Below are 41564 nucleotides of genomic sequence, written 5' to 3' on the forward strand. Positions count from 1 at the left end.
GGAATTGACGCCCCGTCACTCCGTGACGGGGCTTTCCTAAATCGCTCCGCGATTTAGGAAGGAATTCGCTCCGCGAATTCAAAAGCGCGGCGAAAAGGAGGGGCTCGGCGCGGAACGTTCCCGCTGGTTGAATTACTCTTCAAACAGAGAAAAGAATAGTTTCCAATTCCTGCGCAACTAGCCTAGAAATAGGGCCAGTTGACGATTTCTTATACCGAAGCTTCAGGAAACGGCACCGCAGCACAATAACTGCGCGAACTACCGGCCCCGTTCAAGTCCAAAACGCAGGTCCACGGTTCGCCTCCCGGGACCCGAAAATACCGTAGGCCATTGACGGAGCATCAGGTCCCGCCAACGGCCTACGATCCTGACACCAGGAAAAGAGTCCTGGACGCTTGGTCAGTCGTACTGTTCCCGTGATTTCTGATCCGCTGTCAGTTCAGTGGTGATTGTTCGGAGGCAGCTCGGCGAAGCCGTTTGCGGTCAGGTGAGTGTTTGGCTTTTCGGTGTTCAGTAGGGTTCCGGAGTCGTCGGTGACTTTCAGGCGGGTGAGGTTCACTCCGCGGCCTTCGTATGTCTGGTCGGTGGTGTAGCGCCAGCGCAGTTGGAGGCCTTTGGTGCCGGGCAGTTCGGTGTGCACTTGCCACCAGGCGCGTGCTGACTGGCCGGAGAGGGTGTTGACGGGGCCGGATGGTGCGCCTTTTCCGGTAGCTCGTAGCTTTACCTGGTTCCAGGTGGTGCCATTGTCGGTGCTGGCCTCAAGGGAAAGGAGGTCGGTGGGCTCGGTGTTGATGAAGGAGCGGAAGTCGATGTCCACCGTGCCGGAGGCGTCGAGTTTTTCGGTGGTGAGCGTGCTGGTGGTGGCGCCGGTCTGGTGGGAGTGCCAGGAGCGGCCGGAGGTCGGCAAGGGCATTGCTTGGGCGAGGGCTTGGGTGATTCCTCGTCGGGCGGTGTTGGTGGAGGGGGTGTCGCGGCTGGGGTGGACGCGGTTGGTCAGGAGGATGGCGAAGGAGCGGGAGGCGGGGTCGATGACCAGGGAGGTTCCGGTGTAGCCGGTGTGGCCGAGTGTTTGGGGTCCGGACAGGCCGCCCATGTACCAGATTTGGTTGAGTTCGAAGCCGAGGCCGTGGGAGTCGTCCGGGAATGCCTGGTTGAAGTTCTCCTCCATCAGCTTCACTCCGTGTTCGCTGAGGATGCGGTGGCCTTTGTAGGTGCCGCCGTTGAGGAGGGTCTGGGCCAGTACGGCGAGGTCGTCGACGGTGGAGAAGACTCCGGCGTGGCCGGCGATGCCGTTCAGGGACCAGGAGTTTTCGTCGTGTACCGAGCCGCGGACCATGCCGCGTGCCGGAGTGGTCTGGTATTCGGTGGCGGCGATTCTGGGGAGTTTGGATTTCGGGGGGTTGTAGCCGGTGTCGGTCATGTGGAGCGGTTTGGTGATTTTTTCGCGGACGAGTTCGTCGAGCGATTTGCCGGTGATTTTTTCCAGGACCAGTTGCATGGTGAGCATGTTCAGGTCCGAGTAGAGGTAGGTGGTGCCGTGGGGGTTGATGGGTTTGGTGTCGAGGATGGCTTGCTTGCGGGAGGGGATGTCGGGATAGCCCTGCCAGAGCGAGGGCACCGGGTCGGCGTCGAATCCCGAGGTGTGGGTGAGCAGTTCTTTGATGGTGATGTCGCTTTTGCCGTTGGCGGCGAATTCGGGTAGGTAGTGGGCGACGGGTGTTTCCAGGTCGAGGGTGCCTGTTTCGAGTTGTTGTACGGCTATCAGTGAGGTGAAGAGTTTCGAGATTGAGGCGAGGTCGTAGATGGTGTCGGTGCGGGCCGGTACTTTCTGGTCGTCGGGGAGTTCGTGGGTGGCGTCGGCGTATTTGACGGCGTGGCCGGTGGCGCTGCGCTCGACGACGGTGCCGTTGTGTGCCATCAGGGTGGTGGCGCCGGGGAATAGGTAGTTGTCGCCGCTGGCCGGGTTGGTCCAGGTGGTGAGTGAGCTTTGGAATGCCTTGATGGGGCCGGTGTCGAGTCCTGCGTAGTCGGGGGTTCCGGGGCGCAGCACGGTATTTGCTGGGGCGAATCCGTGGTAGGGGCGGTCGAATCGGGCTCTGGTGTTGTGGTGTGGCGTTGTTGGGCTGGTGGTGGTCTTGTCGGAGGGGGTGAGGGGGGCCTCGGCGGCGCTGGCGGGGAGGGCGACGGTGGTGAGCAGTAGGACTGCTGCGGTAGTGGCGGGTATGCGCATGGGGACCTTCAGGGGTGAGTGGGGGTGCCGGCTGGGTGCGTTGGGGGTTGGGAGAGCTGCTTGGGTTTCAAGTGGGCCTGGGGCGCGGGGTGTTGACGCGCTGGGTGCCTGTGGTGGAGGAGGCGGAGGCTCGGTTGAGGCTTGGGGTTGCGGGGGCGCTGAGGTCGGCTTGGTGGGTGAAGGCTGCCGTGGTGGCGAGCGAGGTGTCGCGCCTCCCAAGCGCTTGTCAGGCTCATGCCATCGACACTATCCCTCGCCGGCTCTTGGCGTACCGGCCGGAGCCGAACCCGGGAACGCCCCAGCCTGTGCCGTGAGTTCCACGGTGGGGGAAGCTTCGGTTCTTCCGCAAGAGACTGGCGACACCCTCTGCGGGCTCTCCTCCCGTCGGGGCACGCAGTGGCTCCGTCCCGTGCGGGTGCGATCTCTGATCAAGGCTTCAGACGACGGCGCGGGCGGTGGTGGCCCTGTGTGGGGCCGGGCTGGGTCCGCGCCGTCTGTGCCTTCCCGTCTCTGGGGGATCCCGTCCGGCGGTGATGGCGGCGGCGCTCGGAGGTCGCTGTGAGCTGCTGCCCGCCTGCCGTGTCTACGGCATCGGCGTCATGCTCTGGAGTCCTGTCGGCTCCGGTCTGCTCGGCGGCGTTCTCGCCGAGGGTACCGATCTGACGGTGCATCAGCCCGTCGTGCCGGAGGGGGTGGGGGGTGGCGGCCGGGCTCTTGTCGCTGTTTTTTGCGGTCGCCGGCGGGGTCCCCGCGGCCGTGGTTCTCGTGCGAAACATGGAAATCGGCTGGAGGAAAGGCCGGGTGCGGGAGAACTCGCGTCGTGTCGCGGCGGGGGAAGTTCTGCGTGGTGGAATATAAACACCGGTTCGGGTTCTGTGTTCGTCTCATGATCCGGAGGGGGAATCGGCGGGGGTGCCGACTAATTTCTTGCGTCAAGGTGATACTTTTGGCCTCGGCGCCTGAGAATGTTTATCTCTGAAATCCGGGCGGGTGTCGTCCGGAGGGGCCGGTTAATAATGCAGGCCATCGCCGGTCGGGCCTGCGGAAAATCTTGGGCGATTAAAGCGGAACACTTGCTTGCGATTCCGTTTCCGCTACTCGCTGCACAGTCGGGGGACCTTCGGCTCGCCGATGTGTGTACAGAGAGTGAGGGTCTCCCCTTGACCCGTGGCCCGAATCGCGCTTTCCGTGACCAGCTCGTTACCCGCAGAGTTGCCTGGCCGCCACTCCCCCGTTCACCTCCGTGACAACGAAGGGGTCCTCCATGCCCATGGAAAGCCGACATTTACCTGTTTTTCCTAGCAGTTCAGCGCAGTGGGCAGAGACGGGGCGGCGCTGATGAGCGCCGTGCAGGTCGATTCGCGTGGTCCGGTGCGGATCCTGCGCACGCAGGACACGGGCTCGCACCGCGGCTTCCAGTTCTGGGGCGAGCTGGTGGCCGAGGCGTGCGGGCCGCTGCGGGTCTACCGTACGGAGCCGGGCAGCTTCCAGGGCGCCATCGCCACCGGTGTCTTCGGGAACGTGCAGCTCGCGGAGGTGCGGGCCAGTGCTCATGCTGTCGAGCGCACCGAGCTGCTGGCGCACCAGGCCGCGACCGCCTCGCTCCATCTGACCTGTGTGCTGGACGGCGAGGTGCAGGTCAGCCAGGACGAGCAGAGCGCCACGGCCCGTACGGGCAACCTGTTCTGCTACGACAGCTCCCGGCCCTACACCCTGCGTATGCAGCGGCCGATCCACATGGTGAGCGTGAAGTTCGACCACCGTCTGGTGGATCTGCGGGCGGGGTTCAAGCATCCGCTGCGGGCGGCGACCTGGTGCGGGGCGAAGGGGGCCAGTGTGCTGCTTGCCGGGCTGCTGCGCAGTGCGACGCTGCACATGGCCGAGCTCGACCGGGCGGTGGCGGACCGGTTGGGCGACAGTGTCGCCTGCCTGGTCAGCGCCGTGTGCTCGGAAGTGCTGGGGGGCGGTGGCCAGGATCCGGCGGTCGCGCGCCAGGCCCTGCTGCACCGGGTGAAGACCTTCGCCCGGGCGCGTCTGGGCGAGCGTGAGCTGAGCCCCCGGTACCTGGCCAGGAGTCACAACATCTCCCTGCGCTACCTGCAGTTGCTCTTCCAGGAGGAGGGCACGAGCCCGGCCCTGTGGATCCGCGGCGAGCGGCTGCGGCGCTGCAAGGAGGACCTGTCGGATCCGCGGACGGCGCATCTGACGGTGGCCGACATCGCGGGGCGCTGGGGGCTGGACAGCGCCTCGCACTTCAGCAAGCTGTTCCGGCAGCGGTACGGGGTGACGCCCCGCGAGTGGCGTCGTGGTCAGTCGCAGGCGGGCTCCGCATAGCGCCCGTGGTCCCCCAATTGTGCACACTCCGTCACCGTTCGGGCTGTCGTGCGCGGCCGGCGGTTCCGGGTAGGCGGCTCGTGTGCGCAAAATCGCTATTTCGTATGCGCGTCCGCATCAGAGAACGCGGCGGGAAACCGGGAAAATAGCTCCTGATTTCGAGGATGCGGGATCAGCCTCCCGACGGTTCGCCCCTTCTCAGAATCGGGCCTCTCCGGTCCCCCATCGGAAAGAAACCAGATTGTGTCCGCATCGTTGAACGGGGTTTTCGTATGCCGATTCCCGTGAGAATTGGAATAGTCGGAGGCGGGGCCTCCGCAGTGTGCATGCTCGATGCACTGAGTCAGCGTGACGAGGTTCCCGGGTCCGTCACGGTGTTCGACCCGTCTCCGCATCTGTGGCGGGGGCGGGCCTACCAGCCCGACGCGGCGACCCTGCGGGTGAACGCGCCGCCCGAGGACATGACCGTCCGCGACGGCGACCCGGAGCACTTCACGCACTGGCTGCAGGCGCGCCGGGTGGTGCTGGGCAAGGGATCCGACCATCTGGATCCCCTGTCCCGGATCGTCTTCCCGCCGCGGGCGCTGTACGGGGACTACCTCGAGCAGTGTGCCCGCAGCGCGCTGAGCCGGCTCGCGGCGCGCGGGGCCCGTATCGCGCTGGTGCGCGAGGCCGTGGTCGGTCTGGCCCGGCGGGACGGGGCGCTGCTCGCCCGTACCGGTGACGGCGGTGCCCATGTGCTGGACCGGGCCGTGCTGTGTGTGGGGACCGGCAAGCCCGCGGACCCGCACGGGCTGGAGGGCAGCGCCGGTTTCATCGCCGACCCGTATCCGGTGGTGCAGCAGCTCGCCGGTATCGGCCGCTCGGACCGGGTGGTGGTGGTGGGCAGCGGGCTGACGGCCGTGGACGTCGCGCTGACCCTGGCCGCCGCCGGGCACACCGGTGGGGTCGCGCTGGCCTCTCGGCACGGGATTCTGCCGGGCGTGCGCCAGCGTCCCGTCGAGTACGAGCTGCGCCATTTCAGCGCGGCGCACTTCAGGGCGATGGCCGCGCGCGGTGGGCGGCTCACCCTGGCGGACGCCGTGGCCCTGATGCACGCCGAGCTGGCGGCCGCCGGTTGCGATGCCGAGGCGCTCGCGCGGGAGATCTCCTCGTGCGGCCGGGAGGATCCGCTGGTGCGGCTCGGTCGGCAGACGGCGCTGGTGGACAGCGGCGACATCGGGCTGCGGATCCTGCAGCGGGCGGTGCCGGACGCGGGTCCGGACGTGTGGCCGCTGCTGGGCGAGTCCGAGAAGTCGCAGCTGCTGGCGCGCCATTACCGCACGGTGATGAGCATGTGCTGTCCGATGCCCGCCTCCAGTGCGGCGACGCTGCTGGGGCAGGCCGAGCGCGGGTTGTTCGAGGTGGTCCGGGGGGTGGAGAAGATCATGCCGCGTTCCTCGGGGGGCTTCGAGGTGCACAGCGAGGAGGGTCTGCGGGAGGCGGATGTCGTCGTCAACGCGGTCAGTCCGCCGGTGCACCGCATCCCGCGGGGTGCCGCGGCGCTCGTGGGTTCGCTGGAGGAGCAGGGGCTCGGTGTGCTGCATCCGCGCGGCGGGGTCCGGGTGGCGCGGGCCACCAGCGGGCTGTTGCGGGAGGGCGAGGTCGACCGGCAGGTCTACGCGTTGGGTGATCTGGCCTCGGGTTCGCTCTTCTTCACCTTCGGTGTCCCTTCTCTGGTGGACCGTGCGGTCGACATCGCCGAGGCCGTCCACCGGCAGTCCGCGCGCAGCGCCCTCGGGTCCGCGGACCCGGTGGTGGTGTGAGCGCCGGCCCCGGTGGCGTAGGGCCGTCGGGGCCGCTTCGATCTCCGGCCCCGGGCGGGGCCGGTCGTCCGATCCCCCTTTTTTCTTCGAGGAGAGATGGCGTGAGCGATACCGCGACAACCGACCGGGCCAGTTATCTGGCGGACACCCACACCGGGCTGCCGCTGCCCACCGAGCCGGTCTTCGCTTCGGTGGAGGAGGACCGCAGGCACCGCAAGCAGCGTCTGACGGCCGCCCTTCGCCTGTTCGGCAAGTACGGCTACGGGGAGGGGATCTCGGGGCACATCTCGGTGCGCGATCCCGAGCACGAGGACCGGTTCTGGGTGAATCCCTTCGGTGTCTCCTTCAGCCGGGTCAAGGTGGGTGATCTGATCCTGGTGGACTCCCGGGGGCGGGTGGTCGAGGGGCGTCACCGGGTCAATCCCAGTGCCTTCGTGATCCACTCCGCGATCCACCGCCTCCATCCCGGGGCGACCGCGGCGGCGCACGGCCACACCCCCTACTCCCGTGCGCTCGGGGCGCTGGGCAGGCTGCTGGAGCCGCTGGACCAGGAGTCCGCGGCCTTCTACCAGGACCAGGTCTTCTACGGCGACTACGAGGGCCCTTCCATCAGCCTGGAGCAGGGGCAGGACATCGCGCGGCGCATGGACGGCAAGCGGGCGGTCCTGCTGCGCCATCACGGGCTGATCACCGCGGGCGGCACGGTCGACGAGGCGGTGCACTGGTTCTTCACCTACGAGGCCGCGGCCCAGGTGCAGTTGCTGGCGGCGGTCGGTGAGGCCAGGCCGATGAACCACGAGCAGGCGATGGCGGCCCGTGACGGGTTCGGGGACCGGCAGCTGGGCTGGTTCAGTTTCCAGCTGCTGTGGGACGAGATCGTCCACGAGCAGCCCGACTTCCTGGAGGAGTAGCGCGAGCGGCGCCATGTGAAGAGGCTGCTCCCTCAAGGTTCTTGAGGGAGCAGCCTCTTGATGTGCGGGGTGCGCCGGGCGCGGTGGCGCGGGGGGTGGGTCAGGAGGCGGTGGCCTGTTCGGCGGGTTGTCCGTCGGGGGTGGTGGCGCCGGGCGTGGTGGGGGGTGTGGTGCCGGTGCGCAGGCGGGCGGCGCCGGCGGCGAGGGCGACCGCGAGGGCGGAGGCGGCGGCGATGGCGACGATGACCCAGGTGCCGTGGTGGTAGCCGGTCAGGGCTCTGGCGGGTTCGGAGGAGGGGTCGGCGTCGCCCATGCGGACAGTGACCACGGCCAGGACGACGGCGGCGCCGACCTGGTAGCCGGTCTGCAGGATGCCGGCGGCGAGGCCTTGTTCGGATTCGTCGACGCCGGTGGTGGCCTGCACGTTGGCGGCGGTGAAGGCGAAGGGGAAGCCGATGCCGATCAGGAGCATGCTGGGCAGGATCATCGTCCAGTACGAGGAGCCTTCGCCGACGCGGAGGAAGAGCAGGAAGGCGACGGCGTAGGCGAGCATGCCGCCGAAGACGGGCCAGCGCAGTCCGGTGCGGCCGAGCCAGTTTCCGGCGCGGGGCGCGAAGGTGAAGATCATCAGGCCGATGGGCAGGAAGGCGACGGCCATCTCCATGGGTGACCAGCCGCGGTAGGACTGGAGGTAGAGGCTGCCGACGAACTGGTAACTCATGTAGGTGCCGAGGATGGCGGCGGCGATGAGGCTGGCTCCGACCAGGGATTTGTTGCGCAGCAGGCCCAGGCGCAGCAGGGGCTGGGGGGCGCGGGCCTCGATGAGGGCGAAGGCGGCGAGCAGGAGGGCGGCGGCGGCGAAGACGCCGAGGGTGGGGGCGGAGAGCCAGCCTTCGGAGGGTGCTTGGACGATGCCGTAGACCAGCAGGAGCATGGCGGCGGTGACGGTGACGGCGCCGGCGCTGTCGTAGTGGCGTTTGCTGCCGTTGTGGGGCTGGTCCTTGGGGACGAGGAGGAGGGCGCCGATCAGGGCGGCGATGGCGACGGGGACGGAGAGCATGAAGGTCCAGCGCCAGCTGGCCTGGGTGAGGGCTCCGCCGACGACGACGCCGATGGAGTAGCCGACGGCGCCGCAGGCGGTGTAGATGCCGATGGCGCGGTTGCGCTGGGGGCCTTCGGGGAAGTTGCTGACGACGATGGACAGGGCGGAGGGTGCGGTCAGTGCGGCGCCGATGCCCATCACCAGTCTGCTGATGATGACCATGAGTCCGTCGGTGGCCAGGCCGCCGGCGAGGGAGCCGGCGGCGAGGACGGTGAGGCCGACGAGGAAGACGCGGCGTTTGCCGAGGAGGTCGGACATGCGGCCGCCGAGCAGGAGGAATCCGCCGAAGCCGAGGACGTAGGCACTGACCACCCATTGGGCGGCGGAGGTGCTCATGTCGAACTCGTCCTTGATCTGGGGGGTGGCGATTCCGACCATGATGTTGTCGAGTGCGTCCAGGGAGAACGCGCCGCACACCACGAGCAGCATCGCCCATTCCCGCAGTCCCCAGCGCACGGGGGCGGGGGGGCCGCCCTTGGCGGGTGAGGCGCCGTCCTGGGGGACGTCGTCCGCGATAGCCATGAGCAAGTGTTCCTTCCGGTCGGGGCGCCGTGCGGCAGTGGCCCGCACAGCGGGAGGGCAGGAGCGCGGGCCGACGGTAGGGTTGAGGGCAGGACGAATGGGTCGCCCCTCGGCCTTTGCGGGCCAAGTGGGGCGACACGCCTTCTGTAGTAGCCTCTACATAAGAAGTTATCGACCGGCTGACGCGCCGTCAAGGAGGTCATGTGGCCCGCACCGGACGTCCCCGCGGCTTCGATCGCGACGCGGCCCTGCACACGGCCATGCTGGTCTTCTGGGAGCGCGGTTACGAGACCACCTCGACCAACGACCTCAGTGCCGCGATGGGGGTCAACCCGCCCAGTCTGTATGCCGCGTTCACCAACAAGGAGCAGCTCTTCCGCGAGGCCGTCGGGCTCTACGAGCGCACCGAGGCCAAGGCCTCGCAGGAGTTGCTGGAGGCGGCCCCCACCGCGCGGGAGGCGATCGCGGCGTTCCTGCACGAGAGCGTCGACCGGTTCACCTGCGAGGGCAAGCCCCGCGGCTGCATGATCGTGCTCGCGGCGACCAACTGCACCGCCGACCACGAGTCGGTGCGCGACTTCGCGATGCGGTGCCGTGCCCGCACCAAGACCACCCTCAAGGCGCGTCTGGACACCGCGGCCGGGGCCGGGGAGCTGGCGCGGGGTACGGACACGGACCGTATCGCCGCTTTCTACACCGCCTTCCTCAACGGGCTGTCGCTGCAGGCGCGCGACGGCATGCCGCGCGCGCAGCTGCACGATCTGGTGGACATGGCGATGGGCCTGTGGCAGGCCGCGCCCGCCGGTCTGCGACCGGCGGGGTGAGGCGGCGGCCGGTCAGGCGGAGGTGACCCGGGCCATCCAGGACCGGGCGGCCTCGGGGGACTTGATGGCCTGCCACATGGCCGCGGGGTCGTCGAAGTTGGCGACGAAGGCGTCGGCGACGCGCCGGTCGGCGGTGGCGGTGGTGAGCAGGGCGCCCAACTGCTCCGCCGGGGGGCCGATGTTGAGGTTGGACCAGGCCACGACCGGCTCGGCCGCCTGCCACAGCCGCCGCGCGGCGCGCTCGGCGAAGGCGGTGTCGTAGGGGCCGCCGGCGGTGATGAGCGCGGCCAGTTCGAAGGCGCAGGCCGAGCCGAGGTTGGCGCCCTGCCCGGTCAGCGGGTCGTTGACGATCCAGGCGTCCCCGAGGGCCAGCGCGAGGCGGCCCGAGGGCAGGGTGGTCCAGGAGCGGCGGACCGTGGGGGTGATGCCGCCCTGGATGACGTCGCCGGGGCGGGCGAGGGCGAACTCGTCCTCGCTGATGCGCTCGCGCAGCTGCGGGGCGTGCTCGGCGACCAGGGACAGCAGGGTCTTGACGAAGCCGGCCGGGTCCGCGGCGTGGTCGTGGGCGGCCAGTTGTTCCAGGGGGCCGCCGGGCAGGGCCTCGACGACCATGCCGTGTACGGGTCCGTCGGCGGTCAGGATGCGGGTGGAGAAGATCTCCCCCGCCTCGCCGGCCTGGAAGTGGATCCAGCCCGGGTCGGTGGGGGCGATGCCGTGGAAGAGGCCGGCGGTCAGTACGCGCTGGGGCCGGGTGTAGGGGGAGCGGGCGGCGTCGCGGGGGAACAGGCCGGTGGAGGCGCTGCGCCCGGCGGCGACGACGACCAGGTCGTGGTCGTGGGAGATGCGGTCGATGCCGGCGGCGTCGGGGGTGAGGATCTCCAGGCGGCCGCCGCGCTGGAGGTAGTCGGCGATCAGGCGGGGCAGGTACAGGCGCAGGTCGATGCCGCTGGCGGGAGTGTCGAGGCGGCCGAAGAAGTGGATGCCGGGGTCGCCGGGCGCCACGAAGTTCACGCCGTGGGTGTGGTGTTCGGGGGTGTCCCAGTGCGCGACGCCCAGTTCGTGTTCGCGGCGGCGGGTGGCGCCGAAGCGCACGGGAAGGCTCAGCGGGCGGCCCGCGGCGATCTGTTCGGGGCTGCGTTCGGCGTAGAGGGTGGTGTCCACTCCGGCCTGCTGCAGCCGCAGGGCCAGGTGCAGGCCCGAGATGCCTGCGCCGACGATGGCGATGTCGTGCATGGTGCTCCTTCGCGGGTTCGGATGTGCGCAAGGGCGGGGGCGGGGGTGCCGTGGGCGCGGGGCCTCACCCGAACTGCGGGATGACGTGTTCGGCGAACAGCTGCAGTGACCTGCGGGCCTTTTCGGCGGGCAGGCCGGGGGCCCGGCCGAAGAAGATGACGCGTTCGACGTCGCCGAGCGGTTTGACGCGCTCGCGCAGCTGCTCGGCGATGTGGTCGGGCGGGCCGACGAGGAAGAGTTCGCGCGGCAGGTCGTCGGCGGAGGGCAGCCCGGGCAGGCCGAACCACTCCTGGAACTTGTTGAGCAGGTACCAGTAGTGCTCCTTGATCTCGCGCCAGCCTTCCTCGGCGTCCTCGCACACGTAGACGCCGGGGGTGACGATGGCGGTCACGCCGAACCGGGCGGGGTCGTGGCCGTGTGCGGCCAGGGTGGTGCGGTAGAGGTCGAGGATCTCGGGGTCGGTGCCCAGGTCGGGCAGAAAGCGCAGTCCGTGGCGGCCCGCGCGCAGTGCGGCGGCCCTGCTGCCGCCGCCGATCCACACGGGCGGTGCCTGCTCGGGCACCGGGGTGACGACGACGTCGTCGACGCGGAAGTGCTTGCCCTCGAAGGAGAAGGGCTCTCCCGTCCAGGCGCGGCGCAGGATCTGGACGGTCTCCTCGGTGCGGGCCCCGCGCTGGGCGCGTGCGACGCCCAGGGCCTCGAACTCCTTGTCGCGGTAGCCGGGTGCGAGGCCCAGTTCGAGGCGGCCGCCGGACAGCAGGTCGGCGACCGCCGCGTCCTCGGCCAGCCGCAGCGGGTGCACAAGGCTCGCCAGGAGCATGGCGGTTCCCAGGCGGATGCGGCTGGTGCGGGCGGCGATCGCGGTGAGCGCGGGCAGCAGGGAGGGCAGGTAGCCGTCGTCGGTCAGATGGTGTTCGGACAGCCATACGGATTCGAAGCCGAGGTCCTCGGCGCCGGCGGCCATCTCCAGGGTCTCCTCGTACACGGCCCGCCACGGCTGCCGCCAGCGCTGGGGGTTGCGGAAGTCGAGCCAGATGCCGAATTTCACTGTTCCTCCTGGGAGTTCGGCCGCGCGGTGCGCACAGGTGGCCCGCGCGGGCGGGGGGTTCATGCTTCGGACAGGGCCAGCAGGGCGCCGTTGACGCGGACCACCGGGGGGCGGCGCCGGCGGCCGCCGGTGGCGAGGACCTCGCCGATCAACACGGTGTGGTCGCCGGTGTCGTGGTGGTCGTGCAGGGTGCACTCCAGCCATCCCGGGGCGTCCAGGACCAGCGCCCCGGTGAGCGGGCCGGGCGAGGCGGTGCAGGTCGAAAGGGCGCGGGCGCGCTCCTGCCGGTCGCCGTCCAGGGCCTCGGCGAGGTCGACGCCGGCCACGTCCAGGATCGACACCGCCCATACGCCGGTGGCCAGCAGGGTGGGCAGGATGTCGCTGTCGCGGCGCAGCGCCAGCGACACCAGCGGGGGTTGCAGGGACACGGAGACGAAGGAGCTGACGGCGACGGCGTCGTCGCGCCGGCGGCCGCCCTGCTGTTCCTCTTCGAAGGTGGTCACGACGCAGATGCCGGTGGCGAAGGTACGCATCGTCGCGCTCAGGTCGAGGGACACCTCAGGCCTTTCTCTCGCGGTGCCCGCGCTCGCGGGCACTCAAGAGCCGGGCGGTCAGTACCGACCGGCGGAGCTTGCCGGTGGCGGTGCGGGGCAGCTCGTGCTCCGCCAGCGCCTCGGCGTGGACGTGCCCGGCGCCGAAGCGCAGCCCGACCTGCTCGCGCACCGCCGCCTCGGCCTGGCGCGGCGGCACCCCGGGGCGGGGGCAGAAGAAGACCGCCACGCCCCCGCCGCCCGCGCTGTCGGCTCCCGCGCTGTCGGCTCCCGCGCTGTCGGCTCCCGCGCAGGCGACGGTGAACGACGGGCGCACACAGGGCAGTTCCTCGACGGCCTCCTCGATCTCGTGGCCGTGGAAGAAGGCGCCGTCCACCTCGATGAGGCCGTCGGCGCGGCCGGTCACGGTCAGCTCGCCGCCCGCGACGAAGGCCAGGTCGTCGGTGACCAGCCAGCCGTCCCCGCTGCGGGGCACAGGCGACAGGCTGCCCCCTTGGAGGTAGGTGTCGGCCACCGGCGCCCCCCTGACCTGGAGGCGGCCCACCGTGCCCGCCGCGAGCGGGCGCTCGTCCTCGTCGACGACCCGCACGGACACCCCCGGATGCGGCACACCCACCGGCACATGCCGCCGCGGCGGCCCCTCACCGCAGGTGAAGACGCTGTCGACGACACCGGAGGCGGTCTCCGGCATGCCCCAGCCGGGATGCACGCAGGCGGGCGGCAGACCGTGCGGGGCAAGGGCCGCCACAAAGCGGCGGGCGGTACGGTCCTTGACCGCCTGGCCGCCGTTCATCAGATAGCGCAGACGGCTCAGATCCCACGAGCGGCCCGCCCCCCGCCCCCGTTCCAGGGCCTCGACGAGAAGGGCGAAGGCGTGGTTCGGTGCCCAGGTGGTGTCGATGCGCTCGGCCTCGGCCACATCCAGCCAGCGCAGCGGGTCGGCGCGTACCCAGGCGGTGTCGGCGTGGACCTGGTGGCAGCCCAGGAACACATCGCGTACGTGGAACATGACGATGCCGCTGATGTGGTGCAGCGGCATCCAGTTCAGGCTCCGGGTGGTGCTGTCCAGGCCGCGGGCCAGGGCGGTGGCGTGCGCGCGGCTGAGGATCTGGCGGTGGGTCAGCGCGACGGCCTTGGGGCGGCCCCCGCTGCCCGAGGTCAGGGAGAGCAGCGCGAGAGCGTCCGCGGACACAGGCGCCGGCCGCGCCCGCCCGTGCCCGGCCAGGCCGTGGACCGGGCCGAGCCGGCGCAGGGACGGCGGCGGTTCGTGGACGGTGTCGCCCAGCAGCCACCCCTGCCCCACCGCGTCGGCGGCCTCCACAAGGGCGGCCCGGCCGCCGTCGTGGGCCACCGGCAGGGGGACCATGCCGCCCAGCACGCACGCCCAGAAGGCGGTGAGCAGATCGCCGCTGTGCTCGGTCTGCACGACGACGCGGGCACCGGGGGGCACTTCGGCGGCGTTCAGCGCGGCCAGTGCCCGCAGCGCGTCCTCGTGCAGTGCCGCGTAGGAGCGGGCGGCGGGCCTGCCCTGGGCGTCCAAAAGGAGCATCCCGTGCGGGGTGCGGGCGGCGCGCCGCAGGGCCCGGGGCAGGGTGTCGACGGGCAGCGCGCCCAGCGCCGGGCCGTGCAGGACCGCGAGACCACCAGGCCCAACACCCGCACCCGCGTGTGCGCCCGTGTGTGCTCCTGTGGGGTCGGGGGCGTTCACGCCACGATCCCCAGGCTGAAGGGGTTGTGGGGGGTGCCGCCGAGGAGGAAGGCGCCCGCGGACTGCAGGATCTGGTCCTGGGCGATCACATGCTGGCGCATCGTGGTCAGATCACGCAGCCAGCGGTCCAGGGGCGAGGGCCGGTAGACGGCCGTGGTCGCCATCAGGTCGTACAGGCGGGTGACCACCGAGCGGGCCACCCGAAAGGAGTTCACCCGCGCAAGGACGGTGTCCACCCGCTCGTCCGGGCTCATTTCGGTACCCGCCTGAAGGAGGCGGGCCTGGCGGCGCAGACTGCCGTAGACGGCGTGACGGGCCGCGCCGAGGTCCATCTCGCACTCCGCGACGGCCATCTGCACCCGGTAGGTCTGCGGCCAGGGCGTACCGGTCGTACGGTCGATGCGGCCTGCGGCCCTCTCGCGTACGTGGTCCAGGGCGGCCCGGGCCACGCCCAGCGGCACACCGGGCATGTTCCGCAAGATCGCTTCCGGGCTCGCGTGGGGGCCCTTGACGCGGGGGGCGCCCAGGCTGAACGAGTGCTCCTCGGGCACGAACAGGTCCTGGGCCCGGTAGTCGTTGCTGCCGCTGCCGGCAAGGCCAGTGGTGTGCCAGGTGTCGAGGACCTCGAACTCCTCGCGGCGCGCGATCATGATCCGCCAGTTGCCCGGGGCTCCCTGCGGGCCCGGTTCGGGCTTCCCGTCGCGGTGGACCAGGCAGCCCGCCACCACCCAGTCGGCGTGCGTGATGCCGCTGCCGAACTGCCAGCGCCCGGTGACCCGGTAGCCGCCGGGCACCCGCTCGGCCCGGCCCAGCGGCAGGATCAGCCCGGCGGTGACGGTGTCCGGATCGCCCAGTTCCTCGCGGGCCACGGACTCGGGCAGGAACTGCGCGTACAGCGGGGTGTCCATCCCGATCATGGCGCACCAGGCGGCGGAGGCGTCCCCGCGGGCGAGGATCTCCACCACCTGCGTCTGCTGGACGGAGTCGAGACCGGGGCCGCCCCGCTCGGCCGGTACGCCCATCCGGAAGATGCCCGCCGCGCGCATCCGCTCCACCACCTCGGTGGGCAGGCGGCGGGCCCGTTCGATGTCGTCGGAGGCGGCGCGCAGCACCGGGACGAGGTCCTCGGCTCTGCGCAGGAGACCGTCCGCCGTGGTGGGCGGGGCGGCGTGGTGGGCAAGGGTGGTGTCTGAGGTGACCATCGGCAAGTTCCCGTCCTGCTCGTGTGCGGGGTGGCGGTCCAGGGGGTGTCTTCACCGTCCTGCGCGGTGTCCGCGGTGTCCGCGGTGTCCGCGGTGTTCGTGGTGTTCGTGGTGTTCGTGGTGTTCGTGGTGTTCGTGGTGTTCGTGGTGTTCGGTGCGTGCTCTCGGTGTGCGGCGGGCGGAGGCTCTCGTGGCCGGAGCTGCCCGGGGCCTTCGTGCGGTGCGGCGACAGTGCGCGCCGGGCGCCGTGGGCGCCGGGCGGGACGGTGACGACACCTCCCGGGTCGTGTCCGGAAAGTCCCGCCGTTCTCCCGAGGGGCGGGCCGTGCGGCGTCCGGTGTGCGTGCTCTGGGCGCACCGGGCGAAGGTCCTCGTGGCGGACGTACTCGGGCCTTCGTGCGGTGCGGCGGAAGTGCGTGCCGGGCGCCGTGGGCGCCGGGCGGGACTTTCCGGACACGGCCTAGCGGTAACGGCCCGGCGCGAGGGCGCCGTTGGGGTCGAGTACGGCCTTCAGCCGCCGGGTCAGGGCGAGGGCTCCCGGGTCGCAGGCGGTGGCATCGCGCCGGTCGGCGTGGTCGATGTCCAGCCGGTAGGGCGGGAACCCGGCCTCGGCGAAAGAGCCGTGGAGGAGGTCCAGTGCGCGGTGGGCGCGGGCGGCGGCCTCGCCGTGGCGGGGGAACTTCATCGCCACCACGCAGTCGATGAGGTCGCCGCTGAGCAGATGCAGCGTCGCGGACAGGCGCACCCCGGTGGCGGCGACCACGTCGTCGAGAAGCCGGGACGCCCGGGCGACGGCCTTGCCGCTGAAGGGGATCAGCGGCAGGAAGAACGCGAAGCCCGCCTCGGAGTCGACCTGGTCCGCGCCCACCCCCATCTTGGTGCGAAAGACGGTGTCCGCGAGGTCGGGGTCCCCGGCGTAGCCGCGCTCCACCAGCCGGGCCACCTCGTGGTGAGGGGTGGCCGTGTCGGTGGCGTCGCTGTCGGAGATCGCGGTGAACACCCGGGCGCGGTGCGCCTCGGCGGTGAGGATCTTGGTGAGCGCCTCCACCGACTCGGCGGTGCCGTCGACGGGCAGGTGCACCAGGTACTCGTCCTCGGCGCCGCCGTAGGCGCGGCCGGCGGCCGCGTCGAAGATCCGCGGGACGCCCCGGGTCAGCCCCTGGGCGACCAGGCGGCGTACGGCGTCGGTCGCCTCGGCCAGGGCGGCGGGCGGAAAGCTCAGGCGGACCACCCGCAGCGCCTCGGGCCGGGCGGGCAGCCGGATCGCGGCGGCGGTGACCACCGCGAGGTTGGACTGCACGAACAGCGGCAGCGTCGAGGGGCCCAGGCCGTGCGGATACACCGGCGCGGTGCGCTCGCCGGAGGGCCACCAGCCCACCGTGACGCTCTCCCCGCCGGGCAGCACCACCTCCAGGCCCACCAGGTCCTCGGTGCGCTGGCCGCGCAGGGCGACTCCGCGGTCCAGGGCGTTGCCCAGGATGCTGGTGGCGGCGGCCGAGACGGTGACGTTGGCCATCCGCGGCGTGTGGGCCAGCAGCCGGGACAGGTGCCCCTGGGTGACCCCGGGCTCCACGACGGCCCAGCCCGCGTCCACGTCCAGCTCCCGCACCCGGTCGAGGTCGCCCAGATCCAGGACGACCACGTCGTCCTGTGCCGGTTCCCGCGAGCCCAGGCCCCAGTTGCGGCCGGTGCTGATCACATGGAGACCGCCGGATTCGGTGCTGCGGGAGAAGAGCTCCACCAGGGCCGGCACCTGCTCGGCGCCGGAGGGGCGCAGCACGGCGGCCACCCGCCGGGAGCGGAAGAGGCTCGCGTTGGGCCCCAGCAGCCGGCCCGGGTCCTGCTCGGCGCCGGCCAGGCGTACCCGCTGCGGGCCCAGCAGGCGGCGGGCCGCCTCCAACGCCTCGCGCTGCGCGGCGGATCCGGGCGGAAGGAGTACGTCAGGGCCGCCGGCGGCAGCGGACAGCTCGGGCATGGAGGGCCTCCCTGAAAGCGGTGGTGGGGCGGGCGTTGGGGGGGGACGTCACGAAGCGGTGGCGGTCTTCGGGCCGCGCGCGGCGCCGGCGGAGGTCATCGAGCCGTGCAGAAAGACCAGCGGGTCCTGGCGGGCCCGTACCCCGGTGGCAAGGACGGTGCCGACGACCATCAGGTGGTCGCCGACGGTGAAGGAGTCGGCGAGCGCGCACTCCATCCAGCCCGGGCCCTCGAAGAGCAGGGCCCCGGTGTGCTCCCCCGGTGCCGCGGGCAGGGCGCCGAGGACCTCCTGCCGGCCGGGCCGCGAACGGGCGAGGAGCCGGGCGGTGTCCTGCCCGCCCGCGGCCAGGATGGACAGCCCCCAGCGGCGCGATGCCAGCAGATCGGCCAGGAAGAGCGATCCGTGGCGCAGGAACAGCGCCACCAGCGGAGGCGCGCAGGACACCGGGATCAGCGAGTTGACGGTGATGGCGTCATGGCGGCGCCCGCCGGGCGCCCCCGGATCGGGCGTGAAGGTGCTCACCACACCGACGCCGGTGGCGAAGTGCCGCATCACCGTACGCAGATCGAGTTCCACGGCTCCTCCTTTGGCAGGCGGGCAGCCGGCACCACGCGGTGCGGTATGCCCCTCGGCTCTCGGTGACAGCACGCTAGGAGAGCGGGCCCGGGCGCAGTGCCGTCCCCGCGCACGCGCACTGTCGCGTTTGCGTACGCACGAGATGCGCGGATCCGGTACACGCGGTGCGCGCCTGGGCGATACCGGAGGGCCGTTCGCGGACACACTGCGCTGGTCCTGACAACCCGCCCGCTCACACCAGGTGAGCAGGGCGCAAAGGAGGGGGGACCCCTGTGATCCGCACCGCGGCAGTGGTGGGAAGCGGACTCATCGGCACCTCGGTAGGCCTCGCGCTGAGCCGCCGGGGGGTGCGGGTGCATGTGATGGACGCCGACGAATCGGCGGCCCGGGTCGCCGCCGCACGCGGCGCCGGCGTCTGCGGCCGCCCCCCGGAGCCGGTCGACCTGGCCGTCCTGGCCGTACCGCCGGCCCGTATCGCCCAGGTCCTGGCGGAACAGCAGCACCAGAAACTGGCGCGCGCCTACACGGACGTGGCGAGCGTGAAGTCCGCCACGGCACAGGCCGTCGCGCGCAGCGCCCCGCACCGGCCCAGTTACGTGGGAGGCCACCCCATGGCCGGCAGCCAGTGCTCGGGGCCGCTGGCCGCCGGCGCCGACCTGTTCCAGGGGCGGGCATGGGTGCTCACCCCGGGCACCGAGACCTCACGCGCCGCGCTCAACAGGGTCCTGGCCGCCGTGGCGTTGTGCGGGGCCGTCCCGGTGGTGATGGAACCGCAAGCCCACGACCGGGCGGTGGCCCTGGTCTCGCACGCACCGCACCTGGTGGCCGTCCTGATGGCGGCCCGGCTCACCGGCGCGCCCCGCGAATCGCTCGCGCTGGCCGGGCAGGGACTGCGGGACGTCATCCGGATCGCCGGCGGCGACCGGGCACTGTGGAGCGACATCGTCACCTCCAATGCACCGGCCCTCGCGGAGGTCCTCGGCGAACTGGCGAAGGACCTGGAGGCACTCACCCGCGCCCTGCGGGAACTGGAGGTCCACGGCCCCGGCACCGACAGCGCCCGCGAGGCGATCGCTCAACTGCTCTTTCGCGGCCGCACCGGCTGGGAGTGCGTGCACGAACCCGAGCACACCTCGGGGCAGGTGACCCTGTCGATCCCCCTCACCGACCGGCTGGGAGAAGTGGACCGCCTGGTCAGCGCCGCCCGCGAATCCGGCATCGGCACGGACTCCATCCGCCTGCGCTGGTCACAGACCTCCTCACGCCTGTCCGCCTGCCTGGCCACCGCCCCGCTCGCCGCCCCTGACGTACGAAGACGGCTCACCGACAACGGCTGGCAGGTCTCCGTGGAACCCGCCACACCGTCCTTGTGACCGGCGGGCACCCCCTCATCCCCCGCACCGGCATCCCCCGCACCGGCCGACGCGACCCGCCATGCCATGGCATGGCATGGCATGGCGGGTCGCGTCGGCCGGGATGGGCTGGGATGGGCTGGGATGGGCTGGGATGGGCTGGGGCGAGTCACGTCGGCCGGTGCGGGGTGGGGCGGGGCGGGACGCCGTCGGCCGGTGCCGGGGGGCGGGACGCCGTGGGCGCTCTCGCGGCGACGGCGTCCCGCAGCGCCTCAGCGCGGGCTGCCCTCCCGCACCTCACGCCCCCCTGTCCCCGCCCGCGGAGGCAGAGGCGGAAACGGAGGTGGGGGTGGGGGTGGTCGGCAGGGCGTAGGCGTCCGCGATCAACTCGTAGGAACGCACCCGGAATTCGGGGGTGTGCGAGTTCATCGCCAGCATCAGCTCATCCGCGCCGGTGCGCTTTTGCAGGGCGTCCAGCCCCGCCGTGACCTCCTGCGCCGTCCCGTACAGCGCGTTGTCGAGCCAGTCCCCGAGGACCGCCTTGTCCTGCTCGGTGAAATCGTGCGCGGCCGCCACCTCCGGGGCCGGAACCAGCCCCGGACGGCCGCTGCGCAACCGCACCGTCGCCAGCGCCCCGGTCAGAGCCTGCCGGTAGGCCTCCTCGGTGCTCTCCCCGGCGAAGGCGAAGACACCCAGGACGACATACGGCTCGGCCAGAGCCGGCGAGGGGCGGAAGTGGCGGCGGTACTCCTCCAGCGCGGGAAGAGTGTTGCGGGCGGCGAAGTGATGCGCGAAGGCGAACGGCAGTCCCCACTGCCCGGCCAGGCGGGCGGAGAACCCCGACGAACCCAGCAGCCACACCTGCGGCTGCCCCACGGCCCCCTGCACCGGGCCGGGCACCGCGTGGATGCCCTCGTAAGGGTGCCGCTCGGGGAAGTCGTCGCGCAGGAAGTGCAGCAGTTCACCCACCTCGGACGGGAAATCCTCCGCGCCCTGCCCGCCACGGCCCCGGCGCAGCGCCGCCGCGGTGGCCCCGTCGGTACCCGGGGCCCGCCCCAGCCCCAGATCGATACGTCCGGGCGCGAGCGCCTCCAGGGTGCCGAACTGCTCGGCGACCACCAGCGGGGCGTGGTTGGGCAGCATCACCCCGCCCGAGCCCAGCCGCAGTCTGCTCGTATGGGCCGCCAGATGCGCGAGGATCACGGAAGGACTGCTGCTGGAGATGCCCGGCATGGAGTGGTGCTCGGCCACCCAATAGCGTAAGAATCCCCGTGTATCGGCCAGTTCGGCCAGGCGCCGGGAGGCCTCCAGGGCGTCCCGGGCCGTGTATCCCTCCCCCACGCTGACCAGGTCGAGAAGGGACAGCGGCACGGGCGCCCTTCCGTGGGCCTCGCCTCGGACGGGATCGATGATCGGCTCAGTCATGCCCTCGCCAGCGGCCACGGCCCGCACGGTTATTCCGCCGCCCCCGACCCCGGTGGCCGGATGTGAGAGGTACGGCGGCCTGCCGGTGCCGGGCCGCTTCGCGGTTCGTCCTGCAAGAGGGCCGCCAGAAGGGCCCTTGCCCGGCAGCGGACCACTCGCACAGGGGCGCGGTGGCGGGGGTGAAGTTGGCCGAGGAGCGGCGAAGCCGGCCGAGGAACACGGCAGTTGCGGGATACCGGCGCCCCGTGGTGAGGGGGCGGGAGAGGCGGAGGGGCGGGAGAGGCGCTGCGCGGGGCGGGCCGCCCCCGCCCTCGCCCGGGCTCCCCCACGCCGGACTCCCCCGCAGGAGCGGACTCTCCGCGGCAGGCCCCCGCCGGAGCGAACTCCCCGCGGCGGGCTCCCCTGCGGGAGCGGACCCCCTGCGGCGGATGCCCCGGGGGGCGGGGGGCCGGGGGGTTGGGGTGCTACGGGGTGTCAGGTGCCGTGGACGATCTCGTGCTGCCAGCTGTCCTTGGGCTGGGTGTGCAGGCGCCAGTAGTGCTCGGCGATGTCGTCCGGGTCGCAGGCGGTACCGGGGGCGACCCGGCCGGGCACGGTCACCGAGGCGACATGGACACCCGCGGGCCCGTAGTGGGCATCGAGGAGTTCCACCAGGGTGCGTACGCCGTACTTGCCGAGGGTGAGACTGACGTAGGCGGGGTCGGGGCGGGGCATGCCGCCGGTGATCAGCAGCGAGCCGTGTCCGCGGGCGGCCATGCCCGGCGCCACGTGCGCGGCGGTGCTCAAGGCGCCGACCACGTTGACGGCCCAGGCGTCCAGCTGATGCCGCGCCCCGTACTCGCCGGGGACGTCGGGGCGGATCAGGGCGGCGTTGTAGACGACCGCGTCGGGCGGGCCGAGTTCGCTCTCGGCCCGGTCCAGGGCGGAGCGCAGCGCGTCCTCGTCGGTGCTGTCGGCGGTCAGCGCCAGCACCTTGCGGCCCGCCCGGCCGATGTCCGCCGCCACCTGGCGCACCGTGTCCTCCCGCCGGGCGATCACGGCGACGGACAGCCCCTCGCGCGCGAACCGTTCGGCCACGGACCTGCCGATCCCCGGCCCTGCTCCTACCACCACCGCTGCCGGCACCGGCAACTCCCTTGCTGATTGCGACGCTTACCTGCCGGAGCGTATCGGCCCGCCCCCGCCCGCCGTCCCCTGCGACCTGCCACGGCGCGGGGAACCATACGAAGGAGGGACACGGCGCGGCGGTGCAGAGGGGGTGGGCGGGGCCGGGGGGTGGCGAGGCAGGGCGTGCGGCCCGGCGGCGCGCCCCCGGGGAGGGGGTGAGGGTCAGGTGCGGCCTGCCGGGGCCGGGAGTTGATCGGGACCCGGGGGTGCCGGGGGCGGCGGAAGTCGACCGGAGCTCGGGAGTGCCGGGGCGTTGCCGGGGTGGCGGGAGTCGGCCGGGGCCCGGGGGTGTGCTGGGGGGCTGGTGCCTGGACGTGCCGGGGTGCCCCCGGGGTGTGTCGGAGGTTTGGTTATGGGTGTGTTGTGGGGGTGGGAGGGTGGTTGTCGCCGAGGGGGTAGGTGTCTTTGACCTTCACCTCGTTCAGGGCGCGGCCCTCGGTGAAGACGCGGCGCCAGTCGCCGGCGACGTGGAGTTCGTCGGTGCCCATCGCGCGGATCACGAGCAGCCCCGACTCGTGGGCTCTGAAGGCCTTGAGCCACAGGTTGGCGAAGGCCTGGGAGCGGATCAGATGCATCCAGTCCGGCCGGTACAGCTCGCGGTTGTAGTGCGAGGTGCCCATGGTGGCGACGAACTTGGCGTACATGGCCTTGACGTATTCCAGGGTCACCGTGTCGTCGGCGGCCAGGGCGCGCTCGCGGGCGTCTTTGAGGGCGAGGCGGAATTTCTCCAGGAGGCCCTCGCTGGCGCCGGAGGTGAAGGACTCGTGGATCACGGGTGCTTCACACAGTGCGTGGCGGGGGTCGGACAGGCGCAGCAGCAGACGCAGGGTGGGTTCGGTGACCCACAGGGGGCCGGGTTCGTCGCGTTGTCCCAGGGGGTGGGGCAGGACGTCGTCGTGGTGCCAGTCGGGTGGGGTGATCAGGTGGACGCCGGCGCGGCGCCGGTCGTGGACGGGCCCGGTGTGGTGTTCGAGACGGCCGAGGGGCAGGTGGGTCTTCAACGCGGACAGGTAGGCGCCGTTGAGGTCGAGGGCGCAGACCTCGTGACGGCCCGGCGGGAGCCAGGGGCGGGTCCACTTGGGGCGGGCTTCCCAGATCTGGTCGGCGCCGCGGGCCTTGTGGGGACGCAGGATCTCGGGCAGCGGAGGGTGGGCGACCACGTCGTAGCGGCCGCCGATACGGCAGTGGTCGAGCAGGGCCATCGCGTCCGGGATCGCCTTCTTGACCAGAGCCGCGGTGGCGGCCTCCAGATCACCACCGTGCTGCCGCAACGCCGTACGGACCGCATCGGCCACCAGATCCGGCACCTGCCCCGACCCCTGCGCCCGCCGGCCACGCGCCACCAACGGCTGCGCACCACGCACAGGACGCGGCGAACGACCGGCAGGCGCAGGGGCGGAAGCGGGGGCGGGGGCGGTGGAGTGGGGCGCAGGCGAGGGCGGGGGCGGGGGCGGGGTGGGCGCGGCTGGTCCGGGAGCGGCAGGCGGTTCGGGGGCGGATGATTCGGAGGCGGCGGGCGACGCGGTCGCGGGCAGTCCGGAGGCGGCGGGAGCTGCGGGAGCCTCGGCCCGTACGGGAGCGGGCGGTTCGGGAGTGGTGGCCGGTCCGGGTGCGGGGGCTTCGGGAGCAGCAGGCGACGCGGCCGGTCCGGAAGCGATGGCCGATGCGGAGGCGGGCGGCTCGGGAGCGGCAGGCGACGCGGGGGTGGTGGCCGGTCCGGAACCGGCGGCCGTTGCGCAGGCGGGGAGTTCGGGAGCAGCCGGCAATACGGGGTCGGTGACCGGGCCGGGCGCGGGGGTTTCGAGAGCCGCAGGCGACGCAGAGGTAGTGGCCGGTCCGGGCGCGGAGGCTTCGGGAGCGGGGGGCGACGCGGGGGTGGTGGCCGGTGCGGGGGTCGTGGGTGGGGCGGGGGTCGTGCATTCCTCGGGGGTGAGGTGCTGGGGGAAGCCCTCGACCTGGTGGCGGGCCGGTCCCCCGCACAGCACGCAGGGCCGCACCGTACCCAACTCGCCCTCGCCACCGCCGATTTGGGCACCGCCGGGGAGAGCGGAGTCGGGTTCGGCGGGGTCGGGTTCGGCGGGGGTGGTGGGGGTGAGTGCGGCGAGTCTGTCGTGGGCGGCGTCGAGGAAGTAGGCGTATTTCTCGCGGGTGCGGCCTTCGGGGTCGCGGCCCTGTTCCCAGGCGCGGACGGTGGCCGCGCTCACGCCCAGGGTGCGGGCGAGTTCGCTCTTGGACAGGTTCAGGGCCTCGCGCAGGGCCGCGCGCCGGGCGGGCGGCGGCAGCGGCGCCTTGGGTCCGGAGCGGGCCAGGAGCGCGTCGATCGCGCCGAACTCGCCGTCGGGGCGGGCGTTCACGCGGCGAAGCCGATGTTCGTCACGTACTCGTAGCTGCCCCACTGGGAGCCGAGGTCGCTGAGGTACTCGCCGACCCAGTGCTCGTCGAGCGCGGCCGTATCTCCCTGCGCCCAGGCGCCGACGAGGTTCTCCCAGCGGCGCACGTTCATCGTCCGGTACTCCAGGACACGCTGGTGGGGGCGCGTGACCTGGGACTGGTTGAGGGGATGGATCTCCACACGGGTACCGCGCCCGCCCCGGTTGAGACGGGCCAGCAGATGCCGGGCCACGTTGCGGCGGCGGACCTGCCGGTAGGCGTCCTCGACACGCCGCAAGTTGGACGGGGAGGGGGTGCGTGTGCCGTCCTGCCAGGCCCTGAGGGTGCGGTCGGTGACGGTGAGCCCCGCCGCGCGGGCCGCACGGCGGGCACGAGGACTCCTGGTGAGGTAGTTCAGGCGGGCCAGCAGACCGCGGCGGGTGGTCACCGGGGAGGTGATCCCCCCCGCGAGCCGGTCGAGCTGACGGGCGATCGCCTCACCGCCCTTGATACCGCGGGCACCGAACTTCCCGAACTCCAGACTGCGTTCAGGCATCGGCCACCCCCCGGGCACGATGCCGGTCGGCGAGCACACGCAGCGCGAACGCGTACCAGCGGATGTTCTCCCGCTCGAAGGCCAGACCCCGCGCCAGCGTCAGATACGGGCCCAGCCGGCGCTCCCCCGCGACGTACTCCTCCTCCGTACGCCCGTCCAGCAGACGGGCACGCGAGCGCTCGTAGTCCTGCAGCTTGCCCCGCGCCGCCGCGAGCCGGGCCTGAAGATGACCGCGGACACCCGCCGCGTCCCCGAGGTCCACAGCCTCCACCTGGACCAGCAGCTCATCACGGATCGCGGTGGGCCTGGGCGCACGGGCCGTGAACTCCCACAGCGCCGCACGGCCTGCGTCGGTGAGGGAGAACAGACGCTTGTTGGGACGCCGCTGCTGCTCGACAAGACGAGCCCGGACCAGGCCCTGGGCATCCAGCCGCTCGAGCTCACGGTAGAGCTGCTGAGGAGTGGCACTCCAGAAATTCGCCACCGCGGCGTCAAAGGACTTGGCCAGGTCGTAACCGGAGAACTCGCCGTCGGCGAGCGCGGCGAGGATCGCGTTGCGCAGGGCCATACACCCGACCCTACCCCCGCACCCCACACCCCCAGCGACCCACCACAACCACACCCCAGAGGCAGGGCGACCACACACCCGGCAAGCCCCCACCACACCACCGGCACAGCCCCCAACCACACCACCGGGACAGGACGGCCCGCTTCCCCCGGCGAGGGGCAAGCTCACCGCTGGGCACGGCAATCACACACCCAGGCAGGACCGCCGCATCCCCAGGCGAGGGCAGGCGCACCGGCGGGCACGGCGTCCACGCACCCGGGCAGGACGACCGCCCCCGGCAGGGCCAACTGCGCCGCCGGGCAGGGAACCCTCCGACGGGACGACCGCATCCCCGGGCAGGACACGGCCTCTGGCAAGACGGCCGCGCCTCCAACCAGGGCCAACCGCACTCCCGATGAAGGCAACCATCCCCCGTCGGGGCAACTGCCTCCCGAGCGGAACGACCGCACACCCGGGTAGGCCACCCTCCGACACGACAGCCACGCTTCCGGGCAGGACGACCGCCCCCTCTGGCGGGACACCCACCGGCAGAGGCAAACCGCATCCCGGGCAGGCCAACCTCCAGCGGGACGACCGCACCTCCAGCCAGGACCAACCGCATCCCCGGTGAGGCAACCATCCCCCGGGCGGGGCAGGTGAGGCGACCATCCCCCGGGCGGGGCAACTGCGTCCCGGGCGAGACGAGGCGCCTCCGGGCAGGACACCTCCAACAGGACAGCCGCGCACCCCGGCAGGCCCACCGAACCGCCGGGCAGGACGATCACACCCCGGGCAGAACGGCCTCATCTCCGGGCAGAGCAACCGCACTTTCCGGCGGGGCCTACCACCCCTGGGCAGGAAGACCACACTCCCCGGCAGGCCAACCACGTCCCCGGGCAGGACGACCGCACACCCGGGCAGGGCGACCGCACACCCGATGAAGGCAACCATCCCCCGGGCGGGGCAACTGCCCCCAGAGCGGGACGACCGCACACCCGGGCAGGCCACCCTCCGACACGACAGCCGTATACCCGGGCAGGGCAGCCACACCCCCGGGCAGGGCACCCCCGGGCGAGGCACCCGGGCGGGGCGACCCCACCCCGGCGGGGCCAACCACACCCTCGGGCGGGGCAACCACACCCTCGGGCGGGGCAACCACACCCTCGGGCGGGGCAACCACACCCGGCAGGCCGACCGCACCGCCGGACAGGACACCCTTCGGCAGGGCGACCGCACGCTCTCCAGGCGCTCCCGCCGCTCCCGCCGCGGAGTGTCGAGCAGCGAGGCGGAGCCGAGGGCGAGCAGGTCGAAAGCGACGAAGGAGGCGGGGGTGCGCTCCGCAAGCAGCAGCACCCGGGAATCGGCCGGTGGATGCGCTCGGAGAGCACGTCGAAGTCCAGATGCCCGTCGCGGGCGATCACGATCTCGCCCGGCGGGCCAACCACACTCCCCCGGCAGAACAACCGCACCCTCGGCGGGGCAACCACACCCGGCGGGCCGACCGCGCTCCCCGGGCGGGGCGACCGCCCCTGCGGGCCGGGGATCCGGGAGACCGGGGGGGGTCGGGATCCGGGCCAGACGGCGGCCCTGGGTGGGGGGTAATCGCATTCCCGGGGCGGGGCAACCAGGCCGGGGGCGCGTGCGTCTTGGAAAGGGAAGGGGCACCGGCATCGGGGCCCGCGAGGCGACCTGCCCGAAAGATGAGCGGCGCTCAATTCCGGCCACCACCCCGGTCAACGCCTCCCACATACACCGACAATGTTATGCCGAGGAATTCCCGGCAAATCTCCGCTGTTATCGCCGATAACGCATGCAAGAAACGCATCGATAAACAAAACGGGCAAACAAGTGCCCGGAATGCGGGAGTCCGGAAATCTCTGGCGATAGCCGCGCGGCATCGGTCCCGCGCGAGAACGCGCATTGCACACCGGTTCCCTCTTGGGGGTTTCGTGTATGCTGGCCCTCAATGACGAGAGGCCTGGTGAGCGGGGGTGACGTGACCCCGGCAGTGCTTTGGTGACTTTCGATACGGGTGCACAGGCGCAGCCCGGCCGCAACTCCTCCGGGGTGACGGCCGGGCGCTTTTTATGCAAAATTATCGGCCAGTTAATTATGTTTTTACCGGCGGCTCTGGTGGCACCGGCCGGGGGGCGTATAGCTTACCCGGGAAACGTGAGCCTTCGCGGACATTTTCCCGCGTCGTATTCGGGGGGTGTGGACAGCAGTGTTTTCATTTGCCGGGGCCAAACAATTCGATGCGCACTTCGACAAACTGAGGAGAGTGTTCTCCCGCACGCTGCAGGGCGAGGTCGGCGTCGTCCTCGTCGAAGGAGCCGTCGGCTGCGGCAAGACCCACGCCCTGGACGCCGTCACCGCGCACACCGCGAAAGCGGGCGCACTGGTCCTCAAGGCCTACGGCTCCAGCGCCGACCGCACCGAACTGGGCACACTGCGCCAGCTGACCGACTCACCCCGCCTGCCCAAAGCCAGCGCCGAACGACTGCGCCACGCCCTCGCCCCGGCCGACACACCCCCCACCCCACCCGGAGGCGAGAACAGCCCCCAGACCACCTGCGCCCACCTGCCCGGCGCCCGCGAGTTCCGCGCCGCACTGGTCGAACTCGCCACCCGCGAACCCGTCGTCATCTGCGTCGACGAACTCCACTCGGTGGACCCGGTCTCCCTCCAATACCTCCTCCACCTCGCCAGCAGCTCCCCCACCGCCAAACTCCTCCTCGTCTTCGCCCAGGCCACCGACACCGACCACAAAGACGCCGTCTTCACCACCGAACTCCTGCGCCGCCCCAACTTCCAACGCCTGCGCATCGAACGCCTCACCGCCGAAGAAACCGCCCGCGGCCTGACCACCCGCCTCGGCCTGCCCTCCCCCTTACACCTGTCATGCACCTGGCACGACATCAGCGGCGGCAACCCCCTCCTGCTGCGCGCACTCATCGACGACTACCGCACCACCCCCACCGCCAACACCAGCCCCGCCGGCAGCATCACGGACCACGCCACCAGCGGTGCCACAGGCGGTGCTGCGGGCGGTGCCACAGACAGCACCACCAGCGGCATCGCAGGCCATGCTGCGGGAAGTGTCACGGGCGACGCCGCGGACAGCACCGGCAGCACTGCGGGCAACACCGCGGAAAGCAGAAGCGGTTCCGCGAAAGGCGCCGCGGCCGGCCGGGCCAGTACCACGGGCCGCGGCGGTTCCGCCGGGAGCCGGGGCAGCGCCGCGGGGGCCCGGGTCGAGCCCGTGGTCGGCGACATGTTCCTGCAAGCCGTCCTCACCTGCATCTACCGCAGCGGCCGCACCGTCTCCCAGATCGCCGCCGGCATCGCCGTCCTGGGCACCGGCACCACCCCCGAACTCCTGGCCCGCCTCCTGAAAACCGCACCCGCCGCCACCACCCGCGCCCTCACCACACTCGAAACCGCCGGACTCCTGAAAAACCTCACCTTCCGCCACCCCGCCGTCCAGGCAACCGTCCTGGAGAACATGGACGACGACCAACGCCTCGACCTCCACCGACGCGCCGCCACCCTCCTCCACCAAAACGGCGCCCCCACCCTCAACGTCGCCCGCCACCTCCTCGCCGCCCAGGACGCCCACGAACCCTGGGCCATCCCCCTCCTACGCGACGCCGCCCAACAAGCCCTCGCCGAAGACGAAGCCAAACTCGCCGTCGCCTGCCTCGAACTCGCCTGCACCACCAGCCACGACCCCGAAGAACAAGCCGGACTCCGCCTGGGCATCGCCGGAATCATGTGGCGCCTCAACCCCTCCGCCTCCGAACGCCTCCTCGAAGAACCCCTCGCCGCCCTCCGCACCGGCACCCTCCCCCCCACCCACATCGGCAGACTCGGCGAACTCCTCCTCGCCCACGGCCGCATCGAAGAAGCCCGCAGCGCACTGGGCCACCTCCACCCCCCCACCACACCCCCCACCAACACCTCCGTCCTCACCCAATTCCGCATGAACACCCGCTGGACCCAACACACCCCCACACCACAGGCACCCACACCCAGCACAAACAACAGCAGCACACCCGGTACACACCAGACCTGGCCAGACACCCCCACCACCCCACCAGGCACATACGAGACCTGGCAGAACACGAGCAGCACACCGGGCACGTACGAGACCTGGCAGAACACGGGCGCCTCACCGCATGCGCACGGAGCCTGGCCGGGCATGCACGGAGCCTCACCGGACGCCCCCACTCCCCCAGGCACGAACAACGGCACCCCGGACACGCACGAAACCCCGCAAGACACGAACGACACACCGGCGGGCGGGCACAGGTCCTGGCCGGGCACGAACAGCACACCGAGCACGGACGAGAACCCTCAGGACACGAACACCTCACCGAACACGCACACGACATCGCCGCCGGGCACGTACGGGAGCTCCCCGAGCACGAACCCCGCACCGGACGAGCGCGGAGCCTGGCAGAGCACGAACCCCGCACCGGACGGACACGCGGCACCGCCGAACGGACACGGGGCGCCGTCGCCGGGAATGCACGGGCCCCCGCCGAACGGGCACGGGGCATCGTCGCCGGGCATGCACGGCCCCTCACCGAGCACGCGCAGCACACCGGGCACACACGAGGCCGAGCCGGACACACACCACACACCAGGCAGGCCCGGAACAGCACCGGACGGCTATGAAGCCCTACCGGACGCGAACCCCACACCAGGCACACACGGAACCCCGCCGAGCACGAACCCCACCCCGAGCGGACACGGCATTCCGCCGGGCGGACCCGGGACCCCACCGAGCGGACCCGGGACCTCACCGGACGGACGCGGCATTCCGCCGAGCGGACGCACAGCACCGCCGAATGGACGCGGAACCTCACCGGGCGGACGCGGAACCTCCCCGGGCGGGCGCGGGACTTCCTCGCTGGGCGGGCGGGCGCGGGCCAAGAAGGGCTCACTGTCCTCGATCACCGCGGTCTTCAGCGGCTTCTTCGGCACCGGACAACAAGAGGAATCCCCCCTCGCCGCCGCAGAGAAAGTCCTGGAACTCTCCCCCCTGACCGACGCCACCTTCGAACCCCTCGTCACCGCCGTCAACACCCTCCTGTTCGCCGGCCGCCCCGACAAAGCCGCCCCCTGGTGCGACGCCCTCATCGACGAATCCCGCCGCCGCCGCGCCCCCGGCTGGCGCGCCGTCTTCGCCTCCCTACGCGCCGAAACCGCCCTGCGCATGGGCAACCTCACCGAATCCGCCTCCTACGCCCGCACCGCACTGGAAGCCGTACCCGGCCGCGACGGCAGCGTCTTCATCGGCGGCCCCCTCGCCCACCAGATCCTCGCCTACACCGCCATGGGCAAATACGACACCGCCGCCCGCCACCTCAGCCACCCCGTCCCCGACGCCCTCTTCCGCAGCGTCTACGCCCTCTCCTACACCCGCGCCCGCGGCCGCTACTACCTCGCCACAGGCCGCACCAACGCCGCCCTCGGCGAACTCCTCATGACCGGCAAACTCGCCCAACGCTGGGACATGGACGAACCCGCCCTCCTCCCCTGGCGCACCGACGCCGCCGAAGCCTGGCTCCACCTCGGCGAACACGACAAAGCCACCACCCTCCTCACCCAACAACTCACCAAAAACAACACCGACCCCCGCGTCAAAGGCACCACCCTCCGCCTCCTCGCCCACACCACCACCCCCCACAAAAAAACCCGCCTCCTCACCCAAGCCATCGAACAACTCCAACGCTCAGGCGACCGCCTCGAACTCGCCCGCGCCCTCGCCGACCTCGCCCACACCCTCCACCACACCGGCGACCCCACCCGCGCCACCACCCTCACCCACCGCGCCTGGCACATCGCCAAAGAATGCGGCGCCGAACAACTCGCCCACCACATCCACCACCCCCACAACCCCCACCACCACACCGAAACCCACCACCCCACCAACACCCCCCACCCCACCAACCCCCACCCGAACACCCCCCACACACCCACCCCCACCACCCCACCCACCCTCACCCCCCACAACCCCCCACCCCCCACCCCCACCACCAAACTCAGCCAATCCGAAACACGCGTCGCCACCCTCGCCACCCACGGCCACACCAACCGCGAAATAGCCGCCACCCTCTACATCACCATCAGCACCGTCGAACAACACCTCACCCGCATCTACCGAAAACTCCACATCCAAAACCGCCACCAACTCCCCACCGCACTCCACCCCCACACCAACAAAACCGCATAAAAAGGCTGTCCCTTATGGCAAGTTTCGAAGGGACGGCGCATACAGCACTGCCGTGTGAACACGGCCCGCTCGTCATCTCGTCATCTCGTCATACGGAGCGGGCCCGCTACGAGTTGATCGAGGCGGCCGACCTGGCGGCCCGCTCGATTTTCGCGCAGTGGGCTGCGCGGGCTTGCTCGTCGATGTGCTTCTCGTTCTCGGGGCGCACCCCGGTCCGGCCGTCGAGGTTCTCGCGCAGGATGTCGGCGTGCCCGGTGTGCCGGATGGACTCGCCGAGGACATGGACCAGGACGGCGAACAGATTCGTGTTGGGGTGCGGCTCCGGCCACCACGGCACATGGCCGGGGGCGTCGAGGGGCAGCTCGTCGATCGTCGCGTCCGAGTGTTCCCACGTACGCCGGTAGAACCCGACGATCTGATCGCGGGTCTCGTCCTCGGTCGCCCACAGGTCGCTTCCGTCGGAGTCCTGCCATCGGGGCAGCGGTTCCGGGGAAGGGCGGTCGAAGACCTCGCCGAAGTACCGGGCCTCGACGGTGGCCACGTGTTTCACCAGGCCGAGGAGATTGGTCCCGGTCGCCGTCAGGGGCCGGCGGGCGTCGTATTCGGACAAGCCGTCGAGCTTCCAGAGCAGCGCCTCGCGGTCCCGGCGCAGTCGTCCGTGCAGATTGCCCTTCGCGAATTCATCGATCATGCGGCATGAGCCTGCCATGGGGCTGATGCCCGGCAGGCCTCGACCCCCGCGCCGTCCAGCGCCCGGATCCGCCGACCCGGCTCCCCGGTCAACACGGCGATCTCTTCCTTGACCTCACACCGGTGTCAGGGTTGATGATCTTTCCATGACCACTGCCTCGTTCGACCCGCACGCGCTGCTCGCCCGCAGCAGCCTCGGTGTCCTCGCCACGATCAAGGCCGACGGATCGCCGCAACTCTCCCCCGTGCAGCCGTTCTACGACCGCGCCGCCTCGACTCTGTACGTGTCGACCACCGCGAGAACGGCCAAGATCGCCAATCTGCGCCGCGACGCACGAGCCGCCCTGGAAGTCACCAGCCCCGACGGCAGGTCCTGGGCCACGGCCGAGGGCACCGCCCGGATCACCGGCCCCGGCAGCGATCCGCACGGGCCCGAAGTCGAAGCACTCGTCGACTACTACCGCCGGGCCGCCGGGGAACACCCCGACTGGGACGAGTACCGCTCGGTGATGGTCTCCGACCACCGCGTACTGATCCAGATCGACGTCACCCACGTATACGGGGCCGACCTCGGCTGAAACGGGCCGGAGACCCGCGCTGCCCGCCGTCGCCAGGCGGCGGGGGCCGGGCGGCGCGGCTCAGGCGGGTGTCGGGGGTTCGGCTTCGAGCAGGGGGAGGCTCTTGCGGCGGGCCCTGTCCCAGGAGCCGTCGGCGGTCATGTCCTTCAGGGCGGCCGTGATCTTCGCCTTGAGCTTGCTGTCCTGGGGCAGGCCGATGCCGTACCGCTCGTCGCTCAGGGCCAGGCCGCCCAGCCGGTAGGCGTCCGGTTTGCGGGCGGCGTAGCCCGCGAGGATGGCGTCATCGGTGGTGACAGCGTCCACGCTGCCCTCGTCCAGTTCCTCCATGCAGCGCGAGTAGGTGTCCCGGGACTCGACTACCGCCCCCGGCGCGCTCGTCCGGAGGGCGAAGGCGGAGGTGGAGCCGGTGATGGCACAGACCTTCTTGCCGTTGAGGTCGGCCGCCTCCCGTACGGAGTCGTCCTCGGCGCGCAGCAGGACGTCCTGGTGGGCCACCAGATAGGGACCGACGAAGTCGATCTTCTCCGCGCGGGCATCGGTCATGGCATAGGTGGCGACGACGAGGTCGACGTCGCCGTTGTCGAGCATGGCCTCGCGGCGGCTGCTCGGCGCCTCCTTCCAGGCGATCTCGGAGGGCTCGTGCCCGAGCGCGCGGGCGAGGTAGGTGGCCACGTCGATGTCGAAACCGCGGTAACCGCCGTCGGACGTCTTGAGGCCGAGACCGGGCTGGTCGAACTTGACCCCGACGGTCAGCTTCGCGCCGCCCGGCTCCTCACCGGCGGGGGTGCCGCTCGAGCCGCCGGAGGAGGCGGCCGGGTCCTTGCCGGAGGCGCTCGGGCGTGAGGAACCGTCGCCGGCGTCGGTGCGGTCGCCGTCACCGCCGGTGGGCAGCAGCGTCCACAGCAGGACACCGGCGAGAGCGGCCGCGCCGGCACCCGCCGCGTAGGCCAGAGCCCGCCGCCCCGGACGGCCCGTCGGCGACGGCGCTCCGGGCGGGGCAGCGGGTGGCGGTGGCGTGGAGACAGGGGGCGCGCCGTACGACAGGCGCGAGGAGTACGGTCCGGGCTCCCCGACGGGCGATGTTCCCTGGGCAGACGGAACTCCGGGCGGGGCAAGCGGGTAGGACGTGACCCCGTCCGGAGCGGACCCGGAGACGGCAGCAGCACCGGAGACGGGAACGGAACCAGAAGCAGCGGCCGAGTCGGGAGCGGCAGGGGTGAAGTCAGGAGCGCCAGGAGCGGCGGCGGAGGCCGCTCTCGCCTGGGCGTCCGGCCCGTCGGTCCCGCCATCCGCCGTCCCAGCCCCGGCTCCGGTTACGTCCCCATTTTCAGCCCCGCCCCCCGCCTCGGCTTCGGCCAGCAGCCGGTCCAAGGCCTCGGCATCCGGACGCAAGGCGGGGTCACGTACCAGGACAGCGGTCAGGGCGCGGGTCAGGGGTCCGGCCTGACGCGGTGGCGGGACGTCCTCGCTGAGGACGGCGGCGAGGGTGGCGAGGGTGTTGGCGCGGCGCAGGGGGTTGCGGCCTTCGACGGCGACGTAGAGGGTCAGCGCCAGGGACCACAAGTCGGCCGCGGGGCCGCCGTCCTGGCCCGCGACGCGCTCCGGGGCCATGTAGTCCGGAGTGCCGATGACCGAACCGGCCACGGTCAGGACGGTGGAGCCGTGGACCGCGGCGATGCCGAAGTCGGTCAGCAGCGGATGGCCGTCACCCCGCAGCAGGATGTTGGGGGGCTTGATGTCGCGGTGCTGGATGTGCGCGGCGTGGGCGGCGCGCAGCCCCGCGAGGATGCCGCGGCCCAGGGTGGCCGCCTCGACGGGCGGGAGGGTGCCGCGGTCCAGGAGGTCCTGGAGCGAACCACCCGTGACCAGCTCCATGACCAGCAGCGGGTAGGTGCGCTCGCCGCGGTCGATGATGTGGTGCATCGTCACCACGTTGGGGTGGACGATGCGGGCCAGTGCCCGGGCCTCGCGCAGGACTCGGGCGCGCAGGGCGGCGGCCGCCTCGGGGTCGTAGGAGGCGAGCCCGGGATCGGGCGGATGGACCTCCTTGAGGGCGACATCACGGTGCAGCACCAGGTCGCGTGCCAGCCACACGACTCCCATGCCTCCGCCGCCGAGCCGCCGCACCAACTCGAAGCGGTCGTCGATCACCCGCGTCACATCGCCCCCTTCATGCCCGCCCGGGCCCGCGAGGAGAGGAAGAAGGTTCCTTCGCGGGTGCCGGGCCGATGCCCCGCCCGACTCTGCCACACCCGTCGGCCGCCGCGCGCCAGGTAGCTCCCAACACCCCGCCGCAGACGGGATGTTGAGAGCTGCGGGTGGTCAGCCGGCGGTCAGGACGGAATCCACGGCGCCCCCGTCGAGGCGCACCACGCGCGGCAGCCGGTCGATGGTCGACTGGCGGTGGGCGATCACCAGGAGGGTGCGGTCCGTGCGCAGGGTGTCGAGGGCGGTCTCCAGTTTCCGGGCGGTGGCGGGGTCGATGTCGGCGGTGGCCTCGTCCAGGACCAGGACCGCGGGGTCGAGGAGGGCGGCCCGTACCAGACCGACGAGTTGGAGCTCGCCCGCGGAGAGTTCGCCCCGGCCGCCGCCCAGCGGAGTGTGCAGCCCCTGGGGCAGGCGCTCCGCCCAGTCGGTGAGGCCCAACCGGTCCAGGGCCTCGCGTACCGCGGTCTCGCCGGGTTCGCCGGGGACCAGGGCGAGGTTGTCCAGGAGGGAGCCCGCGATCATGTGCACGCGCTGCGGGACCAGGACGATTCGGCGGCGCAGCTCGCCCGGGGGCAGCGCGCGCAGGTCCACGCCGTCGTAGCGGACGCTGCCGCTGTCGGGGGTGTAGAGGCCGGTGAGGAGTTTGGCGAGGGTGGTCTTGCCCGCGCCGGTCGGGCCGACCAGACCGAGCCGCTCCCCCGCCGCCACCGTGAGGGAGAGTCCGTGCAGCACCTCCACGCCGTCCACGTAGGCGTAGTGCACCTCGTCGGCCTCCAGCACGCCGCGCGGGGCGGTGCTCGACCCGCCTTCGTCCAGGGGCTCTTGACCGGAGGCGGGAGCGGAGGTGCGGGGGCCGGGCAGAGCGCCGGGTTCGGGTGCGTCGGTGCGGGTGGTCTCCAGGAGGTCGAGGAGGCGGGCGAGTCCGGTGAGGGTCTGCTGTACCTGGCCGACGAGGTTGGAGGCCTGGGTGGCGGAGTCGAAGAGCTGGCGGGTGGCCAGGACGAACACCACGACGACGCCGACGCTGACGCGGTCCTCGGCGGCCAGCCAGCCGCCCACGCCGAGCAGGACGGCCGTGGTCAGGCCCTGCACGACGCGGGAGCAGCTGATGACGAACAGGGTGCGCTGGGTGCGGCGGGCGGCGCGGTAGCGGGTCTCGCTGTCCCGATCGAAGCGCTCGCGCCAGTAGCCGGTGCCACCGCTGGTCAGGAGCATCTCGCGGGCGCGGACGAGTTCCTGGTACGTGCTGGCCATCCGGCCCGCGGCGGCGGCCTCGGCGGCGAAGGCGGGCGGGGCGGCCTTCTTGAAGCGGCGCAGGACCCAGACGATCGCGGGGACGAAGACCACGAGCAGGGCGAGGGTGAGCAGCCAGGACTGGGTGAGCAGCAGGACGAGGGTGAAGAGGAGGTAGCCGCTGACGTTGAGGACGTCGGGGAGCTGGCCGCGGACGAAGTTGGCGAGGTCGGCGATCTCGGTGGTGGTGCGCCGCAGCAGGTCGCCGGAGGGGTGTGCCTCGACGAAGCGCAGGGGGGCGCGGGAGAGGCGCTGGACGGCGAGTTCGCGCAGGCGGCGTACGACGCGTTCGCCGACGGCGGTCAGCCGGATCTCCGACTGGCGGAAGAGGATGAGGCGGGCCACGGACAGGGCGAGCAGGAGGCCCGCCGCGGTGAGCAGTCCGCTCCGGTCGTCCTGGAGGATCCGGTCGACTCCGGCTCCGATGACGGCGGGGACCGCGACGGTGGTGAGGGTGGCGGCGGCGCTGAGGGCCAGGGCGAGCACGATGCGGCGGCGGTCGGCGCGCATATGGGTCCAGGCGCGGCGCAGCACGCGGTGCTGCTGGGGGGAGGCGGAGAGGCGCTTCTGTTCAGCCACCGGTGGTCACTCGCTCTTCGGTCGGGGCCGGTGCTCCGGCGGCGGGCAGGGTCACCACGTGGTCGGCGGCGGCCAGGACGGCGGGGCGGTGGGTGGCCCAGACGAGGGCGGTCCCGGATCCGGCCCAGGTGCGCAGGCGGGTCAGGATGAGCTGTTCGGTGGTGGTGTCGACGGCGGAGGTGACGTCGTCCAGGAGCAGTACGGCGGGCCGCCGCAGCAGGGCGCGGGCCAGGGCGAGGCGCTGGAGCTGGCCGCCGGACAGGGTGGTGCCGCCCTCACCGACCTCGGTGTCCAGGCCCTCGGGCAGGGCGCGTACGTGGGTGTCGAGGGCGGCGGTGCGCAGGGCCGCGTAGAGGTCGTCGTCGCAGTGGGCGGCGCCGAGGCGGAGGTTGTCGGCGAGGGTGCCGCTGAGGGTGACGGGCCGCTGGGGGACGAAGCCGATGCGCTGGTGAATCTCCTCGGCACGGGCGGTGTCGAGGGGGGTGCCGGCGAAGGTGAGGGTGCCGGTGGTGGGAGGTGTCAGCCGGGCCAGGGCGCGCAGCAGGGTGGTCTTGCCGGAGGCCATCGGGCCGGTGACGGCGAGGAGTTCGCCGCCGCGTGCGTGCAGGTCGGTGGCGGGCAGGACGGTTCTGCCGCCGAGGGCGACGCTCAGCTCCCGGGCGAGGAGGTCGCCGGTGGCGGGCAGGGCGGCGCGGTCGGCGGACTGCCGCTGCTCATCGGGGCCCGGCAGCAGGATCTCCTGGAGGCGGCGGGAGGCGGTGGTGGCCTGGCTGAGCTGGCTGAGCCGCATGGTCAGTACGCCGATCCACATCACCAGCATGCTCATCCAGCTGGTGAAGGCGACGATCCCGCCGACGGACATGGTGCCGCGCAGCACGGCGAGTCCGCCGAGGGCGAGGCCCGCGCCGATGGCGAGGGCGGGTACGAAGGGCGAGAGGGCGGCCCAGTCGGCGGAGACGCGGGCGGTGGTCAGGGTGTGTTCGGTGACCTTGGCGCTGCGGGCGTGGTGGCGGGCGACGAGGGCGTCCTCACCGCCGAGGCCGCGGACGGCGGCGCTGGCGGAGAGCAACTCCTGTACGGCGTCGGCGCGTTGGCCGTGCGCGGCGGACAGGGCGGTGTTGGCCGCGCCGAACCGCTTGGGGAACAGATAGGTGTTGAGCCAGACCAGGGGCGGTACGCAGAGCAGGCAGATCACGGCGAGCAGCGGGTCGAGGCGGACGATCGCGACGATCATCAGGACGAAGCCGGTGACGCCGGTGACGAAGGAGGCGAAGCCCATCAGCCAGGTGCGCACCAGGTCGATGTCGCGGGTGCCGCGCATGCCGAGGTCGCCCTCGCCGAAGCGGGCCAGGGCGCGGGCGTCGGCGGTGGCGATGCGGTCGGCGAGGGCGGCGTAGAGGCGGTTGCCCTCCAGGGTGGCGCTGACGGTGGAGAACCAGCCGAGTGCCATCTCGGCGAGGGCGGCGAGGACAGCAGCGATCAGGACGGCAAGCGCCCAGGTGCGCAGGGCGCCGCTGTCGTCGTCGACGATGCCCTGGTCGACGGCGCGTTCGATGAACCAGGGCATGGCGATCAGGGAGAGCTGGTAGAGCAGGCCGCCCAGGACGGCGAGGCCGAGCAGTCCGGCGCGGCGGCGCAGGCAGGCGGCCAGCAGGCGCAGCCCCTCGCGCGTCTCGGGGGCGGGCGGTGCGGGGGTGGTGGTCATGCCTCACATCCGGCGAAGAAGTCGAGGAGGGCCGCGTTGACCTCGGCGGGGCGCTCGAGGTAGCCGTAGTGGCCGCAGTCGGGCAGTTCGGTGTAGCGGGCCCGGGGCAGGCAGTCGGCCAGTTCGCGGGTGGCGGCGGCGGGGATGGCGACGTCGTCGGCGAAGCCCAGGCACAGGGCGGGGGTGGTGATCGCCCGGTAGGCGGCGCGGCGGTCGCCGCTGTCGTCGAGGGCGAGTTGGGCGCGGATGCCCGGGCCGGTGAGCGGCGGCGCGAAGTGGAAGATGTCGAGCCAGTCGCGGACGGCCTGCTCGTCGCGCAGGGTGGCCGGGGAGAGATAGCGCAGCGCCGAGTGGACGGCCAGGTGGCCGGGCGGCAACTCGGCCTTGCTGTCGGCCAGTTCGCGTTCGGCGAGGCTGACGGCGGTGCTGAAGGCGTCGGGGCGGGCGCGTCCGGCCATGAGGACGGCCTGGCGGGCGGCGGTGGGCCGCGCGAGGAGGGCCTCGGCGACGACGGCGGCGCCCAGCGAGAAGCCGACCAGGCGGCAGGGCGCCAGGGCGAGGTGGTCGACGAGGGCGAGCACGTCCTGGGCCATGGCGTCCAGGGTGATGCCGCCGGGCGGGCTCTCGTTGGGCGGCAGGCCGCGGTTGTCGAGGGTCACCACGCGGTAGCCGGCGGCGGTCAGGGCGGGTACCTGGTGCAGGTGCCAGGAGCGGCGGGAGGCGCCGGAGCCCATGACGAGGACGACGGGTTCGCCGCTGCCCTGGTCGTCGTAGGTCAGCTCGATGCCGTTGAGGGGTACGGAGGGCATGGCGGGCTCAGACCTCGCTGTCCTGGGTTTCGCCCCTGGTCCAGTAGGTGGTCAGGCGGGTGTCGGCGCGGTCGACGCCGAGGGTCCGGGTGAAGTGGTGGCGCAGGGTGCGCACGACCTCGCGTTCGGCGCCGCCCCAGATACGGCCGCGGCCGGGCGGCAGCCGCAGGGCGGTGGCGTGGGCGGCGAGCAGTTCACCGGCGGGGCGGTCGCCGCGGTGCAGCCAGCGGATGTCGGCGTCGGCCCGGGTGGGCAGCGGGAGTTGCTCGTCGGGGTCGGCGATCTCGGCGAGGACGGTCACCGGGTGGCCCGCGGGCAGTTCCTCCAGGAGTACGCCGAGGGCGGGCAGCGCGGTCTCGTCGCCGAGCAGCAGGCTCCAGGCGGGGCCCTCGCGCAGGGGATAGGCGGGGCTGGGCCCGAACCAGATGGACTCCTCGCCGACCGCGGCGCGTTCGGCCCAGCCGGAGGCGAGCTGGTCGGCGCCGTGCAGGACGAAGTCCATGTCCACCTCGCCGAGTTCGGGCCGGTGGTGGCGGATGGTGTAGCGGCGCAGCCGGGGCCGGGCGGTGGGCAGCAGGGCGCGGGCGGCCTCGGTGGTGAAGGGCCGCGGCAGGGTCAGCCCGGGCGGATAGAAGTACAGGGCGACGTGCTGGTCGGTGCCGTTGCTGAGGAACTCGCCGAGACCGGGGCCGGTGAACGTCAGGCGCGTCATCCGCGGGGTGAGCCGGTGCACCGCGCTCACGGTGGTGACCTGGAGCCTGCCCGGTCTGCGGCTTGTCTGCGTGTCGTGCTGGGCGGCTGGCCCGCTCATCTCATCGTCTCCCTGCTGTTGTTCGGCCCGGCGGGACACCGGGACCCCGCCATACGATATAGGTTAGGTAAGCCTAACCTTTCATTCTTCTGGGCGGAGGTCCCCCTCTGCCCAACCACCCTGGAGGACAACGGACATGACACGTCCACGCACCATGCCGGTCACGCTCGGCCGCAGACGGTTCCTCGGCGGTCTCACCGGCACGGCGGCGGCTCTCGGGCTCGCCGCCTGCGGCGTGAGCGAGTCGGACGACGACGGCGGCAAGGACGGCAAGGGGGGCAAGGGCGGAAAGGACGCGGGCACCCGCAGCCTCAAGACCGACAACGGCACGGTCACCGTGCCCGCGCACCCCTCGCGGGTCGTCGCGACCGTCAACTACGACGCCCTGATGCTGCTCGACCTCGGCCTGGTCCCGGTGGGCGTGCCCGACGGCACCGCCCTCAAGACCCTGATGCCGGCCGAGTCCTTCGCCGAGCTCAAGGACGTCAAGACCATCGGCGCCCCCGGGGCGCCCAACGCGCAGGCCGTCGCCGCCCTCAAGCCCGACCTGATCCTGGACCAGTTCTACAAGGACAAGACGGCGCCGCTCGCCAAGATCGCCCCGGTCGCGTACTACGAGTGGGGCACCAGCGGCGCCCTGTGGCACGAGCAGATCGCCAAGATCGCCAAGGCGGTCAACCGGGAGGACAGGCTCACCGCGACCAGGCGCCAGTACGAGCAGCGCTGCAAGGAGGTCCGCACCACCTACAAGAAGCAGATCGCCGCCTCCACCTGGGCCTCGCTGAGCGGCGGCCAGAGCGGCAAGTTCTATCTGGGCTCCCCGCTGCTCACGGTGATGCGCGACCTCGGCCTGCAGATCGGCGCGGGCATCCCCGCCAAGGAGGCCGGGTTCGTCGAGAAGAGCTACGAGGAGCTCGACGTCCTCGACGACTGCACCGTGCTGCTCTACGCGGGCTCCTTCGACGGCCCGATCCCCCCGCCGACCCAGGAACTGCTCGACAACAAGCTGTTCAAGGGCGTCCGCGCGGTGAAGGCCGGCCATGCCTACCCCGTCAAGCACTACGGGGTGGCCACCTACACCTTCGCCAACGGCGCCGTCGACGAGATCGAGGCGGTCCTCAAGAAGCTGTGATCCGGCCGGTGTGCGCCGGCCCCGGGCCGGCGCCCCCCCCCGGGGGGGCACAACCCCGGGGGGGGCGGGGGGGGGGGCCG

General features: G+C 71.9%; 28 protein-coding genes and 2 pseudogenes. 8 read left to right on the forward strand and 22 right to left on the reverse strand.

The annotated features are described in order from the left end of the window. Positions 1-439: 439 nt before the first annotated feature. On the reverse strand, positions 440-2230 hold the full coding sequence (locus HFV08_RS21565) for a serine hydrolase domain-containing protein (protein ID WP_168541528.1): 1791 nt from the start codon (positions 2228-2230) through the stop codon (positions 440-442). A 1338-nt stretch (positions 2231-3568) separates the two neighbouring features. On the opposite strand from HFV08_RS21565, the gene HFV08_RS21570 reads away from it, so the two are divergent. From HFV08_RS21570 to HFV08_RS21580, 3 genes are all read left to right on the forward strand, one after another. Next, positions 3569-4564, forward strand: a complete 996-nt coding sequence (locus HFV08_RS21570) for an AraC-like ligand-binding domain-containing protein (RefSeq protein WP_168541530.1) — start codon at positions 3569-3571, stop codon at positions 4562-4564. Positions 4565-4836: 272 nt separating this feature from the next. Continuing rightward, positions 4837-6369 (forward strand): FAD/NAD(P)-binding protein, encoded by a 1533-nt coding sequence (locus HFV08_RS21575; protein ID WP_281373522.1) that lies wholly within the window; start codon positions 4837-4839, stop codon positions 6367-6369. Positions 6370-6470: 101 nt separating this feature from the next. Continuing rightward, positions 6471-7280, forward strand: coding sequence for a class II aldolase/adducin family protein (locus HFV08_RS21580; protein ID WP_312885769.1), 810 nt, complete (start codon positions 6471-6473; stop codon positions 7278-7280). Positions 7281-7380: 100 nt separating this feature from the next. On the opposite strand, the gene HFV08_RS21585 is transcribed toward HFV08_RS21580, so the two are convergent. Continuing rightward, on the reverse strand, positions 7381-8904 hold the full coding sequence (locus HFV08_RS21585; protein ID WP_168541534.1) for an MFS transporter: 1524 nt from the start codon (positions 8902-8904) through the stop codon (positions 7381-7383). 203 nt (positions 8905-9107) lie between these two features. On the opposite strand from HFV08_RS21585, the gene HFV08_RS21590 reads away from it, so the two are divergent. After that, positions 9108-9728 (forward strand): TetR/AcrR family transcriptional regulator, encoded by a 621-nt coding sequence (locus HFV08_RS21590; RefSeq protein ID WP_168541536.1) that lies wholly within the window; start codon positions 9108-9110, stop codon positions 9726-9728. 12 nt (positions 9729-9740) lie between these two features. On the opposite strand, the gene HFV08_RS32135 is transcribed toward HFV08_RS21590, so the two are convergent. The 7 genes from HFV08_RS32135 to HFV08_RS21625 form a co-directional block, all read right to left on the reverse strand. Next, complete coding sequence (locus tag HFV08_RS32135) at positions 9741-10961, reverse strand: styrene monooxygenase/indole monooxygenase family protein (protein WP_168541538.1); 1221 nt, start codon at positions 10959-10961, stop codon at positions 9741-9743. A gap of 64 nt (positions 10962-11025) precedes the next feature. After that, complete coding sequence (locus HFV08_RS21600) at positions 11026-12009, reverse strand: LLM class flavin-dependent oxidoreductase (protein ID WP_168541540.1); 984 nt, start codon at positions 12007-12009, stop codon at positions 11026-11028. Between the two features lie 59 nt (positions 12010-12068). Then, the gene (locus HFV08_RS21605; RefSeq protein WP_168541542.1) at positions 12069-12566 is read right to left on the reverse strand and encodes a flavin reductase family protein; all 498 of its coding nucleotides are present in this window, start codon (positions 12564-12566) and stop codon (positions 12069-12071) included. A 1-nt stretch (position 12567) separates the two neighbouring features. Then, positions 12568-14268, reverse strand: coding sequence for an AMP-binding protein (locus HFV08_RS21610; protein WP_168541544.1), 1701 nt, complete (start codon positions 14266-14268; stop codon positions 12568-12570). Beyond that, complete coding sequence (locus tag HFV08_RS21615) at positions 14265-15470, reverse strand: acyl-CoA dehydrogenase family protein (protein WP_168541546.1); 1206 nt, start codon at positions 15468-15470, stop codon at positions 14265-14267. The genes HFV08_RS21610 and HFV08_RS21615 overlap by 4 nt, the downstream gene beginning before the upstream one ends. A 460-nt stretch (positions 15471-15930) precedes the next feature. Then, the gene (locus tag HFV08_RS21620; protein ID WP_168541548.1) at positions 15931-17445 is read right to left on the reverse strand and encodes an FAD-binding oxidoreductase; all 1515 of its coding nucleotides are present in this window, start codon (positions 17443-17445) and stop codon (positions 15931-15933) included. Positions 17446-17493: 48 nt separating this feature from the next. Continuing rightward, positions 17494-18021, reverse strand: a complete 528-nt coding sequence (locus HFV08_RS21625) for a flavin reductase family protein (protein WP_168541550.1) — start codon at positions 18019-18021, stop codon at positions 17494-17496. Between the two features lie 272 nt (positions 18022-18293). On the opposite strand from HFV08_RS21625, the gene HFV08_RS21630 reads away from it, so the two are divergent. Then, a complete protein-coding gene (locus HFV08_RS21630; RefSeq protein ID WP_312885770.1) occupies positions 18294-19394 on the forward strand; it encodes a prephenate dehydrogenase in 1101 nt (366 codons plus the stop codon). A gap of 276 nt (positions 19395-19670) precedes the next feature. Here the strand turns inward: HFV08_RS21630 and HFV08_RS21635 are convergent, their stop codons facing one another. The 7 genes and pseudogenes from HFV08_RS21635 to HFV08_RS31780 form a co-directional block, all read right to left on the reverse strand. Then, positions 19671-20798 carry an LLM class flavin-dependent oxidoreductase gene (locus HFV08_RS21635; RefSeq protein ID WP_168541552.1) on the reverse strand — a complete coding sequence of 376 codons (1128 nt, stop codon included), beginning with the start codon at positions 20796-20798 and terminating at the stop codon, positions 19671-19673. 474 nt (positions 20799-21272) lie between these two features. Next, entirely contained in the window at positions 21273-21875 is a 603-nt protein-coding gene (locus HFV08_RS21640) for an SDR family NAD(P)-dependent oxidoreductase (RefSeq protein WP_376770686.1), read from the reverse strand. Positions 21876-22315: 440 nt separating this feature from the next. Then, positions 22316-23731, reverse strand: coding sequence for a CUE domain-containing protein (locus HFV08_RS21645; RefSeq protein WP_376770690.1), 1416 nt, complete (start codon positions 23729-23731; stop codon positions 22316-22318). A gap of 396 nt (positions 23732-24127) precedes the next feature. Next, a pseudogene (locus tag HFV08_RS32580) lies at positions 24128-24361 on the reverse strand (helix-turn-helix domain-containing protein); the annotation flags it as partial. Continuing rightward, entirely contained in the window at positions 24316-24891 is a 576-nt protein-coding gene (locus HFV08_RS21650; protein WP_168541556.1) for a transcriptional regulator, read from the reverse strand. The gene HFV08_RS21650 and the pseudogene HFV08_RS32580, both read right to left, overlap by 46 nt. After that, on the reverse strand, positions 24884-25459 hold the full coding sequence (locus tag HFV08_RS21655; RefSeq protein WP_168541558.1) for a PadR family transcriptional regulator: 576 nt from the start codon (positions 25457-25459) through the stop codon (positions 24884-24886). The genes HFV08_RS21650 and HFV08_RS21655 overlap by 8 nt, the downstream gene beginning before the upstream one ends. Before the next feature lie 1218 nt (positions 25460-26677). Then, positions 26678-26868 (reverse strand): annotated as a pseudogene (locus HFV08_RS31780) (ATP-dependent DNA ligase); the annotation flags it as partial. Between the two features lie 794 nt (positions 26869-27662). On the opposite strand from HFV08_RS31780, the gene HFV08_RS32390 reads away from it, so the two are divergent. Further along, the gene (locus tag HFV08_RS32390; RefSeq protein ID WP_312885772.1) at positions 27663-31679 is read left to right on the forward strand and encodes an AAA family ATPase; all 4017 of its coding nucleotides are present in this window, start codon (positions 27663-27665) and stop codon (positions 31677-31679) included. 106 nt (positions 31680-31785) lie between these two features. Here the strand turns inward: HFV08_RS32390 and HFV08_RS21665 are convergent, their stop codons facing one another. After that, on the reverse strand, positions 31786-32370 hold the full coding sequence (locus HFV08_RS21665) for a DinB family protein (RefSeq protein ID WP_168541562.1): 585 nt from the start codon (positions 32368-32370) through the stop codon (positions 31786-31788). Positions 32371-32515: 145 nt separating this feature from the next. Between HFV08_RS21665 and HFV08_RS21670 the strand changes: the two genes are divergently transcribed. Further along, on the forward strand, positions 32516-32947 hold the full coding sequence (locus HFV08_RS21670; RefSeq protein WP_168541564.1) for a PPOX class F420-dependent oxidoreductase: 432 nt from the start codon (positions 32516-32518) through the stop codon (positions 32945-32947). Positions 32948-33007: 60 nt separating this feature from the next. On the opposite strand, the gene HFV08_RS21675 is transcribed toward HFV08_RS21670, so the two are convergent. From HFV08_RS21675 to HFV08_RS21695, 5 genes are all read right to left on the reverse strand, one after another. Next, complete coding sequence (locus tag HFV08_RS21675) at positions 33008-35098, reverse strand: bifunctional serine/threonine-protein kinase/glutamate ABC transporter substrate-binding protein (RefSeq protein WP_168541690.1); 2091 nt, start codon at positions 35096-35098, stop codon at positions 33008-33010. A 171-nt stretch (positions 35099-35269) separates the two neighbouring features. Further along, positions 35270-37027, reverse strand: coding sequence for an ABC transporter ATP-binding protein (locus HFV08_RS21680; RefSeq protein ID WP_168541566.1), 1758 nt, complete (start codon positions 37025-37027; stop codon positions 35270-35272). Beyond that, positions 37020-38732, reverse strand: coding sequence for an ATP-binding cassette domain-containing protein (locus tag HFV08_RS21685; protein WP_168541568.1), 1713 nt, complete (start codon positions 38730-38732; stop codon positions 37020-37022). Before HFV08_RS21685 ends, HFV08_RS21680 begins: the two co-directional genes overlap by 8 nt. Next, complete coding sequence (locus tag HFV08_RS21690; protein ID WP_168541570.1) at positions 38729-39541, reverse strand: alpha/beta fold hydrolase; 813 nt, start codon at positions 39539-39541, stop codon at positions 38729-38731. The genes HFV08_RS21685 and HFV08_RS21690 overlap by 4 nt, the downstream gene beginning before the upstream one ends. A gap of 7 nt (positions 39542-39548) precedes the next feature. Then, positions 39549-40352, reverse strand: a complete 804-nt coding sequence (locus HFV08_RS21695) for a siderophore-interacting protein (RefSeq protein ID WP_168541572.1) — start codon at positions 40350-40352, stop codon at positions 39549-39551. Positions 40353-40488: 136 nt separating this feature from the next. On the opposite strand from HFV08_RS21695, the gene HFV08_RS21700 reads away from it, so the two are divergent. Continuing rightward, positions 40489-41484: an ABC transporter substrate-binding protein gene (locus HFV08_RS21700; RefSeq protein WP_168541574.1), complete on the forward strand. Its 996-nt coding sequence runs from the start codon at positions 40489-40491 to the stop codon at positions 41482-41484. The last annotated feature ends 80 nt before the right edge of the window (positions 41485-41564 follow it).

This window comes from Streptomyces physcomitrii, assembly GCF_012273655.1.
GTDB lineage: Bacteria > Actinomycetota > Actinomycetes > Streptomycetales > Streptomycetaceae > Streptomyces > Streptomyces physcomitrii.

Coding starts and splice junctions, on each gene's coding strand:
- HFV08_RS21565 (WP_168541528.1), bottom strand. CDS start 2,230: ATGCGCATACCCGCCACTACCGCAGCAGTCCTACTGCTCACCACCGTC.
- HFV08_RS21570 (WP_168541530.1), top strand. CDS start 3,569: ATGAGCGCCGTGCAGGTCGATTCGCGTGGTCCGGTGCGGATCCTGCGC.
- HFV08_RS21575 (WP_281373522.1), top strand. CDS start 4,837: ATGCCGATTCCCGTGAGAATTGGAATAGTCGGAGGCGGGGCCTCCGCA.
- HFV08_RS21585 (WP_168541534.1), bottom strand. CDS start 8,904: ATGGCTATCGCGGACGACGTCCCCCAGGACGGCGCCTCACCCGCCAAG.
- HFV08_RS32135 (WP_168541538.1), bottom strand. CDS start 10,961: ATGCACGACATCGCCATCGTCGGCGCAGGCATCTCGGGCCTGCACCTG.
- HFV08_RS21615 (WP_168541546.1), bottom strand. CDS start 15,470: ATGGTCACCTCAGACACCACCCTTGCCCACCACGCCGCCCCGCCCACC.
- HFV08_RS21620 (WP_168541548.1), bottom strand. CDS start 17,445: ATGCCCGAGCTGTCCGCTGCCGCCGGCGGCCCTGACGTACTCCTTCCG.
- HFV08_RS21635 (WP_168541552.1), bottom strand. CDS start 20,798: ATGACTGAGCCGATCATCGATCCCGTCCGAGGCGAGGCCCACGGAAGG.
- HFV08_RS21650 (WP_168541556.1), bottom strand. CDS start 24,891: ATGCCTGAACGCAGTCTGGAGTTCGGGAAGTTCGGTGCCCGCGGTATC.
- HFV08_RS21655 (WP_168541558.1), bottom strand. CDS start 25,459: ATGGCCCTGCGCAACGCGATCCTCGCCGCGCTCGCCGACGGCGAGTTC.
- HFV08_RS21665 (WP_168541562.1), bottom strand. CDS start 32,370: ATGATCGATGAATTCGCGAAGGGCAATCTGCACGGACGACTGCGCCGG.
- HFV08_RS21670 (WP_168541564.1), top strand. CDS start 32,516: ATGACCACTGCCTCGTTCGACCCGCACGCGCTGCTCGCCCGCAGCAGC.
- HFV08_RS21685 (WP_168541568.1), bottom strand. CDS start 38,732: ATGACCACCACCCCCGCACCGCCCGCCCCCGAGACGCGCGAGGGGCTG.
- HFV08_RS21690 (WP_168541570.1), bottom strand. CDS start 39,541: ATGCCCTCCGTACCCCTCAACGGCATCGAGCTGACCTACGACGACCAG.
- HFV08_RS21695 (WP_168541572.1), bottom strand. CDS start 40,352: ATGAGCGGGCCAGCCGCCCAGCACGACACGCAGACAAGCCGCAGACCG.
- HFV08_RS21700 (WP_168541574.1), top strand. CDS start 40,489: ATGACACGTCCACGCACCATGCCGGTCACGCTCGGCCGCAGACGGTTC.